General features: G+C 73.4%; 48 protein-coding genes, 2 tRNA genes and 1 pseudogene (2 of these 51 only partly in view). 27 read left to right on the forward strand and 24 right to left on the reverse strand.

The window, feature by feature from the left end:
• The 8 genes from ACYVG5_RS09520 to rpsF all read right to left on the reverse strand — a co-directional run.
• Window positions 1-621 carry the 5' portion of a GmrSD restriction endonuclease domain-containing protein gene (locus ACYVG5_RS09520; RefSeq protein WP_222048350.1) on the reverse strand. It extends 210 nt beyond the left edge of the window, so only the first 621 of its 831 coding nucleotides appear in the window; its start codon is at window positions 619-621; its stop codon lies beyond the left edge, outside the window.
• Window positions 622-705: 84 nt separating this feature from the next.
• Window positions 706-1,104, reverse strand: a complete 399-nt coding sequence (locus ACYVG5_RS09525) for a DUF7715 family protein (protein ID WP_222048352.1) — start codon at window positions 1,102-1,104, stop codon at window positions 706-708.
• A gap of 70 nt (window positions 1,105-1,174) precedes the next feature.
• The gene (locus tag ACYVG5_RS09530) at window positions 1,175-1,780 is read right to left on the reverse strand and encodes a hypothetical protein (protein WP_222048354.1); all 606 of its coding nucleotides are present in this window, start codon (window positions 1,778-1,780) and stop codon (window positions 1,175-1,177) included.
• 91 nt (window positions 1,781-1,871) lie between these two features.
• Entirely contained in the window at window positions 1,872-5,765 is a 3,894-nt protein-coding gene (locus ACYVG5_RS09535) for a replicative DNA helicase (RefSeq protein ID WP_222048356.1), read from the reverse strand.
• A gap of 422 nt (window positions 5,766-6,187) precedes the next feature.
• On the reverse strand, window positions 6,188-6,643 hold the full coding sequence (rplI, locus tag ACYVG5_RS09540; protein WP_222048357.1) for a 50S ribosomal protein L9: 456 nt from the start codon (window positions 6,641-6,643) through the stop codon (window positions 6,188-6,190).
• 2 nt (window positions 6,644-6,645) lie between these two features.
• Window positions 6,646-6,882 carry a 30S ribosomal protein S18 gene (rpsR, locus tag ACYVG5_RS09545; RefSeq protein ID WP_222048359.1) on the reverse strand — a complete coding sequence of 79 codons (237 nt, stop codon included), beginning with the start codon at window positions 6,880-6,882 and terminating at the stop codon, window positions 6,646-6,648.
• Between the two features lie 30 nt (window positions 6,883-6,912).
• Window positions 6,913-7,413: a single-stranded DNA-binding protein gene (locus tag ACYVG5_RS09550; protein WP_222048361.1), complete on the reverse strand. Its 501-nt coding sequence runs from the start codon at window positions 7,411-7,413 to the stop codon at window positions 6,913-6,915.
• Between the two features lie 2 nt (window positions 7,414-7,415).
• On the reverse strand, window positions 7,416-7,706 hold the full coding sequence (rpsF, locus tag ACYVG5_RS09555) for a 30S ribosomal protein S6 (RefSeq protein WP_222048363.1): 291 nt from the start codon (window positions 7,704-7,706) through the stop codon (window positions 7,416-7,418).
• A gap of 151 nt (window positions 7,707-7,857) precedes the next feature.
• Here rpsF and ACYVG5_RS09560 point away from each other — a divergent pair, with 151 nt between their 5' ends.
• Window positions 7,858-8,670 (forward strand): deoxyribonuclease IV, encoded by an 813-nt coding sequence (locus ACYVG5_RS09560; protein ID WP_460683127.1) that lies wholly within the window; start codon window positions 7,858-7,860, stop codon window positions 8,668-8,670.
• A gap of 82 nt (window positions 8,671-8,752) precedes the next feature.
• Here ACYVG5_RS09560 and ACYVG5_RS09565 read toward each other — a convergent pair whose 3' ends face one another.
• The 3 genes from ACYVG5_RS09565 to ACYVG5_RS09575 all read right to left on the reverse strand — a co-directional run bounded on the left by ACYVG5_RS09565 (window position 8,753) and on the right by ACYVG5_RS09575 (window position 13,357).
• Window positions 8,753-10,249 (reverse strand): glycosyltransferase family 87 protein, encoded by a 1,497-nt coding sequence (locus ACYVG5_RS09565; protein WP_460683128.1) that lies wholly within the window; start codon window positions 10,247-10,249, stop codon window positions 8,753-8,755.
• A gap of 26 nt (window positions 10,250-10,275) precedes the next feature.
• Window positions 10,276-12,477 (reverse strand): transglycosylase domain-containing protein, encoded by a 2,202-nt coding sequence (locus tag ACYVG5_RS09570; RefSeq protein WP_460683129.1) that lies wholly within the window; start codon window positions 12,475-12,477, stop codon window positions 10,276-10,278.
• Window positions 12,478-12,943: 466 nt separating this feature from the next.
• Entirely contained in the window at window positions 12,944-13,357 is a 414-nt protein-coding gene (locus tag ACYVG5_RS09575) for a DUF5318 family protein (RefSeq protein ID WP_460683130.1), read from the reverse strand.
• A 198-nt stretch (window positions 13,358-13,555) separates the two neighbouring features.
• Between ACYVG5_RS09575 and ACYVG5_RS09580 the strand changes: the two genes are divergently transcribed.
• The 3 genes from ACYVG5_RS09580 (at window position 13,556) to ACYVG5_RS09590 (ending at window position 16,174) form a co-directional block, all read left to right on the forward strand.
• Window positions 13,556-14,152 carry a PadR family transcriptional regulator gene (locus ACYVG5_RS09580; protein ID WP_222048367.1) on the forward strand — a complete coding sequence of 199 codons (597 nt, stop codon included), beginning with the start codon at window positions 13,556-13,558 and terminating at the stop codon, window positions 14,150-14,152.
• 47 nt (window positions 14,153-14,199) lie between these two features.
• Window positions 14,200-15,279: an inositol-3-phosphate synthase gene (locus ACYVG5_RS09585; protein ID WP_222048369.1), complete on the forward strand. Its 1,080-nt coding sequence runs from the start codon at window positions 14,200-14,202 to the stop codon at window positions 15,277-15,279.
• 118 nt (window positions 15,280-15,397) lie between these two features.
• Complete coding sequence (locus tag ACYVG5_RS09590; RefSeq protein ID WP_222048371.1) at window positions 15,398-16,174, forward strand: hypothetical protein; 777 nt, start codon at window positions 15,398-15,400, stop codon at window positions 16,172-16,174.
• Window positions 16,175-16,333: 159 nt separating this feature from the next.
• Here the strand turns inward: ACYVG5_RS09590 and ACYVG5_RS09595 are convergent, their stop codons facing one another.
• Complete coding sequence (locus tag ACYVG5_RS09595; RefSeq protein ID WP_222048373.1) at window positions 16,334-17,005, reverse strand: YqgE/AlgH family protein; 672 nt, start codon at window positions 17,003-17,005, stop codon at window positions 16,334-16,336.
• Window positions 17,006-17,124: 119 nt separating this feature from the next.
• Between ACYVG5_RS09595 and ACYVG5_RS09600 the strand changes: the two genes are divergently transcribed.
• Window positions 17,125-18,480 carry an MFS transporter gene (locus tag ACYVG5_RS09600; protein WP_246630186.1) on the forward strand — a complete coding sequence of 452 codons (1,356 nt, stop codon included), beginning with the start codon at window positions 17,125-17,127 and terminating at the stop codon, window positions 18,478-18,480.
• Here ACYVG5_RS09600 and ACYVG5_RS09605 read toward each other — a convergent pair.
• Entirely contained in the window at window positions 18,455-19,960 is a 1,506-nt protein-coding gene (locus tag ACYVG5_RS09605; RefSeq protein ID WP_460683131.1) for a CCA tRNA nucleotidyltransferase, read from the reverse strand. The two genes, ACYVG5_RS09600 and ACYVG5_RS09605, sit on opposite strands and share 26 nt — an antisense overlap.
• A 42-nt stretch (window positions 19,961-20,002) precedes the next feature.
• Between ACYVG5_RS09605 and ACYVG5_RS09610 the strand changes: the two genes are divergently transcribed.
• The 9 genes from ACYVG5_RS09610 (at window position 20,003) to ACYVG5_RS09650 (ending at window position 31,895) form a co-directional block, all read left to right on the forward strand.
• Window positions 20,003-20,479: an NUDIX hydrolase gene (locus ACYVG5_RS09610; protein ID WP_222048375.1), complete on the forward strand. Its 477-nt coding sequence runs from the start codon at window positions 20,003-20,005 to the stop codon at window positions 20,477-20,479.
• A gap of 35 nt (window positions 20,480-20,514) precedes the next feature.
• Entirely contained in the window at window positions 20,515-22,866 is a 2,352-nt protein-coding gene (locus ACYVG5_RS09615; RefSeq protein ID WP_460683132.1) for a DUF6049 family protein, read from the forward strand.
• A 344-nt stretch (window positions 22,867-23,210) separates the two neighbouring features.
• Window positions 23,211-24,956 carry a murein biosynthesis integral membrane protein MurJ gene (gene murJ / locus ACYVG5_RS09620; RefSeq protein ID WP_460683133.1) on the forward strand — a complete coding sequence of 582 codons (1,746 nt, stop codon included), beginning with the start codon at window positions 23,211-23,213 and terminating at the stop codon, window positions 24,954-24,956.
• A gap of 24 nt (window positions 24,957-24,980) precedes the next feature.
• Window positions 24,981-26,633, forward strand: coding sequence for a hypothetical protein (locus ACYVG5_RS09625; RefSeq protein ID WP_460683134.1), 1,653 nt, complete (start codon window positions 24,981-24,983; stop codon window positions 26,631-26,633).
• Window positions 26,634-26,671: 38 nt separating this feature from the next.
• On the forward strand, window positions 26,672-27,688 hold the full coding sequence (gene trxB, locus ACYVG5_RS09630) for a thioredoxin-disulfide reductase (protein WP_460683135.1): 1,017 nt from the start codon (window positions 26,672-26,674) through the stop codon (window positions 27,686-27,688).
• 103 nt (window positions 27,689-27,791) lie between these two features.
• A complete protein-coding gene (gene trxA, locus ACYVG5_RS09635; RefSeq protein WP_222048381.1) occupies window positions 27,792-28,118 on the forward strand; it encodes a thioredoxin in 327 nt (108 codons plus the stop codon).
• A gap of 228 nt (window positions 28,119-28,346) precedes the next feature.
• Window positions 28,347-29,477, forward strand: a complete 1,131-nt coding sequence (locus tag ACYVG5_RS09640) for an N-acetylmuramoyl-L-alanine amidase (RefSeq protein ID WP_222048383.1) — start codon at window positions 28,347-28,349, stop codon at window positions 29,475-29,477.
• 10 nt (window positions 29,478-29,487) lie between these two features.
• A complete protein-coding gene (locus ACYVG5_RS09645) occupies window positions 29,488-30,903 on the forward strand; it encodes an aminotransferase-like domain-containing protein (protein ID WP_222048385.1) in 1,416 nt (471 codons plus the stop codon).
• Window positions 30,900-31,895: a D-alanine--D-alanine ligase family protein gene (locus ACYVG5_RS09650; protein WP_222048387.1), complete on the forward strand. Its 996-nt coding sequence runs from the start codon at window positions 30,900-30,902 to the stop codon at window positions 31,893-31,895. Before ACYVG5_RS09645 ends, ACYVG5_RS09650 begins: the two co-directional genes overlap by 4 nt.
• 46 nt (window positions 31,896-31,941) lie before the next feature.
• Here ACYVG5_RS09650 and ACYVG5_RS09655 read toward each other — a convergent pair whose 3' ends face one another.
• The 8 genes from ACYVG5_RS09655 to rpmH form a co-directional block, all read right to left on the reverse strand.
• The gene (locus ACYVG5_RS09655) at window positions 31,942-33,033 is read right to left on the reverse strand and encodes a ParB/RepB/Spo0J family partition protein (protein ID WP_222048389.1); all 1,092 of its coding nucleotides are present in this window, start codon (window positions 33,031-33,033) and stop codon (window positions 31,942-31,944) included.
• A 25-nt stretch (window positions 33,034-33,058) separates the two neighbouring features.
• A complete protein-coding gene (locus ACYVG5_RS09660) occupies window positions 33,059-34,129 on the reverse strand; it encodes a ParA family protein (protein ID WP_222048596.1) in 1,071 nt (356 codons plus the stop codon).
• A 95-nt stretch (window positions 34,130-34,224) separates the two neighbouring features.
• Window positions 34,225-34,827 carry a 16S rRNA (guanine(527)-N(7))-methyltransferase RsmG gene (gene rsmG / locus ACYVG5_RS09665; RefSeq protein ID WP_460683136.1) on the reverse strand — a complete coding sequence of 201 codons (603 nt, stop codon included), beginning with the start codon at window positions 34,825-34,827 and terminating at the stop codon, window positions 34,225-34,227.
• An 89-nt stretch (window positions 34,828-34,916) separates the two neighbouring features.
• Entirely contained in the window at window positions 34,917-35,597 is a 681-nt protein-coding gene (locus tag ACYVG5_RS09670) for a Jag family protein (protein WP_460683137.1), read from the reverse strand.
• A 91-nt stretch (window positions 35,598-35,688) separates the two neighbouring features.
• On the reverse strand, window positions 35,689-36,843 hold the full coding sequence (gene yidC / locus ACYVG5_RS09675) for a membrane protein insertase YidC (protein ID WP_246630188.1): 1,155 nt from the start codon (window positions 36,841-36,843) through the stop codon (window positions 35,689-35,691).
• On the reverse strand, window positions 36,836-37,165 hold the full coding sequence (gene yidD, locus ACYVG5_RS09680) for a membrane protein insertion efficiency factor YidD (protein WP_460683138.1): 330 nt from the start codon (window positions 37,163-37,165) through the stop codon (window positions 36,836-36,838). Before yidD ends, yidC begins: the two co-directional genes overlap by 8 nt.
• On the reverse strand, window positions 37,162-37,578 hold the full coding sequence (gene rnpA / locus ACYVG5_RS09685; RefSeq protein ID WP_460683139.1) for a ribonuclease P protein component: 417 nt from the start codon (window positions 37,576-37,578) through the stop codon (window positions 37,162-37,164). The genes yidD and rnpA overlap by 4 nt, the downstream gene beginning before the upstream one ends.
• Window positions 37,547-37,684, reverse strand: coding sequence for a 50S ribosomal protein L34 (gene rpmH / locus ACYVG5_RS09690; protein ID WP_222048395.1), 138 nt, complete (start codon window positions 37,682-37,684; stop codon window positions 37,547-37,549). Before rpmH ends, rnpA begins: the two co-directional genes overlap by 32 nt.
• Before the next feature lie 679 nt (window positions 37,685-38,363).
• Between rpmH and dnaA the strand changes: the two genes are divergently transcribed.
• The 13 genes from dnaA (at window position 38,364) to ACYVG5_RS09755 (ending at window position 54,454) form a co-directional block, all read left to right on the forward strand.
• A complete protein-coding gene (dnaA, locus tag ACYVG5_RS09695; RefSeq protein ID WP_222048397.1) occupies window positions 38,364-40,376 on the forward strand; it encodes a chromosomal replication initiator protein DnaA in 2,013 nt (670 codons plus the stop codon).
• A 698-nt stretch (window positions 40,377-41,074) separates the two neighbouring features.
• On the forward strand, window positions 41,075-42,238 hold the full coding sequence (gene dnaN / locus ACYVG5_RS09700) for a DNA polymerase III subunit beta (RefSeq protein WP_222048399.1): 1,164 nt from the start codon (window positions 41,075-41,077) through the stop codon (window positions 42,236-42,238).
• A gap of 100 nt (window positions 42,239-42,338) precedes the next feature.
• The gene (gnd, locus tag ACYVG5_RS09705) at window positions 42,339-43,271 is read left to right on the forward strand and encodes a phosphogluconate dehydrogenase (NAD(+)-dependent, decarboxylating) (protein WP_222048401.1); all 933 of its coding nucleotides are present in this window, start codon (window positions 42,339-42,341) and stop codon (window positions 43,269-43,271) included.
• Window positions 43,272-43,449: 178 nt separating this feature from the next.
• The gene (gene recF, locus ACYVG5_RS09710) at window positions 43,450-44,670 is read left to right on the forward strand and encodes a DNA replication/repair protein RecF (protein WP_222048403.1); all 1,221 of its coding nucleotides are present in this window, start codon (window positions 43,450-43,452) and stop codon (window positions 44,668-44,670) included.
• On the forward strand, window positions 44,663-45,163 hold the full coding sequence (locus ACYVG5_RS09715) for a DciA family protein (RefSeq protein WP_222048405.1): 501 nt from the start codon (window positions 44,663-44,665) through the stop codon (window positions 45,161-45,163). Before recF ends, ACYVG5_RS09715 begins: the two co-directional genes overlap by 8 nt.
• Before the next feature lie 28 nt (window positions 45,164-45,191).
• Window positions 45,192-46,193 carry a hypothetical protein gene (locus ACYVG5_RS09720; RefSeq protein ID WP_222048407.1) on the forward strand — a complete coding sequence of 334 codons (1,002 nt, stop codon included), beginning with the start codon at window positions 45,192-45,194 and terminating at the stop codon, window positions 46,191-46,193.
• A gap of 124 nt (window positions 46,194-46,317) precedes the next feature.
• Window positions 46,318-47,982 carry an ABC transporter ATP-binding protein gene (locus ACYVG5_RS09725; RefSeq protein ID WP_460683147.1) on the forward strand — a complete coding sequence of 555 codons (1,665 nt, stop codon included), beginning with the start codon at window positions 46,318-46,320 and terminating at the stop codon, window positions 47,980-47,982.
• Between the two features lie 302 nt (window positions 47,983-48,284).
• Entirely contained in the window at window positions 48,285-50,330 is a 2,046-nt protein-coding gene (gyrB, locus tag ACYVG5_RS09730; protein ID WP_222048409.1) for a DNA topoisomerase (ATP-hydrolyzing) subunit B, read from the forward strand.
• A 100-nt stretch (window positions 50,331-50,430) separates the two neighbouring features.
• The gene (gyrA, locus tag ACYVG5_RS09735) at window positions 50,431-52,899 is read left to right on the forward strand and encodes a DNA gyrase subunit A (RefSeq protein WP_222048410.1); all 2,469 of its coding nucleotides are present in this window, start codon (window positions 50,431-50,433) and stop codon (window positions 52,897-52,899) included.
• A gap of 143 nt (window positions 52,900-53,042) precedes the next feature.
• Entirely contained in the window at window positions 53,043-53,771 is a 729-nt protein-coding gene (locus tag ACYVG5_RS09740; RefSeq protein ID WP_222048412.1) for a DUF3566 domain-containing protein, read from the forward strand.
• A 269-nt stretch (window positions 53,772-54,040) separates the two neighbouring features.
• Window positions 54,041-54,114, forward strand: a tRNA-Ile gene (locus tag ACYVG5_RS09745).
• Window positions 54,115-54,206: 92 nt separating this feature from the next.
• Entirely contained in the window at window positions 54,207-54,347 is a 141-nt protein-coding gene (locus ACYVG5_RS09750; RefSeq protein WP_222048606.1) for a DLW-39 family protein, read from the forward strand.
• A gap of 34 nt (window positions 54,348-54,381) precedes the next feature.
• Window positions 54,382-54,454: transfer RNA gene (locus ACYVG5_RS09755), tRNA-Ala, on the forward strand.
• A 205-nt stretch (window positions 54,455-54,659) separates the two neighbouring features.
• Here the strand turns inward: ACYVG5_RS09755 and ACYVG5_RS09760 are convergent.
• The 3 genes and pseudogenes from ACYVG5_RS09760 to mobF all read right to left on the reverse strand — a co-directional run.
• Window positions 54,660-55,607: pseudogene (locus ACYVG5_RS09760) on the reverse strand (tyrosine-type recombinase/integrase); the annotation flags it as partial.
• Between the two features lie 162 nt (window positions 55,608-55,769).
• Window positions 55,770-55,994, reverse strand: a complete 225-nt coding sequence (locus ACYVG5_RS09765) for a helix-turn-helix transcriptional regulator (RefSeq protein ID WP_222048416.1) — start codon at window positions 55,992-55,994, stop codon at window positions 55,770-55,772.
• A 161-nt stretch (window positions 55,995-56,155) separates the two neighbouring features.
• Window positions 56,156-57,671 carry the 3' portion of a MobF family relaxase gene (gene mobF / locus ACYVG5_RS09770; protein WP_222048418.1) on the reverse strand. The gene runs 2,120 nt beyond the window's last position, so only the last 1,516 of its 3,636 coding nucleotides appear in the window; the start codon falls outside the window, past its right edge; its stop codon occupies window positions 56,156-56,158.

Raw genomic sequence — 57,671 nt, forward strand, 5'->3', positions numbered from 1 at the left:
GGTCACCCACAGCCCGTAGGCGGCCTTCACGGCCACCTGGCGGGCGACGTAGCCGCAGCGGGCGTCCCGGGCGGGGGGCAGCCAGGTGGCGGCGTCGCCGTCGCCCTTCTGCCGGTTGGCCGAGTCGTCGACCGCCAGCAGGTTGAGCGGGTCGTTGGCGAAGGCACCGCGGCGGGCCTCGTCCCAGCCGAACGCGCCGGTCTGCCAGCCGTTGCTGAGCGCCACCACGTGGTCGATGTCGACGCTGCTGCCCTCGGCCTTGACGAAGTCGATCGTCGTCCCGGTGTAGGGGTCGGCCAGGATGCCGCTGACCACCACGCAGTCGGAGCCCGGTCGGAACACCTCGCCGGTCAGGTCCCGGGCCAGCACGTCGTTGCGGGTGTCGCAGCCGTTCCGGTCGACGTCGGCCCACTGCGGACCGAACCGATCCCTGTCGTAGCCGGTCTGCGGGGCGCGGCCCTTGACCGGCAGCTCGGCCAGCACGTCGAGAGCCGGCCGGCCGACAGCGCCCGGCAGCTGCTCAGCCGGCTCCGAGGTCGCCGCGGGCGCGCAGCCGACGGCGCCCAGCAGGGTCAGCGCGGCGAGCGCAGCGGTGCCGAACGCTCGAGCGCGGTGTTTCACGTGGAGCTCCCCGGGTCGGTCGGCTCCCGACGCTAGGTGCCCGACCACCACGCTCCGGGCAGCGACACGGCACGGGGAGCGAGCTCACGTCCGGCGGTGCACGTGGTCCAGCCGGCGGCCCACGACGGTGCCCACGGCCCACGGCTGGGCGAAGAACAGCGTGTCCTCGAGAGTCTCCTCGCGGTACTCGACGAACTCCGCGTCGCCCAGCACGTCCGGCCCCGTGCCGGCCGCGATCAGATGGGCCTCCACCGCCAACCGGACGTCGTCCACGGTGAGGTCCAGGTCGAGGACCTTGGCCGTCGTGGTCGGCTGCAGCGAGCTCATGCCGGAGAAGGCGCGGCCGCAGCCACAACCGCCGTCGGGGTTCTTCTCGTCCGTGGCGCAGACGAAACCCAGCAGCACGAGTTCGCCATCGACAGTGCGGCAGAAGTCCCCGGGTCGCTCGCCCTGGGTCTCGCGCGTCGCCGTCAAGAGCTTCACGGGCACACGGTGACAGCAGGGTCCGACAGAACAGCTCACCCGCCGGCCCCGCTCCAGCTCGGTGCGGAAGTCAGCCCTTGCCGCCACCGTGGCCGCGGCCGGCGTTGCCCCGGTGATCGTCGCCGGACGTGTCCGCCTCGATCTGCTCGGGCTCGACCACCGGGGTGGCCGGCGCCGCCGGGGCCTCGGGAGCGGATGCCCCCCGGCCCTTCTCCTTGCCGGCGCGGTCCCGCGCGGCGGAGGAGACGGCCTGGCCGTGCTCCCGGCCGGTCGCGAAGGTCTGGCGCGCGACCTCGGAGACGGCGGCACCGTGGTTCTCGGGGTGCGGAGCCGCAGCCGGCTCGTCCGGGGCCTCGACGACCTCCGGGACCTCGACGACCTCCGGAGCATCGGGAGCATCGACGTCCTCCGGGGCCTCGACGACCTCCGGTGCGGTGGCCTCTGGACCAGTGGTCACGGTGTGGTCCGGCTCCGGCGCCCCGGTCGCCGGCGACTCGGTCACCTCCTCGAGCTCGGACGCGATCTCGGTGCCCGTCGGAGGGCTGACCTCCAGAGCCTGGGCCGTGGCGGCCGCGCCACCGCCGGCGACGACGAGCGCGGTGGCGCCGGCGGCGACCTTGGCGGTGAGGCCGGCGGACGCGACCTTGGTCAGCAGACCGGTGAGCAGGACGGACACGAATGAGCTCCAGGGTTCGGTGGACGGGTGGTGTCCTGCTGGATATCGGCACCGCCCGGTCTCACCTGGAGCAGGTTCACCCGATCGTGCGTCAGTTCGCCATGTCGACGAAGCGGCTGTAGTGGCCCTGGAAAGCGACGGTGACGTTCGCGGTGGGGCCGTTGCGGTGCTTGACCAGCATGATGTCGGCCTCACCGGCCCGCGGGGACTCCTTCTCGTACATGTCCTCGCGGTGGATCATCATCACCATGTCGGCGTCCTGCTCGATCGAGTTGTGGACCGCGATGCCCTCGGCGATGAAGTTGTGGCCCCCCAGGACCGTTGCGTCGTAGACCTCCTCCGTCCCGTCGGGCTCGATGGAGACGATCTCGTCCCAGAGCAGGTCGTTGACGGCCTGCATCTCCAGTTCTGCGTCTTCGAGCACCGCCGCGACGCGGCCGAGACGTTCCCGGCTGGGTGCGTGCTTCCACAGCGTGCTGCCGCAGAAGGCAGTGCCCATGGCGGCCGCGAAGGCGCGATGAGTCATCCCCTTCTCCTCAAGGACGGTGCGCACCCGCTCCCACACCTCGACCGGGACGGTGTCGACGTCGGTGTTGGCACCGGTCTCACGGACGATGGCCAGTAGCCGCTCCGCTGCCTCCCCACGCGACCCGTGCACCCCGATCTCACCGAGGAAACGCCGCTGGTCGTCACAGCCGCTGATGTCGAGCGTCCACCCGTCTCGGTAGCCGGTCTTCTGCACCCGCCGGATCCGGCAGGAGATTCCGAAGCGGAGCAGCAGCCGGGAGACGTCATCCACCAGGTGTCGGCTGGTCGAGGCGTAGTAGATGCGGCCTCCCCGTCCGGCCTTGGTCACGGTCACCGAGCCGTCAGTGGCCCACAGGTGGCGCAGAAAATGCGAGATCTGACGCTTCGGCAGGTGAAAGACGGGCTCCGGGACGAACTTCTCGTGGCTGCGGAGACCGAACAGGCCGAGCTCGTCGAGCCAGGCGGCGATCGGGTTGCGGCGGCCGTGCGTCAGGGGAAAAGGCGCGCGCAGCCGCAAGGTGGTGCAGCGAGCGGCCGGGTAGTCGTCGCGCACGGCGACGATGCCGAAGTGGAGGGCTGCCGTGGTCACGGCGCGGAGGTTCGCCTCGTCGATGGATGCATATCGCAGCGGTTGACGCTTGACGAAGCTGCCGTCGCCGATGAGGTGCGCCAGGAGCGTCACCTTCTCGTCATCCCACACCGTCATCTCGTCGGGAGCCGGGACGTGCCTGGGGACGCCCAGCCGGTCGCCCGGGCGCAGCTCGCCCAGCGGCCGGAACCCGTCGAAGGTGAGGAACGGGTGGTTGGCCGTCGCTCGGACCGTCTTGCCCGATGAGGTTGTCAGCCGGAAGACGTCCTTGCGGCCGGTGGAGAACACGTGGGTCAGGTGCCGGCGGACGTAACGGAGGTTGTCGTCCAACGACCAGACCGGGACGTCGGTCGCCCCGGATTCGAACAACTCGCCCATCGACGTCTCGGCGCCGGTGTCAGCACGCAAGATTCTTGTCTCTGCCGGGAGGCAACCCGACTCACGCAGGTCGGACAGCATCGGTTTCTTGTCCTGACGCTGCTCGGACCCACGGTTCAGCTGGCTCATCGCGATGACCGGGAGCTCGAGCTCCTTGGCCAGCAGCTTCAGCGCACGGGAGAACTCCGAGACCTCCTGCTGGCGGCTCTCCACCTTCTTGCCCGACGTCATCAGCTGGAGGTAGTCGATGACGATGAGCTTCAGGTCGTTGCGCTGCTTGAGCCGCCGCGCCTTGGCCCGGATCTCCATCATCGTCATGTTCGGGGAGTCGTCGATGTAGAGCGGGGCGTCGGCGATCTCGCCCATCCGGCGGGCCAACTTCGACCAGTCCTCGTCGGACAGCGTGCCGGCGCGCATGTGGTGCAGCGGCACCTTCGCCTCCGCCGACAGCAGACGCATGGTGATCTCGTGCTTGCTCATCTCCAGGGAGAAGATCGCCGCGGGCATGTGGTGCTTCACCGTGGCCGACCGCGCGATGTCCAGGCCCAGCGTGGAGTTGTGCGTCGGGATGAAACTGCGCCCGGCGAGAAAGAGGTGGTCGTCGGCGTCGACCTGGATGCACCGCACCGGCACGCTGTCGACCGGCCGGACGTCGGTGACGAACCGGGCCCCGCGCGCGGTGAACGACCGGGCGCCCCGCTCCTTGTGCAGCAGCTTCTTGCGCTCGAGCCGGAACACCTCGTCGTCGGTGCTGAACGTGAGCGTGAAGCAGGTCGAACTGCGCTCACTGCGGCCGGGGACCCGCTTGCGGGTCATCCGCACCCGGTGGCCGAGGCTGGCGATCAGCTCGCGCACGCCCTCGGCGAGCCGCTGGTTGGTGACAGCGAACTGGACGACGCCGTTGGGTGCCACGGTGCCATCGGTGTCGAGCAGGCCGGCCAGCAGCGCCCGGCGCTGGGCCACCGACGCGCGTAGGTAGACGGTGGGAATGTGCCTGTCGCCCAGCACCCCGAGGGAGCGCAGGAGTCCGGTGACGGTGCCGTGGTCGGCCCGGCAGGTGGCGCACTGCGCCAGGCCCGCTGAGGGGCCACCGCAGTCCGGGCAGGTCGCGGAACGCCCGATACCGCCGGCGGCCCGCAGCTTGCCCCCGCACCTCTTGCCGCAGGTCTGCACCTGGGAGGTGCTGGGCACGAACAGCTCGCCGCACATCGGGCACGGACAGGCCGCCACGCCGTCCCGGACCGGCAGCCGCAACGCATACCGGAGCTCGGCGGACGTGCGCTCGACGACCAGCCCCTCGGCCTCGATGTAGGCGGCGATCTCCGGGTCGGCGCTGGTGTAGTGCGCCGAGGCGGAGGTGCCGTCGCCGAGCCAGACACCCAGGGCGTACGGCGGGAGCGGCAGCGCCGCGTGCGGAAGCTCGAGCGGGGCGGCGTTGGACACCGAGTGGTTCAGCCGGGCGTCCTTCGTCGCGCAGCGGACCGTGCGGGCCAGCTCCTCCGTCGTGCGGACCGCCGCGAAGGTGCGCTGGTTGCGCGTGCGGTTGTAGCCGACGCGGGCCGCCTGGGCAGATTTCCGGCTGGCCCGATCGTCGGTGAGCCACTGGTGCTGCGCGTCGGCGACGATCACCGAGCCGTCGGAGAAGTGGACCTCGTAGCAGGGCCGCCCGGTCATGACCTCGGTCGCGGCCACGACCGTGGTGGGCCGGCCGTCGGCACCGATGACCTGGTCGCCCACGGCGACCTCGCCCATCGTCGTCCAGCCGGCAGTCGTCGCGACGGGAGTGTCCAGCGCGAGCGCCTTGCCCACGCCAGGCCTGGCCGCGATGACGACCATCTGACCGGCCTGCAGGCCGTTGGTGAGCTCGTCGAGGTCACGGATGCCGGTGGGGACGCCGCGGGCCGTGCCGCCGCGCGAGGCGATGGCGTCCAGCTCGTCCATGGTCGGCTGCAGGACGTCCTCGAGGCGCGAGTAGTCCTCGCTCATCCGCTTCTCGGTGACGTCGTAGATCTCCTGCTGCGCGCGGTCGACGATGTCATCGACGTCGCCCTTCCCGCCCGCCGCGCCGTAGCCCAGCTGCACCACCCGGGTGCCGGCCTCGACCAGCCGCCGCAGCACGGCCTGCTCGGCCACGATCGCGGCGTAGTACCCGGCGTTGGCCGCGGTGGGCGTGGAGGCGATCAGCGTGTGCAGGTAGACCGCGCCGCCCATCTTGGACAGCTGGTCGGTGCGGTTCAGCTCGCCGGCGACGGTGATCGCGTCGGCGGGCTCGCCGCGGCCGTAGAGGTCGAGGATGACGTCGAAGACGACCTGGTGCGCCGGGCGGTAGAAGTCGGGCCCCGACAGCACCTCCACGACATCGGCGATGGCGTCCTTGCTCATCAGCATGCCGCCGAGCACCGACTGCTCCGCAGCGACGTCCTGAGGGGGCTGCCGGTCGTACTCCGGCGCCGTCACCCTCGGTCGGCTGATGTCGTCGACCACTGCCACGCTTGGATCCCCCGCTCCTCCACCCGCCGGTACCGCCGGGTCATTGCTACCGCCGGGCACTGACGATTTCGCGCCCGGCGGTAGCTGGGGTGACGTTAGGAACCGTGGGGGCACCGCGTCCAACACCGGTGTGCACGCCGCTCTGCACAAGCTGTGGACAAGTCGGTGGACGACGGCGGACGGGGTGTGGGTACCGGCGGGACGGGCGCCCGTCGTCTCCCGGCAACCGGCCCGTCACCTGCACGCCCTTCCTGCACCGGCTGTGGACGGCAGAAAGTGGCGGATAAATCTCGCCCGCCACGTCACCCCGGGCGTGGCGTCCTCCCACCCGTCCCGGCAGCCCCGCGGCACGGCCGGCCGGAACGCCGCAGAGGGCGCCGGACCGGAGTCCGACGCCCTCTGTGACAGTGCTGTGGAGCGAGCTACGCAGCGACGACCTCGATGGTCACCGCGGTGCTGACCTCCGGGTGCACCCGCACCGTGACGGTGTGGGTACCCGTGCTCTTGATGCTGCTGGGCAGCTCGACACGGCGACGGTCGAGGGACGGGCCCCCGGCCGCGGTGACCGCGGCGACGACGTCGGCGGTGGTGATCCGCCCGAACAGGCGGCCACCGTCGCCGGCCTTCGCCGGCAGCGTGACGGTCAGCTTCGACAGCTGGGCCGCCACGGTCTGCGCCTCGTCCAGGGAACGGACGTCGCGGGCGGCACGCGCCCGGCGCAGGCTGGCGATCTGCTTCTCGGCGCCGCGCGTGGCCTGGATGGCCAGCCCGCGGGGCAGGAGGTAGTTGCGGGCGTACCCGCCCTTCACCTCGACGGTGTCACCGGAGGAACCGAGGCCGGTGACCTCCTGGGTCAGGATCAGCTTGGTGAGGCTCATGATCAGCGCGCCGTCGAGGTGTAGGGCAGGAGGGCCATCTCGCGGCTGTTCTTCACGGCCACGGCGACGTCCCGCTGGTGCTGGCTGCAGTTGCCGCTGACGCGGCGGGCACGGATCTTGCCGCGGTCGGAGATGAACTTCCGCAGCAGCGTCGTGTCCTTGTAGTCGACGTAGGTCGCCTTGTCCTTGCAGAACTGGCAGACCTTCTTCTTGACCTTGCGAATGGGGGGCTTGACCACTGGTTTCTCCAGGTACGACGGGTCTGAGGATTAAAAGGGCGGTTCGTCGGACGACGCCGGCGGGGTGGACCACGGGTCGCTGGACCCGCCGCCGCCACCGGAGCCACCGGAGCCGCCGAAGCCACCACCGCCGCCGCCGCCGAACCCGCCGCCGCCACCCTCACCGCGGTTGGCCTTGGTGACCTTCGCGGTGGCGTAGCGCAGGGACGGGCCGATCTCGTCGACCTCGAGCTCGACGACGGTGCGCTTCTCGCCTTCCTTCGTCTCGAACGACCGCTGCTTCAGCCGGCCGGAGACGACGACCCGCGAACCGCGGGTGAGCGACTCGGCGACGTTCTCGGCCGCCTGCCGCCACACGTTGCAGCGCAGGAAGAGCGCCTCGCCGTCCTTCCACTCCGAGGACTGCCGGTCGAACGTCCGCGGGGTGGAGGCGACGGTGAAGTTCGCGACGGCCGCACCGGAGGGCGTGAACCGGAGCTCGGGGTCCGACGTGAGGTTGCCGATGACGGTGATGACCGTCTCGCCAGCCATGGTCAGTGGGCCTCGGGGCGCATCAACTTCGTGCGCAGCACCGACTCGTTGAGGTTCAGCTGCCGGTCGAGTTCGGCGACGGCCGAGGGCTCGGCGTTGATGTCGATGACGGCGTAGATGCCCTCGGGACGCTTGTTGATCTCGTAGGCGAGCCGGCGACGGCCCCAGATGTCGACCTTGCCGATCGTGCCGCCACGGGTGGTGACGACGGACAGGAACCGGTCGAGGCTGGGAGCGATGGTCCGCTCTTCGAGCTCAGGGTCGAGGATGACCATCAGTTCGTAGTTGCGCATGGAGAAACCCCACCTCCTCTGGTCTCAGCGGCTGCAGCACATCTGCAGCAGGAGGGTCGTACATGCGTGTATGGCACGCGTCCGCCTCGGCAGGTACCGGCTCGGGACGCGCACCGACCAGGCTACCAGCGCGGCAACTAGTGTCGCCGGGGTGGCAGACCAGCTGATCGGGGTCCACGTCGGACCTGGCCTGACCGACGACAACGAGCTCCTGGACGGCGGGCCCCTCGCCCGGGCCGCGGAGATGGACGCCGACGCCGTCCAGGTGTTCCTGGCCGACCCGCAGGGCTGGCAGGCGCCCACGCCGCGGCCGGACACCGAGGCCCTGCTCGCCGGGGACGTCGCCGTCTTCGTGCACGCCCCCTACGTGCTCAACGTCGCCTCCACCAACAACCGGATCCGCATCCCCAGCCGCAAGCTGCTCGGCCAGCACGCCGCCGCCTCGGTGGCCGTCGGCGCCCGCGGGATGATCGTGCACGGCGGGCACGTGCTGGCCAAGGACGATCCCGCGGCCGGGGTCGACAACTGGCGCAAGACCTTCGCCCGGCAGGCCGAGGTGGGCGGCTTCGGGCTGCCGGTGCTGATCGAGAACACCGCCGGCGGGGACAACGCGATGGCCCGCGAGCTGGGCGCGCTGGACCGGCTCTGGGAGGCCGTCGGTGAGTTCGGCGCCGGCTTCGTGCTGGACACCTGCCACGCCTGGGCGGCCGGCTGGGACCTGACCCGGGTGGTGGACGACGTCCGGGCCGTCACCGGGCGGATCGACCTGGTGCACCTCAACAACAGCCGCGACCCGGCCGGCTCCGGCCGCGACCGGCACGCCCCGCTCGCCGAGGGCGAGATCCCGCTGGAGCTCCTCCTCGAGGTCGCCCGCGCCGCCGGCGCCCCGATCGTGCTGGAGACCCCCGGCGACGCGGCGGGCCATGCCGCAGAGATCGAACTCCTGCGGCGAGAGCTCGGGTAGGCGACGGGTCGAGCTGACCAGGGACGGCAGGAGCCGGGGTGACGCCGGTACGGGGGCCGGAGGCTCCCTGCCGGCGGCACGGTCAGCGGCTCAGCTTCGCCGGGGACGGTAACTGGCCGCGGTGCGATCCGGAGGATCGCGATGTGATCAGCCGGAGGCCTCGCAAGACGACTCGGTCAGGCGACCTGTCCAGGGGGCCTCCGGCCGGGTCGTCCGTGCCGGGCCAGCTGCGCCGCACGCGGTCGAGGTCGGGGTGCCAGACGTCGCGCACGACCAGGGCCATCAGGACGACGACGGCGACGTCCCGCAGCGTGACGGCGAGGAGGAACCACTGCACGTCCACGCCGCGGTTGTCGGTGCCCAGGTACCAGAGCATCCGGGGCACCCAGAGCAGCGCCTCGGCGGCCTGCCAGAGCAGCAGCGACCGCCAGCCGGGCCGGGCCAGCACCGCCAGGGGGAGCAGCCACAGCGAGTACTGCGGGCTCCACACCTTGTTCACCAGCAGGAAGCCGGCGACCAGCAGGAACGCCAGCTGCGCGACCCGCGGCCGCAGCGGGGCGGCCAGCGCCAGCCAGCCGACCCCGGCGGCGAGCCCGGCCAGCAGCACGGCCACCACCGCGTTCAGCACGCTCGGCGACTCACCGGCCGTCAGCGCCCCGTCGAGGATGCGGTTGCCGGTCACGTGCAGGGCGATGTTCCACAGCGTGTCCGGATCGGCCGGCCGGCTGCCGTTGAGCGCGAAGAAGCGTCCCCAGTTGTCCGGTGCGAGCACCGCGACCGGCAGGTTCACCGCCAGCCAGGCGCCGGCCGCGGCGAGCGCGGCGCGCAGCCATGACCCGAGCCGGCCGGCCCGCAGGCACAGCACGAACAGCACCCCCAGGAGCAGCACCGGGTAGAGCTTCGCCGCCGTCCCGAGCCCGATCAGCAGGCCGGCCAGGACGGGGTGCCGGCGCGCCCAGGCCCACATGCCCAGGGTGGCGAGGGCGACGGCGAACAGGTCCCAGTTGGTGAACGCGTGCACGAACAGCAACGGGGAGAGCCCCACCATCGCCGCGTCCCACGGCCGCCGGCCGGCCAGGCCGACGACGGCCCGGATGACCAGCAGCGCGCACAGCGAGAGCAGCAGGGCGGTGGCGACGTAGTAGCTCTGCACCGGCACCACCGCCGGCAGCGGCCCGGCTTCGGCGGCGAACCGGTCGTAGCCCCGGGCCAGGACGGCGGCCACCTGCATGAAGCCGCCGGTCAGCACCGGGTACTCCACCTGGGAGTCCAGGTAGGGCACCTGCCCGGTGCCCAGACCGTGCAGACCGAACAGCGGCACCGAGTCGGAGTAGCAGAAGTGGGTGTACTGCTTCGAGCCGGTCCAGTTGCCGTCGGCGCAGGGCGCCTGCTTGGCCCAGGCCAGCCCCAGGACGGCGACGGTGAACAGCAGGCACACCCGCAGCGGGGTCCAGAACAGCGCCCGGCCGATGACCGCGTGCCGGCCCCACGGCCCGCCGACGAGCTCGGCGGCCTGGGCGACGACCGGGTCGGTCCAGGTGGGCACCACCCGGTCCGGCCGGGCCGGCGTCGTCTCCACGCGCCGAGTCCCCCTGCCCTTCCGGATCAGCCAGTGGGCCCGGGCCGCTGCTGCTGGCCCTGCTGCCCGCCCTGCTGCTCCCCCTGCTGCTGGCCCTGCTCCTGCTCCAGCCGACGCCGCTCGAGCTCCGCCTCGAGCTCCTCCTGCAGCTGCTCCTGCTGCTCCTGCTCCTCCTCCTGCTGCTCCTCCTCCAGCTGCTCCTGCCGTTCCGCCGCCCGGCGCTCGGCCTGCTCCTGCGCCCGCTGCCGCTCGCGCTCGGACTGCTGGGGCTGGCTGGGAGCCGCCTCCGACGGGGGAGCGACCGGCTCCGGGGCCGGCTCGGGCACGCCCTCACCGGTGTCGCCCTTGATGATCGCCTTACTGGGGAGCGGCTCCTCCGGCGTGCCGGCCAGCGCCGCGTCCATGTACTCCTGCCAGATCGCCCCGGGCAGGCCCGAGCCGTAGATGATCGAGCCGGTGGAGGTCTCGATCGGCAGCCGCGCGTCCGTGCCCATCCAGACCGCGGTGGACAGCGACGGGGTGTACCCGACCATCCAGGCGTCGGAGTTGTCGCTGCGGTTGAGGCCCTGCGTACCGGTCTTGGCGGCCACCGGGCGGTTGCCGTCCAGCGCCCGCTTGGAGTAGCCGGCGACCTCCCGCATCGCGACGGTGACGTCGTTGGCGACGTCGGCCGGGATCGCCTGCTCCCCGGGGTCGCCGGTCTTCTCCACCAGCACCGTGCCGGCGCTGTCGACGACCCGGGCGACGAAGTACGGATCGCGCTCGATGCCCCCGGCGGCGAACGTGGCGAAGCCGTGCGCCTGGTCGATCGGCCGGAGCTCGTACTCGCCGATGCCGATGGCGCCACCGGTGAACCCGTCCCGGCTGAGCACCGGCTTGCCGTCGATCTCGGCGCCGGGCGCGTCCCACTGGCCGGGGAGGTCCATGGCGGCGATGGCGGTCTCCCGCACGTTCTCCGCCCTCACCTCGTACGCCAGCCCGTAGTACGTGGTGTTGAGCGAACGGGTCATGGCCTCGGTGAGCGTGCACGCAGCGCACTGCGCGTTGCTGGCGTTGGTGACCGGCTGGCCGGGACGGTCGGGGAACTCCTGGGGCGACGTGCCGTCCCGCCGGGCGGTCACGCTGATGCCCTGCTCCAGCGCGGCGGCCAGGGCGTAGGGCTTCATCGACGAGCCGGGCTGGCGGTAGGCGTCGGAGGCGTAGTCGAAGCCCGAGCCCGAGGCGCCGCCGTAGTAGGCGACGACCGCGCCGGTGCGCGGGTCGATGGAGACCAGTGCCTGCCGCAGGACGTCGACCGGCTCGCCCTCCATCACCGTGTTCACCGCGTCGACCGCGGCGTCCTGGTGGGCCTTGCTCACCGTCGTGGTGATCCGCAGACCGCCGGCGTCGATGTCCTCGGGGTCGTAGCCGTGGTCGGCCACCAGCTCCTGCCGGACCTGGTCCACGATCAGGCCCGCGGGGCCGTCCGGCGTACCCAGGTCGCTGGTGCCCTTGGGCAGCACCGCGGGGTACACCGCCGCGGCGCGCGCGTCGGCGGCCATCCACCCCTGCTCGACCATCGCGTCGAGCACCAGGCCCCAGCGCTCCTGCGCGCCCTCGGGGTCGGTCTCCGGGTCGTTGCCGCTGGGGCTGCGCACCAGCACGGCCAGGACGGCGCCCTGCTCGGCGGTCAGCTGCGCGGCCGGGATGCCGAAGTAGGTGTTCGCGGCGGCCTCGATGCCGTAGGCGCCGCGACCGAAGTAGATGGTGTTCAGGTAGTTCTCCAGGATCTCGTCCTTGGAGTACTGGTTGTCCAGCTTGACGGCGAGGAAGAGCTCCTTGAACTTGCGGCTGAACGTCTGGTCGGAGTTCAGGAACGCGTTCTTGACGTACTGCTGGGTGATCGTCGACCCACCCTGCGTGGAGCCGCCGGTCACGTTGTTCCAGGCCGCCCGGGCGATGCCGGTGAAGGAGATGCCCGGGTCGGAGTAGAAGTTCCGGTTCTCCGCGGCCAGGATCGCGTTGCGCGCCGGCTCGGAGACCTGGTCGAGCGGCACGTTGGTGCGGTTGCCGTCGTCGGCGGCCAGCCGGGCCATCTCGGTGACGCCGTCGGCGTAGTAGACGACGGTCGTCTGGTCGTTCTGGATGGAGTCCGGCGTCGGTACCTCGGTGGAGGCGTAGACGACGCCGACGAAGACGCCGAGCAGCACCAGCCCGCCCAGTACGAGGCCGGTCAGCCAGCCGAGCACCTTCCGCCTCTTCTGCTGCGCGGTGCGCTTGCGCTTCTTGCCGCCACCGCCGGACGCTCCGCGGGCCGGCGGGCGACCGCCGGGCGGGCGACCGCCCCCACCGCCGCCGGAGCGGCCACCGGCGCCGGAGCGGGCGGGCCCACCGGGGCGGGCGGGCCCGCCGGAGCGGGACGCACCGCCGGAGCGGGACGCACCGCCGGACCGTCCGGCGGCGGCGCCCCGGGCGGGGGTGCCACTGCGTGGCGCGGTGGTCCGGGCCGGTGGACGACGGGCGGAACCGCCGCGGGGACCGACCGGGGAGGTCTCGTCGTGGGGAGGCACGCGGGGGCCCCTTCCTCGAGTCGTGGGTGAGCGCGGCGGCGCAGGTGCACCCAGGGTGACGTCTTCAGCTGTGAGCGGGCTGCACGTGCCGCTCCGGACCGGGCATCGGCAGGGTCCGGGGCCCCAGGCCCCGGACGGGCAGCGACTACTCGGTCGCCGCCCGGCGGCGGTTCCTGCGTGGAGCACGGCCCGGGACGGGTTCGTTGCCCAGAACGCAGGAGGTGACGAGGTGATTCCAGCCGCAGCCGCGGCACACCTCGACGGTGTAGACGGAGAACTCGTCCTGGACGGCGTCCATCCGGGCCAGCTCCGGACCGGTCTTGGCCTGGCCCGACACCGGCCCGAGACCGTCGCCGTACACGTAGCTGACCTGGGTCAGCCGCTCGCGGCGGCAGACCGGGCAGGATCGGTCGGTCGGCTCACCGTGGTACTTCGCCGCCCGGGTCAGGTACGGGCTGGCGTCGCACACCTCGAACAGACCGGTTCGCCCGGAGTGCACGTCGGCCAGGACGGCGCGCCGCTGCAGCGCGTAGTCCACCACCGAGCGTCGTCCGGGCACGGCGCCAATGTACGCAAGAAGCGGCCCCCTGACCCCCCTCCTGGGGCTCGACGCGGGCGTTGTGGCTGGTGGGACGAGAGCGCGGTTCCGATGCCCGGCCCCGTCCAGCGGCTCCCGTCGAGCCGGCGAGGCGAGTGGGGACGGGGTCCTTCATGTATCGTCTCGATACATCGAATCGGCGGAGAAGCGGGGTGGCGCGTGCTCGAGTTCGCCATCCTCGGCCTGCTGCACCAGTCGCCGATGCACGGCTACGAGCTGCGCAAGCAGCTGTTCGCCGTCCTCGGTGGGTTGCGCAGCATCTCCTACGGCTCCCTGTACCCGGCGCTGAAGCGGATGCACGCCGCCGGGCTCATCGCCACCGACGAGCCCGACCCGCGCGCACCGCTGCCGGCCGACGCCCCGGCGCTGACCGGCCGGCGCGGCAAGGTGGTCTACACGATCACCGCGGAGGGCAAGGAGCGCTTCCACGAACTGGTCAGCCAGACCGGCCCGGAGGCCTACGACGACGAGGGCCGCTTCGGCGTCCACCTGGCCTTCTTCCGCCACACGGCGTCGGACGTGCGACTGCGCATCCTCGAGGGGCGCCGGCGCACGGTCGAGCAGCAGCGGGACGGCCTGCGGGTCTCCCTCAGCCGCACCCGCGAGCGGCTGGACCGCTACACCCTCGAGCTGCAGCGGCACGGGCTGGACTCGGTGGACCGCGAGGTCCGCTGGCTGTCCGAGCTCATCGACCGGGAGCGGGCGGACGGCGAGCAGGCCGACCGGGACGGCACCGTCCCGGAGGAGAACACATGAGCACACAACGGCAGGGCCCGGACGGGCCCGTTGCAGGAGGAGGATCCATGGGATCGGTCAAGGTCGCCGTCGTCGGCGTCGGGAACTGCGCAGCCTCGCTGGTCCAGGGGGTGCACTACTACCGGGACGCCGACGAGACGCAGTCGGTGCCCGGGCTCATGCACGTGCGGTTCGGCGAGTACCACGTGTCCGACATCCAGTTCGTCGCCGCGTTCGACGTCGACGCCAAGAAGGTCGGCCGTGACCTCTCCGAGGCCATCGTCGCCAGCGAGAACAACACCATCTCGATCACCGACGTCCCGCCGCTCGGCGTGACCGTCCAGCGCGGCACCACCCTCGACGGCCTGGGCAGGTACTACCGGGAGACGATCGAGGAATCCGACGACGAGCCGGTCGACGTCGTCGCCGCGCTGCGCGAGTCCGGCGCCGACGTCCTGGTCTGCTACCTGCCCGTCGGCTCGCAGCAGGCGGCGGAGTTCTACGCCCAGTGCGCGATCGACGCGCAGGTGGCCTTCGTCAACGCGCTGCCGGTGTTCATCGCCGGCACGCCCGCCTGGGCGCAGAAGTTCACCGACGCCGGCGTCCCGATCGTCGGTGACGACATCAAGAGCCAGGTCGGCGCCACCATCACCCACCGGGTGCTGGCCAAGCTGTTCGAGGACCGCGGCGTGCAGCTCGACCGCACGATGCAGCTCAACGTCGGCGGCAACATGGACTTCAAGAACATGCTCGAGCGGGAGCGCCTGGAGTCCAAGAAGATCTCCAAGACCCAGTCGGTCACCAGCCAGGTCGACCGGGACATGGGCGCCGGCAACGTGCACATCGGCCCGTCGGACCACGTGCCGTGGCTGTCGGACCGCAAGTGGGCCTACGTCCGGCTCGAGGGCCGCGCGTTCGGCGACGTGCCGTTGAGCCTGGAGTACAAGCTCGAGGTCTGGGACTCCCCGAACTCGGCCGGCATCATCATCGACGCCGTCCGCGCCGCGAAGATCGCCAAGGACCGCGGCATCGGCGGCCCGATCCTGTCGGCGTCGTCCTACTTCATGAAGAGCCCGCCGGTGCAGTACGACGACAACCAGGCGCGCGACTCCGTCGAGGCCTTCATCCGCGGCGACATCGAGCGCTAGGCCTCCCTGCAGGGTCCCGCCGCGAGCTTGCGAGGGGTGGGGGGAAGGGAGGTCCTTCCCCCCGCCCCGAGCTTGCGAGGGGCGGGGGGCAGGGAGGTCCTTCTCCTAGTGTGGGGGCATGCCGCAGCGCCGCCCCCCACTGCTCGTGCTGGCCCTGCTGGTGGTGCTGGCCCTGGTGGCCGGCTGCAGCGGCGGGACCGACGACGAGCGCGTTCCCGGCGACCCGGTCAGCGAGGCCGAGGCCGAGGTGCTGTCCGAAGTGCTCCACCGGAACTTCGAGGTCGGTGGCGCGGACTTCGTGGTCACCGCGCCCTACGCCGAGGGAGCGGTGCTCACCCTCACCGGAGAGGTCGACTTCCGTCGCGGGACGGGCCGGGCCCAGGCCGTGACCGAGTACGCCGACGGGCGCCCGGCCGAGACCCGCACCCTGTTCTTCACCGGCTCGGACATCTGGTTCGGCGACGTGCCGGGGCTGGCCGAGGAGCTGGCGGCCGCCGGCCTGCCCGAGGCGGCCTACGTCCGCCGGCCGATCGCCGCGACCGGTGCCTCGGGCACCGCATCGCTCATCGACGTGCTCGTCCAGATGGTGCCGCGGCTGTCCGCCCGCAGCGCGGACGACCCGCGCTCGTTCCCCGCGAACGGCTACACCTGGCAGGGGACGCGGTCGGTCAACGGGGAGCTGGGCTCGGTGTTCCGCAGCGGCGACGGGGCGACGATCACCGTCGGGGCCGAGGACCGGCTGCTGCTGCAGTACGTCACGCGGCTGGCCGACCAGGAGTTCGACGTGACCATCACGCTCACCGACCACGGGGAGCGGGAGATCGGGCCGCCGGCCGACGAGGAGACCCTCGACGCCACCGCGCACCCGGAGGTCGCCGCGGCGGTCGGGGTGTGAGGGGCTGAACAGCAGAGCACCCGCTGAACAGCAGAGCACGAGGGGGGCGGCCTCTTCCCCAGGTCGCCCCCCTCGTGCAGCTCCGTTCCTACCAGATGTCCGGCCGACACGCCCAGTGCCGCCGCCCCACGGACCCCAGGCGCACCAGGAGCGGGAATGTCAGTTGGCGGTCGGGTCGGCCGGTGCGGTGGAGAGCACGGCGAGCCGGCCGCGCTGACGGCGCAGCACCGACCGCCACAGCTCGGGGCCGGACGACCCGGCGAGCACGTCGGCCGGAGCGCCGGCCACGCACGCCCAGGCGCCCTCGGCGATCTCCGCGGCCAGCTGGCCGTCGGACCAGCCGGCGTACCCGGCGAACACCCGCAGCCCGGTGATGTCACCCGCCAGGTCGTCGGGGTCGACGTCCAGGTCGACCAGGTGCACCTCACCGGCGACCTGGCGCAGCCCGGTGTCCGGGGAGGCCGGACCGCGGGCGGCCGTGGTGGCCAGGCAGAGGGCGGTGTCGGTCTCGCAGGGGCCACCGACGTGGAAGACGCCCGGCTCGACGGCCAGTTCGGCCCAGCCCGGCAGGACGTCCCGGATGCGGACCTCGCTGGGCCGGCCGAGCACCACGCCCAGGGTGCCGGTGTCGGAGTGGTCGAGCACGTAGACCACCCCGCCGACGAACGTGGGGTCGGTCAGCGCGGGCATGGCCACCAGCAGCGACCCGGGGCGGACGTCGTCCAGGCAGCCGACCGACAGCACCGGCGCCGCGTCACGACGTCGCTTGCCGGCCGCCGGTCCGGCTGCGGGACGGCGTTCGGGATCGGGTGACGACGGCACCGGGTTCATCTCCTCCAGTGTGCATCAGCACGGTCCGGTGGGGGGCTGCGCCGTCGTGCCTCCGCAACCGGACGGCGTGTCCTCCCGGCCGACTGCCGGGGTACCTACAGCGCCGTACTGTGGCTGGGATGGAGCAGGCGGTGATGGACCGGGGACCGACCACCGTCCGGCACCTCCTCCACCGCGGTGACTTCGTCCGGCTGCTGCTCACCCGGCTGAGCTCCCAGTTCGGCGACGGGGTCTTCCAGGCCGCCCTGGCCGGCACGGTCCTGTTCAACCCGCAGCAGGCCACCGACCCGATCGACGTGGCCCTGGGGTTCGCCGTCCTGCTGCTGCCCTACTCGCTGGTGGGCCCGTTCGCGGGCGTGTGGCTGGACCGCTGGAGCCGCCGCCAGATCCTGCTGGTCGCCAACCTGGTGCGCGCCGGGCTGGTCACCGTGGTGGCCGGGCTGATCCTGTCGGGGGTGCAGGGCGCCGGCTTCTACGTCGCCGGCCTGGCGGTGTTCTCGGTCAACCGGTTCGTGCTGTCGGCGCTGTCGGCCGGGCTGCCGCACACCACCGACGAGCCGTCGCTGGTGTCGGCGAACGCGCTGTCGACCACGTCCGGGGCGGTCGCCTCGGTGGTCGGCGGCGGGTCGGCGATCGTGGCGACGACGCTGCTCGGCGCCGGCAACACCGGGTACGCGGCGCTGGCGATGGCCTCCGCGCTGCCCTACCTGGTCGCCTCCGCCGTCGTCGCGGGCTTCCCGCGCGCCCACCTCGGGCCCGATCACGAGACGCTGGCGGCGACGGTGAGCGCCCGTGACGTGCTGCACGGGATGCTGGCCGGCGCCCGGCACGTGCTCGCGCACCCGCCGGCGGCCGTCGTCCTCACCGTGATGAGCGTGCACCGGCTGTTCTACGGGTTGCTCACGCTGATGACCCTGCTGCTGTACCGCAACACCTTCACCGACACCTCCGGGCCGTTCCCCGGCGGTCTGGCCGGGCTGGGGGAGGTGCTCGCGGCCGGTGCCGTCGGCACCCTGCTGGCGGCCGCGGTGACGCCGTGGGCGGTGCGGCGGATGGGCAAGGGCCGCTGGATCACGCTGATGCTCGTCGCCGGCGGGCTGGGGCAGCTGGGGCTGGGCGGGCTGTTCCGGCCGGCGGCCATCGTGGCGGCGGTCCTCGCCCTCGGCTTCGTCGCCCAGGCGGTCAAGATTTGTGTCGACACCACGCTGCAGGAAGCGGTCGAGGACGACTTCCGCGGCCGGGTCTTCTCCGTCTACGACACGCTGTTCAACGTGACCTTCGTCGTCGCCCTGCTGGTCGGCGCGGTCACGCTGCCGGCATCGGGGGTGTCCTGGACGATGCTGGTCGTCGTGGGCGCCGGCTACCTGCTCACCGCCCTGGCCTTCTGGCACCTGGGTGGAGTGGGTTCGCTGCCCGCACCCCGACGCCGGCTCGACGGATCCGCTCCGCTCAGGAGCGGGCGGCCCACCAGGTGAGGAGCTCCGCCTCCGCCTCCGCCGGCTCCAGCGGCCCGCGTTCCAGCCGCAGGTCCTTGAGGAACCGCCACGCCTCGCCGACCTCGCGGCCGGGGCCGATCCCGAGCAGCTCCATGATCCGGTTGCCGTCGAGGTCGGGGCGGATCCGGGACAGGTTCTCGGCCTCCGACAACTCCTCGATCCGCCGCTCCAGCGAGTCGTAGGTGGCCGCCAGCGCCGCCGCCCGCCGCTTGTTGCGGGTCGTGCAGTCCGAGCGCACCAGCTTGTGCAGCCGGGGGAGCAGGTCGCCGGCGTCGGTCACGTACCGGCGGACGGCGGAGTCGGTCCACTCGCCGCGGCCGTAGCCGTGGAACCGCAGGTGCAGGAAGGTCAGCCGGGAGACGTCCTCGATGACCTCCTTGGGGTAGCGCAGGGCGGCCAGCCGCTTGCGCACCAGCTTGGCGCCGACCACCTCGTGGTGGTGGAAGGAGACCCCGCCGCGTGCCTCGTGCCGCCGCGTGGCCGGCTTCCCGATGTCGTGCAGCAGGGCGGCCAGCCGCAGCACCAGGTCGGGGGACGACGAGTCCGGATCCGCCGTCTCCAGCGCGATCGCCCGGTCCAGCACGGTGAGGGAGTGGACGTAGACGTCCTTGTGCTGGTGGTGCTCGTCGATCTCCATCCGGAGGGCCGGCAGCTCGGGCAGGACGACGTCGGCCAGCCCGGTGCCGACGAACAGCTCCAACGCGGCCCGCGGTGCGGGGTTGAGCAGGGTCCGGGAGAACTCGTGCTGCACCCGCTCGGCGGTGATCCGGCCCAGCTCGGGGGCCAGCGAGGTCATCGCCTCGATGACCTCCTCGTCCGGGGTGAGCCCCAGCTGGGCCACGAAGCGCACCCCGCGCAGCATCCGCAGCGGGTCGTCGGCGAAGGAGTCGACGGCCGCCCCCGGCGTCCGCAGCCGGCCGGCCAGCAGGTCACCCAGACCGCCGAACGGGTCGGTCACCGTGCGGTCGGGCCCCAGCGACACCGCCATCGCGTTGACGGTGAAATCGCGCCGGGCCAGGTCGTCGAGCAGCGAGGTGCCCCAGGCCACCGCCGGATTGCGCGACTCCCGGTCGTAGCGGTCGGCCCGGAAGGTGGTGATCTCCAGCCGTTCACCGCGTACCTCGGCGCCGACGGTGCCGAAGGCGATACCGGTGTTCCACGTGGAACTGGCCCAGCCCCGCAGCACCTCGAGGGTCTGCTCCGGGCGGGCGTCGGTGGTGACGTCCAGGTCGCCGGGCACCTGCGGGCGGCCGGCCGCCCCGGCGGCGAGCAGTGCGTCACGCACCGATCCGCCGACCAGGTGGGCCTGGAAGCCGGCGGCGGCGAACCGGGCGCCGAGCTCGGAGAGCACCGGGGACAGGTCGACGAGCTCGCGCACCGTCGCCTGCACCGCCGGAGGGACGGCCGGGGTGGGCTGGGTCCGGGGAGGGGACGGGCGACGCGGCGGCACTGTGGACACGACGATCGAGGGTACGGCCGCCGGGCGCGCTACCCTCTGGGCATGGCTGGGACGGGCGGGCGGCGGCGCCCCGGCCGCCGGTTGCGCCGGGTCGACGAGACCTCGGCCGGAGGCCTGGTGGTCGCCGACGACGAGGTCACCGGTCCCCGCGCGGCCCTCATCGGGCGCACCGACCGTCGTGGCCGGCTGCTCTGGTCGCTGCCCAAGGGCCACATCGAGATCGGCGAGACCCCCGAGGACACCGCGGTCCGGGAGGTCGCCGAGGAGACCGGCATCATCGGCGAGGTCGTCGCGCCGCTCGGGATCATCGACTTCTGGTTCGTCGCCGACGGGCGCCGGGTGCACAAGACCGTCCACCACTTCCTGCTCCGCGCCATCGGGGGCGCCCTGTCCGACGCCGACATCGAGGTCACCGAGGTCGCCTGGGTGCCGCTGACCGAACTGGGTGGCCGGCTGGCGTACGCCGACGAGCGCGCGCTGGTCGAGCGCGCGCCGGCACTGCTGGCCGACACGGCGTGAGGGCGCGGGCCACCGGCCGCGCCGTCGGTCGCCCCGTGGCAGCTGCGGTGCTGACCGGCCTGGTGACGGTGCTGCCCGGCGCCCTCGGGACGGCGCCGGCCGCAGCCGCCCCGGCCCCGGCGGACGACGCCGACCGCCCCGTGGAGATCACCCTGGACCGGCTCGAGCCGCGCACCGTGACCCCCGGTGCGCCGATCCTGGTCGCCGGCACCCTGGTCAACGACAGCGACGACACCTTCACCGACCTGGCCGTCCGGCTGCAGCGCGGCGAGGAGATCGACAGCCGGCGGGCACTGGCCGCCGACATGGCCGACCCCGACCAGGCCACCGCCGCGACCGCGCCCTTCCTGCCGGTGCCCGGCGAGCTCGACCCCGGCGACTCGCTCTCCTTCGCCTACACGACCACCGCCGAGGAGCTCCGGCTGCCGGAGGACGGCGTCTTCCCGGCGCTGATCAACGTCAACGGCACCCGCGACGGCGGCGCGGCCGAGCGGGTCGGCGAGCTGTCCACGTACCTGGTCGCCCAGCCGCCGGCCCCGGTCAGCCGCACGACGGTCGCCTGGCTGTGGCCGGTCACCGAACGCCCGCACCGCGACGCGACGGGAGCGTTCACCGACGACGGGCTGGCCGAGGCGATCGCCCCCGACGGGCGGCTGGACCGGGTGCTCGCCGTGCTCGAGGAGCTTCCGCCGGCACCGCTGCCCGGTGGCCCGGGCACGGTTCCGGTGACCCTCGCGATCAACCCGGCAACGGTGGAGGCGCTGTCGCTGATGGCCGCCGGCCCGTACCGGTTCGGGGACGACGGCCGGGCGGGCACCGGCACCGCGGACGCCGCCGAGTTCCTCGACCGGCTGCGCGCACTCGCCGCCGTCCACCCGGTCGTGGCACTGCCCTACGCCGACGTCGACGCCGACGGCCTGGTCTCGGTGGGGCTGGCGGACGTGCTCACCCGCACGCTGCCCGGCACCGAGCAGGGCACCGCCCGCCAGCCGGCCCGGTCCGGCGGCCCGGTGGCCACCGCGCCCGCCACGCCCGCCGCACCGGCCGGCACGCCCACCGGGGCAGCAGAGCCGACCGGCGACGCGGCCGCCGGGACGCCGGTACCCGGCGACGCGGCGGGCGCACCGGCCGGCGGGGACGACGGGACCGGCGCCGGCGCGGCACTGCTCCGCGAGGTCCTCGGCGTCGAGCCGGTCACCGACCTGGCCTGGCCGGCCGGCGGTGCGGCCCGCCTGGACACCCTCGAGGTCCTGCAGGCCGGTGGGGTCACCGAGGTCGTGCTCGCCGAGTCGGCCCTCACCGACGGCGAGCGGGCCGTCGGGGACACCGCCGGGACGGTGGCCGCCGCCCGCACGACCGTTCCGGCCCCGGGCGGGGAGCTGTCGGTGCTCGTCGCCGACGGTGCGCTCGCCGAAGTCGTCGCCGCGGCCGGTGCCGACCCGGACGGCGCCCGGCTGGCCGAGCAGCGGTACCTGGCCGAGCTGGGGGTCCTGACCGACCAGCTGGCCGACGAGGAGCCCGCGGCGGTGCAGACGGTCCTCGTCGTCCCACCCCGGCTCGTCGACGCCGACCCGGAGTGGGCCAGCGCCATGATCGGCGACACGGTCACCGAGCCCTGGCTCGCCGCGACCTCGGTGGGCGGCCTGGCCACCGGCCCCTCCACCGACGCCGGTGAGCTGGTGGCGGCCGACCGCGACGCGGTGGTGGGCAGCCCGCTGCCGGCGGCCGGGCTGGCCGAGATAGCGGAGACCGCCGCCGTGCGCGACGACTTCGCCGCTGCCGTGGCCGGGGACCCGGCCACCGTGCTGGCCGGCTACGACGCCGCACTGGCCCGGGCCGGCTCCGCAGCCTGGCGCATCGACCCGGCCGGCTTCGCCGACGCGGTCGCCGACCTGAGTGACACCATCGCCGACCTGCGCGACCGGGTGACGTTGCTGGCCCCGGCGGACGGCACGTACAGCCTGGCCTCCAACGACGCGCCGCTGGTGCTCACCGTGCAGAACGACCTGCCCTTCGCCGTCGACGTGCGGCTGGACCTCAGCGCCCGGGCGAACGTCGGGCTGTCCACCGAGGACGTCGGCATCACCCGCCTGGAGCCCCGGTCGCGCACCACCATCCAGGTACCGACGGAGGTGCGGCAGTCCGGCGGGTTCACCGTCACCGCGGCGCTCACCACCCCGGCCGGCGGCCCGCTGGGCGAGCCGGTCCAGCTGCAGGTGAAGAGCACCGCCTACGGAACCGTGACGCTGGCGATCACCCTCGGCGCCGGCGTCCTGCTCGGCCTGCTGTTCCTCCGCCGGCTGGTGCGTTTCCTGCTGCGCCGCCGCCGTCCCGCGGTGGAGCGGGCCGAGCCCGCCGCGGTGCCCCCGGTGCGGAGCCCGGTGTGACCTCCGGCCCCTGGGCCGGCTCCGCGGAGCACCGAGGGGCCGGGGACGGGGACGGCGACGGCAGCCCTCCGGACGACGCCGCACCGCCGCCCCCCGAGCGTCCGCGCCGCGCACCGCTGCCGCCGCCGCCCTACCGTTCCGCCAACCGGCCCGCCGCACCCCCGCCCGGGCAGCCGGCGGCTCGTCCGGCCGAGCCGGGCGCGCGGACGTGGCCTCCGGCGCCGCCACCCCCGGTGCGGCGGGGTCCTGCGCCTGCCCCGCCGACGCCGCCGCTGACCCCCGCGCCGTCGGTCCCGCCGGCTCCACCGCTGCTGTCGCCCCGCCCGCGGCCGGGCCTGCCCCCGGTGCCGCCGCCGAACCCGGCCCGCCGGCGGTTCGTGCCGGGGCCGGACGACACCCAGCTGATCCCGACGCTGCCCCCGGTCCCCGACCACGGTCCCGAGACCGAGGAGGAGGTCGAACAGCGGGAGGGTGCCCCCGGCGGCAGCCGCGGCATCCTGCGGGCCGCCGGCACGATGGCGGTCGCCACCCTGGTCAGCCGGCTCACCGGTTTCCTGCGCACGGTCGTGCTCACCGCGGTGCTGGGGCTCGGGCTGGTCGGCGACGCCTACACCGTGGCCAACACCCTGCCCAACCTCGTCTACGAGCTGCTGCTGGGCGGCGTGCTCACCTCGGTCGTCGTCCCGCTGCTGGTGAGCGCCCAGGAGAAGGATGCCGACGGCGGGGTCCGCTACGCCCAGCGGCTGCTCACCCTGGCCGTCGTCGGGCTCACCGGTCTCACCGCGCTGGCGGTGCTGGCCGCGCCGACGCTGACCGCGCTGATGGGCATCGACGGCGACCCCGGCCAGGTCGCGCTGGCCAACTGGCTGGCCCGGATCCTGCTCGTCGAGATCGTCTTCTACGGCGTGGGCGCGCTGGCCGCCGCCGTGCTCAACTCCCGCGGGGTCTTCGGTGCACCGGCCTGGGCACCGGTGCTCAACAACGTGGTCGTGATCGTCACCGGCGGGTTGTTCGTGCTGGCCGGCGGCCCCGGTGAGCTGACCCCGATGACGATCACCGCGACCCAGGTCTGGCTGCTGGGCATCGGCACGACCCTCGGCATCGCCGTCCAGGCGCTGGTGCTGCTGCCGCTGCTGCCCCGGCACGGCGTGCCGCTGCGGCCCAGCTGGGGCCTCCGCGGCACCGGGCTGCGCGAGGCCGGCACGCTCGGGCTCTGGGTGGTGGGCTACGTGCTCGTCAGCCAGGTGGGCGTCGTCGTCACCAGCCGGGTGGCCAACCGGGCGGCCGACGAGGGCGGCCTCGGCCCGTTCGCATTGGCCAACGCCAGCCTGCTGTTCCAGATGCCCTACGGGATCATCGGTGTGGCCCTGCTGACCGCGCTGCTGCCCCGGATGAGCCGGGCCGCGGCCCGGCGCGACGTCGACGGCGTGATCGCCGACCTGTCCCTGGGCACCCGGCTGTCGGCCCTGGGGCTGCTGCCGGTCACCGCAGTGCTCGTCGTGCTCGGCCCCGCGCTGGCCACGGTGGCCTTCGCCCGCGGCAACACCGGCGTCGAGGAGGCCCGCAGCGTCGGCGTCGCGCTCGCCATCGGCGCGGTCGGACTGCTGCCGATGGCGGTCACCCTGCTGCAGCTGCGGGTCTTCTACGCGATGAAGGACGCCCGCACGCCGACGCTGATCCAGCTGGTCATGGTGGCCGTCCGGGTGCCCCTGGTCCTGCTGGTGCCGGTCGTCGTGGCACCGCGGCACGTCGTTCCCGGGCTGATGCTGGTGACCAGCATCACCTTCATCGTGGGGTGGGTCGTCGGTGACGTAGCGCTGCGCCGCCGGCTGGGAACGCTGCGCGGCCGTCGGGTGCTGGGCAGCCTGCTGCGGCTCTCCGCGGTGACGCTGGCCGCCGGGCTGGCCGGCTGGGCCGCCGTCGCGGCGCTCGACGGGGTGCTGGGACGCTCGGTACCGGGCTCGCTCGTAACCCTTCTCGTCGGTACCGTGGTCATCGGCGTCGCGGTGGTCGCGGGAGCCGTGGTGGCGAGGGTCCCGGAGGTCACCGGGGCGCTCACCGGGGTCCGAGCCCGGCTCGGACGCAACTGAATGGGCAGGGGGTCGGCAGCGTCCGTGACGTCGACGACCACCGGCCTGCCCGACCGGTACCGCCCTCTCGACCAGGCCGCGCCGGACGAGCAGACCGCCACCGGCGTGATCCGCTCGTGGCGGGCCCGCGACCGCGTGCTCAACCGGGACGTCGCGCTGCGCGTGCACACCCCCGGTGGTCCCGCCGCCCGTGAGTGGATCACCCGGGCCCTGACCGCCGGCGGGCTGGCCACCCCCGCCCTGGCGATGGTCTACGACGCCGCCGAGGGCACCGGTGGCGACGGCGCCGGCGGCGCGGCCTACGTCGTCAACGAGTGGCTCGAGGGCAGCACGCTGCGCGAGTGGCTGGCCGCCGAGGGGCCGCTGCCCGAGCGCGAGGCCCGGGCGCTGGTCCGCCGGCTGGCCGAGGGCGTCGCCGAGGCACACCGGGTGGGCCTGGCCGTCGGCGGGCTCACCCCCGACCACGTCGTGCTGCGTCCCGGTGGCCTGGCCGGGCTGCTGTCCGTCCCCGCCGCCACCGGCACCGTCACCGGCGACATCGCCGCGCTCGGCGCGCTGCTGGAGCTCGCCCTCACCGGGCACACCGGCACCGACGGCACCGCGCCGGCGATCACGTCACCCGACCTGGCCGCGCTCGTGCGCCGGGCCCGCTCCACCGACCCGGCGAACCGGCTGTCCAGTGCCGCCACGATGGTCACCCTGCTGGCCGTCGAGCGCCCGCGCACCGGGCCGCAGGAGCTGGCCCGTCCCGACGCCCTCGACGACAGCGGCTGGCTGCGCCGGCTGCGCGACCGGCGCGACCTCGCCGACGCCGCGGATGCCGGCGCCCACCGGTCCGACGACGGGGACGGCCGGCCGCTGCGCGCCGGCCGCGGGCTCCCGCCGGTCCCGGCCGGCGCCGGCCGGGACGGCGCGAGCCGCTGGGCGGCCGAGGAGGAGGACGAGGAGCTGGACTGGGAGTCCACCTTCGACGCCGAGGCCGAGCCCGACGACGACCCGTACCGCACGCCGGCCGACGAGCCGGGCACCGAGCGGTCGGCCCGCCGCCGGCTGGCCCTGATCGGGCTGCCGCTGCTGGCCCTGGCGCTGGTCGTGGCCTTCGCGATGTGGTTCGGCAAGAACGTTCTCGACGTGGCCGCCTCGGTCGACGAGCCGATCGGCTCCACCCCCTCCGCCGGGGCACCGGCCGGCGCCCCGGCGGAACCGCCGGCCGAGCAGCCGCCGGCGACCACACCGGCGCAGATCACCGGGGCCACCGTGTTCGATCCGTTCGGCGACGGCGAGCCGGAGAACGACGACGAGGTGCCCCTGTCCTACGACGGCGACCCGGCCACCACCTGGTCGACGCTGAACTACCGGGGGTCCCCCGACTTCGGCAACCTCAAGCCCGGCGTCGGCGTCCGCTACGACCTCGGCTCGCCGCAGGAACTGGCCGGGGTCGCCCTGACCACGACCACCCCCGGCGCCACGGTCGAGGTGCGCACCGGCGCGGCCGCCGGCGGCGAGCTCGACGACTTCCCGGTCGCCGCCGCCGGCACGCTGGCGGGCACCGACGAGCTGGCTTTCGAGGAGCCGGTGACCGCCCGGTACGTGCTGGTCTGGGTGACCGGGCTGGTCCCCGCCGACGAGGGCTTCAGCGCCACCATCGCCGAGGTCGCCCCGCTCACCGCCGGCTAGGGGAACCGCCGGGGAATGACCGCCCTACCCTGTCCGTTGTGCCGCCTGTGACGACGAACCAGCCCGTTCCCGGTCCCGCGACGTGGCCGGAGGACCCACCGGCCATCCCGCCGGCCGAGCACGACGGGGTCCGTGACCTGGTCATCATCGGCTCGGGGCCGGCCGGGTACACCGCCGCCACCTACGCCGCCCGCGCGAACCTGCACCCCCTGGTGTTCGAGGGTTCCCAGTTCGGCGGCGCACTGATGACGACCACCGAGGTGGAGAACTTCCCCGGCTTCCCCGAGGGCATCCAGGGCCCCCAGCTGATGATGGACATGCGTCAGCAGGCCGAGCGCTTCGGCGCCGAGCTGGTGGCCAAGGACGTCACCGAGGTCGACCTCGCCGCCACCCCCAAGATCGTGAAGATCGGCGACGAGGTCGTCCGCGCCCACGCGGTGATCGTCGCCACCGGGTCGAAGTACCGGTACCTCGGCCTGGACAACGAGGCCCGGCTGCTCGGCCACGGCGTGTCGGCCTGCGCCACCTGCGACGGCTTCTTCTTCCGCGACCAGGACATCGTCGTGGTCGGTGGCGGCGACTCCGCCATGGAGGAGGCGACCTTCCTGACCCGCTTCGCCCGGACGGTGACCGTGGTGCACCGTCGCGAGGAGCTGCGGGCCTCGAAGATCATGGTCAAGCGCGCGCAGGACAACGAGAAGATCCGCTGGGAGCTGGGCAAGCAGGTCACCGACGTGTACGGCGACAACGCCGTCTCGGCCGTCCAGCTGACCGACGTCGCCACCGGGGCGACCGAGGAACTGCCGGTCACCGGCGTGTTCGTGGCCATCGGCCACGACCCGCGGACCGAGTTGTTCGTCGGGCAGCTGAAGGTGGACGACGAGGGGTACCTGGTGGTCGACCACCCGACCACCCGGACCAACGTGGACGGCGTCTTCGCCTGTGGCGACGTCGTGGACCACATCTACCGCCAGGCGATCACCTCGGCCGGCACCGGTGCCGCCGCTGCGATCGACGCCGAGCGGTGGCTCGCCGACACCTTCGGCGAGCGCTGAGAAAGGACCCCGCTGCCCCCCGCCGCTCGCAGGCTCGCGGCGGGACCCTGCAGCGGGGCCGGACAAGCCCGACACTGTTCCATCCCACCGAAGGAGCTCCACCATGGCAGGCAACACCGTGAAGGTCACCGACGACAGCTTCGCCGCGGACGTCCTGGGCAGTGACAAGCCCGTGCTGGTCGACTTCTGGGCCGAGTGGTGCGGACCGTGCAAGATGGTCGCCCCGGTGCTCGAGGAGATCGCCGCCGAGCACGGCGACAAGCTCACCATCGCCAAGCTCAACATCGACGAGAACCCGCAGATCGCCCGTGACTACCAGGTCATGTCGATCCCGACGATGACCGTCTTCTCCGGCGGCAAGCCGGTCAAGAGCATCATCGGCGCCAAGCCCAAGGGCGCGATCCTCTCCGACCTCTCCGACTACATCTGAGGAAGGACCTGCCTGCCCCCCACCGCTCGCAAGCTCGCGGCGGGACCCTGCAGGCAGGCCGACATCAGGCCGGCCGCAGGCCCGCCCGTCCTCTGGGACGGGCGGGCCTCGTCGTCTCGGTGCCGCCCCAGTGGGCAGACGTCACCATGGGCGGGACACAATCGACCCTGACACGTCTCGACCACGTCACCTGCACGTCGCCCAGACCCCAGGAGGAGCGAGCCCCGCATGGAGATCCTGCGTCCCGGCGCCTCCGGTCCGGCAGTGGCCGAGGTGCGGGCGGTGCTGCGCGCCCTGGGCCTGCTCACCGTCGCGGACAGCGCGGACGCCGACCGGGCGCCGGACGTCTTCGACGCGGCCACCGAGCTCGCCGTCCGGCACTTCCAGCAGGTCCGCGGGCTCTCCGTCGACGGCCGGGTGGGCGAGGAGACCTACCGCGCGCTGAACGAGGCGCGCTGGTCGCTGGGTGACCGGCTGCTCCGCTACGACCCCGAGCGCCCCGCTCGGGGCGACGACGTCCGCCGGTTGCAGGAACTGCTGCTGGAGCTGGGCTACGACGCCGGCCGGGCCGACGGCATCCTGGGCGCCGACACCGAGGCGGGCCTGCGCGCCTTCCAGCGCGACTACGGGCTGAACGCCGACGGCACGTGCGGGCCGGCCACGTTGCGCGCGCTCAAGCAGCTGGGCCGCCGGGTCACCGGCGGCCGCCCACAGCTGCTCCGGCAGAGCGCCCACCTGGTCGACTCCGGGCCCCACCTGATCGGCCGGGTGGTGGTGATCGACCCCGGCCACGGCGGCGACGACACCGGGTACACGGCCGGCGAGACCACCGAGGCGGACCTGGTCTTCGACCTGGCGTCCCGGATCGAGGGCCGGCTGGCCGCGGCCGGCGCCCGGGTGTACCTGACCCGCGGCCGCACCGGCGGCCCCACCGCCACCGAACGCACCGCCTTCGCCAACGACGCGCGCGCTGACCTCTTCCTGTCCCTGCACATGGAGGCGCACGGCTCGGCGCACGCCCGCGGGGTGGCCAGCTACTACTACGGCACCGGCTCGGGGGCGAGCTCGACGGTGGGGGAGCAGTTCGCCAACCTCGCCCGCCGGGAGGTCATCGCCCGCACCGGCATGCTCGACTGCGGCTCACACGCCAAGACCTGGGACATCCTGCGCATGACGCGGGCCCCTTCCGTCCGGGTCGACTGCGGGTACCTCTCCCACCCCGTCGACCGGCTGCTGCTGCTGGACGCCCGGCTGCGCAGCACCATCGCGCAGGCCATGGTGGCCTCGGTGCAGCGGCTCTTCCTGCCCGCCGAGGCGGATCCGCCCACCGGCACGTTCCTGCTGCCCGCCGGCAACTAGACTTCGACGGGTGACCCCTCCTGCGCCCGACCCGACGGTCGGTTCCGGTCAGGCCGGGGCGCACTCCGTCGGTGCGTCCCCGCACGTCCATCCCCGCCACCCGCGGCTGGACCCGCTGGCAGACCGCTATGCAGCACGCACCCACGGGATGAAGAGCTCGGAGATCCGGGCGCTGTTCTCCGTGGTGAGCCGGCCGGAGGTCGTCTCACTGGCCGGCGGCATGCCTGCGGTCACGGCCCTGCCGCTGGACGCGGTCGGCTCGATGATCGGCGACCTGGTCTCCGGGATGGGCGCCCAGACCCTGCAGTACGGCTCCGGGCAGGGTGATCCACGCCTGCGCGAACGGATCTGCGACGTGATGGCCCTGGAGGGCATCACCGACGCCTCACCCAGCGAGGTCGTCGTCACCGTCGGCTCCCAGCAGGGGCTGGACCTGGTCACCCGGGTCTTCATCGACCCCGGCGACGTCATCCTCGCCGAGGCGCCTTCCTACGTCGGCGCCCTGGGCGTCTTCCAGGCGGCGCAGGCGCGGGTGCGCCACGTTGCGATGGACGACGACGGGCTCATCCCGGAGGCGCTGGAGGAGGCGCTCCAGGCCTGCCGGGCCGCCGGGGACCGGGTGAAGTTCCTCTACACGGTGCCCAACTTCCACAACCCGGCCGGCGTCACGCTCACCGAGCCGCGCCGCGAGGCGATCATCGCGCTGGCCGAGCAGTACGACCTGCTGATCATCGAGGACAACCCCTACGGCCTCCTCGGCTTCGAGCACGAGCCGATCCGCGCGCTGCGCGCCCGCAACGACGACCGGGTGATCTACCTGGGCTCGTTCTCCAAGACGTTCTCCCCGGGGCTGCGGGTGGGCTGGGTGCTCGCTCCGCTCGCCGTCCGGGAGAAGCTGGTCCTGGCCACCGAGGCGCAGGTGCTGTGCCCGCCGTCCCTGACCCAGTACGCGGTCGCCCGCTACCTGGACACCCAGCCGTGGCGCGAGCAGATCAAGATCTTCACCGAGCTCTACCGCGAGCGGCGGGATGCCACGCTCGATTCCCTGCAGGCGCTGATGCCGGCCGGGACGACGTGGACCCGCCCGGACGGCGGCTTCTACGTGTGGCTGAAGCTGCCGCACGGTCTCGACGCCAAGCTGATGCAGCCCCGCGCGGTGGCCGCGCACGTGGCCTACGTGCCCGGGATCGGTTTCTACGCCGACGGCCAGGGGCGGGAGTACATGCGGCTGTCCTACTGCTACCCCGAGCCGGACCGGATCCGTGAGGGCGTGCGCCGGCTGGCCCGGGTCGTCGAGGCCGAGCTCGAGCTGCACGAGACGTTCGACGCGGTCGACACCGGGACCTTCACCGCGGTCCGGCCGTCCGGTGCCGGCCCGTCGATCATCGGGCCCGCCAACAGCGACCGAAGCGGAGACCAGGCATGAGCGAGCCGGCCCCCACCGCCGTCGACACCGCCGCCCGGCCAGCGCACCCGCTCCGGGCCCTGGTGCTCGCCGGCGGGCTGACCTTCGAGCGGGAGGTGAGCCTGTCCTCCGGCGGCCAGGTGATGGAGGCGCTGCATCGCGCCCGAGTCGACGCCGAGCTGCACGACGCGGACGCCGAGCTGCTGCCCGGCCTGTCGGCCCACCCGGCCGACGCGGTGTTCATCGCCCTGCACGGCGCCACCGGCGAGGACGGCGCGCTCCGCGCGGTCCTCGACCTGGCCGGCGTTCCCTACGTCGGCTCCCCCGCCGCCGCCTGCCGGCTGGCCTGGGACAAGCCGGCCGCCAAGTCGGTCGTACGCGGCGCCGGGCTGGCCACGCCCGACTGGGTGGCGCTGCCGCACAGCACCTTCCGTGAGCTCGGCGCCGGCGCCGTGCTCGACCTGATCGTGGCCCGGCTGGGGCTGCCGCTGATGGTGAAGCCGGCCTCCGGCGGCTCCGCACTGGGCGCACAGAAGGTCAGCCGGGTCGAGGACCTGCCGGCCGCGATGGTGAGCTCGTTCGCCTACGGCGACACCGTGCTGGTCGAACGGTTCATCGAGGGCGTGGAGCTCGCGCTCTCGGTGGTCGACCTGGGGGAGGGGCCGGAGGCGCTGCCCGCGGTCGAGATCGCCCCGGAGTCCGGCGTCTTCGACTACACGTCCCGCTACACCCCGGGCCTCACCGAGTACCACGCGCCGGCCCGGGTGCCCGACGACGTCGCCGCCCGGGCGGCGGAGATGGCGCTGGCGGCGCACCGCGCGCTCGGTCTGGCGGACCTGTCCCGGACGGACGCGATCGTGACCCCGGACGGCGAGGTGCACTTCCTGGAGGTGAATGTGTCGCCCGGGCTCACCGAGACCTCGATGTTCCCGATGGCCCTGGAGGCCGCCGGTTACGAGCTCGGTGACGTGCTCACCCGGCTGCTGACCCACCGGGCCGGCAGCACGCGGTAGCACCGCTAGTTCCGTCAGTGACGGAACCAGCGGTGCGGCGGGAGGATCAACCCTCGGCGGGCCCGGTGCTCCGTCCGGTGACGTCCGGGGCCATCAGGCCGATGATCCGCTGCAGGTCGTCGACCGAGCCGAACTCGACCACGATGCGACCCTTGGCCCGGCCGATCTGCACCTTCACCTTGGTCTCGAACACGTCGGACAGCCGGCCGGCGAGATCCTCCACGCCGGGGGCGCTGAGCTTGCGGTTGGTGCGGCGTGCCGCAGTGGGCGAGGCGGCGACGGCGAGGGACACCGCCTCCTCCGTGGCGCGCACCGACATGCCCTCGGCGACGATCCGGGTGGCCAGCGCCTCCTGTGCGTCCGCCTCCGGGAGGCCGAGCAGGGCTCGGGCGTGACCGGCGGACAGCACGCCCGCCGCGACCCGGGTCTGCACCTTCACCGGCAGCTTCAGCAGCCGGATCGTGTTCGTGACCTGCGACCGGCTCCGGCCGATCTTGCCGGCCAGCTCCTCGTGGGTGGCGCCGAACTCCTCCAGCAGCTGCTGATACGCCGCGGCCTCCTCCAGGGGGTTGAGCTGGACGCGGTGGATGTTCTCCAGCAGCGCGTCGCGGAGCATCGCGTCATCGGCGGTGAACCGGACGATCGCCGGCACCGTCTCCAGCTCGGCGGCCCGGGCGGCGCGCAGCCGGCGCTCGCCCATGATCAGCTCGTAGCCGCCGTCGGGGCTCTCGCGCACCACGATGGGTTGCAGCAGACCGAACTCGCGCACCGAGTGGGTGAGCTCGTCCAGGGCGTCGTCGTCGAAGACCTGCCGGGGCTGCTTGGGATTGGGGACGACGTCCCCCACCGGCACCTCGCGCAGCTGTGCGCCGGGAACGCCGAGGACCGCCTCGAGCTCCGTCGCCGCACCCGCCGCGGGCGCGGCCGCCGGCTCGTCCGGAGCCGCGACGGGGCCGGACGGCGTGGCCCGCCCGGTCCACCCCGGATCCGCCGTCGGATCCGGTCGCTCCGCCGTCCCGACGCCGCCTCCGTGCTCGGCCGCCTCGGCCGCGCGGGCCGCCGGTGTCGCCGTGGGGGCGGGGGCGCTGGTGGGGATGAGGGCTGCCAGGCCCCGGCCGAGGCCGCCGCGCTTGCTCACGAGTCCTCCTCGCTGTGGGGTTCGATCATGAGCCGTGTCTGCCGGTCAGCCGCTGGATGGCCGCCGGTTCCCCCAGGACCAGGGCGGCCACCGGGGGTGTGGCCGGTGGGGGCGCAGGGGGCGGCGGGGCAGCCGGTGGTGCCGGTGGGTCTGCTACCGGGGTCAGCTGCACCCCGCGCTCGGCCAGTTCCTTCGCCGCCTCCACGTAGCTGGTGGCGCCGCGGGACCCCGGGTCGTAGGTGAGCACCGACTGCCCGTAACCAGGGGCCTCGCTCACCCGGACGTTGCGGGGGATGACCGCGGTGAGCACCAGACCGCCGAAGTGGTTGCGCACCTCGTCGGCCACCTGGTCGGCGAGCTTGGTCCGGCCGTCGTACATGGTGAGCAGGATGGTGCTCACCGAGATGCCCGGGTTGAGGTGCGCCCGCACCAGGTCGATGTTGGAGAGCAGCTGACCGAGCCCCTCCAGCGCGTAGTACTCGCACTGGATCGGGATGAGCACCTCGTCCCCGGCCACCAGCGCGTTCAGCGTCAGCAGCCCCAGGGACGGCGGGCAGTCGATGAGCACGTAGTGCGGGCGCTCGCCGGCCGGCACGTCGGACAGGTAGGCCTCGATCGCCCGGCGGAGCCGGTGCTCGCGGGCCACCATCGACACCAGCTCGATCTCCGCGCCGGCCAGGTCGATGGTCGCCGGCACGCACCGCAGCAGCGGGCTCGCCGTGGTCGCCGCGGCGACGTCCAGCAGCGGGCTGTCCCCGACCAGGGTGTCGTAGATCGACGGAGTTCCGACGGTGTGCTCGACGCCGAGCGCCGTGCTGGTGTTCCCCTGCGGGTCGAGGTCGATGACCAGTGTCCGCAGCCCGTACATCGACAGCGCCACCCCGAGATTCACCGTCGACGTCGTCTTGCCGACGCCACCCTTCTGGTTGGCCACCGTGATCACCCGGATCCGTCCCGGGGTGGGGAAGGGATCCTGGTGGGCGGCGTGCAGCACGCGGGTGGCCCGCATCGCCTCCATGGCGATCGGGCTGTCGAACTCGGCGGGAGCCTGGTCCGCGGTCAAGCTGTTGCGCAACCGCTCACCCGGGTCGGTCATCGGTGCACCCTCCTCACCGCCGTGTTCCACGTGGAACGCACGCGCGTCCTGCTGCTGTTCCACGTGGAACGGTCCCGTTCCAGAGCGGGTGAGCGTCACCGGCCACCGCGCGTCATGACCACCACGGTAGTGGCTGCGGGCCCGAGCCCGACACCGACTGCCCGGGTGTGCACGTCTCGCATTCCAGCGGCTTCCAGTTCGGGAACCAGGTCCGGCACCTCGGCAGCCGCTCGGGCGCCGACCAGGGCGACCAACTGGACTCCCGGGCGCAGCAGTCCCCGGCACCAGCCGACGAGCCGGGGGAGCGGCGCGACCGCCCGGGCGGTGACGACGTCCACCGCCCCCACGGCGCGGACCACCGACCGCTCCTCCGCCCGGCCCCGCACCACCCGCCAGTGGCCACCGAGCGTCGTGGTCACGTCGGTGAGGAACTCCACCCGGCGGGCCATCGGCTCCACGAGGGTGAGGGTCAGGTCGGGTCGCGCCAGCGCCAGCGGGATGCCGGGGAGGCCGGCACCGCTGCCCACGTCGACCACCCGGGCGCCGGCGGGGACGGCCTCGGCCATCCCCGCGCTGTTGAGCAGGTGCCGCTCCCAGAGGCGCGGCACCTCCCGCGGCCCGATCAGGCCACGGACCACACCGTCCCCGGCCAGCATCGCTGCATACCGGCGGGCGTCGGCCAGTGCGTCCCCGAACACCCGGGCCGCGGTCGCCGGAGGTTCCGGAACTGTCTGGTCCGTATCATCGCTGACCGGGGCGTCCCCGGGCCGAGGCCCCTGCCCGGTGGTCACTGGTCGGGCAGGACCACGACGCGGCGGTTCGGCTCCTCGCCCTCCGACTCGCTGCGCACCCCGGCGGCGGCGGCGATGACATCGTGGACCACCTTCCGCTCGAAGGGGTTCATGGCGGCCAACCGCTCGGGCTGCCGGCTCTCCGCGACCCGGGTCGCGGCCTCGGTGGCCAGGGTGGTCAGGTCGGCCCGGCGCTTGGCCCGGAAGCCGCCGATGTCGAGCATCAACCGGCTGCGCACCCCGGTGGACTGGGCGACGGCGAGCCGGGTGAGTTCCTGCAGCGCCTCCAGGGTGGCGCCCTCGGGCCCGATCAGCGTCTTCAGCTGACCGCCGACCACGGCGACCGAGGCGCGGTCGCCCTCCACGTCGAGGTCGATGTCGCCGTCCACGTCCAGGATGTCGAGCAGCCGCTCGAGGTAGTCGCCGGCGACGTCGCCCTCGCGGACGAGGAGCCTGTCGGCCGACTCGTCGTCCTCGTCGTCCTCGTCCCCGTCATCGCCCTCCCCGTCGTCGCCGTCGTCCTCGTCGTCGACCGGCTCCACGACGGCGTCGGTCGACGCCTCGTCGGCATCGGGCAGCGCCGGGTCGGTGCCGTCCCCGGCGTCGGGGGCCCGGGTCAGCACGGCGTCCGAGGTGGCCTCGGCGGTGGTCACGGTATCGTTGTCGGGTGCACTCACGGTGGTTCCTCCCAGGGTCGTGCAGGCGGCCGGGCGAACCCGGTGGTCGAGGGGCCGGTGACGACCGGCCGGTGTGGCGGCGACCCGGAGGTCAGCGGCGCTTGCGCTTGCCCCGGTTGGCCGGAGCCGGCCCGGAACCGCCTCCGGAGCTCCCGCGCGGCCGGTTGGAGGCACCGGACGGGCGCCCGTTGGCGCCACCGGACGCGGTCGACCCGCTCGAGCCGGTGCCGACGGTGCCGTCCGCGGGGCCGTCCGCGGGGCCGTCCGTGGGACCGGCAGCGTCCGTGGGCGGAACCGCGCCGTCCGGGCCGACCGTGGACCCGGGGGCCACCGTGGGGGAGGTACCGGCCGGACGACCGGGCTTCGGGCGGACCGGCTTGACGCCGGGCTTGGGGGCAAGCGACTTGGGGTCGATGGCCGGCCGGTCGGCGGCGGCCTTGGCCAGCGCGCCCGGCGAGCCGGGCGGCGGCAGCTTCTTGAGGATGTAGAACTGCTGGCCGAGGGTCCACAGGTTGTTGGTGAACCAGTAGAGCAGCACGCCGATGGGGAAGAAGAACCCGGTGACGAAGAGGCTCAGCGGCATGCCGTAGAGCAGCAGCTTCTGCACCATCGCGGCCTGGCCCTCGACCGGCCCGGATCGCTTCATGATCTGCCGCTGGGTGTAGTACGTCGTGGCGCACATGACCACGATCAGCACGAAGGCGACGATCCGGATGTTGGTGTAGGAAACGCCCGCCAGGGCGAGGATCGCGTCTTCCTTGGGCCCGTCCATGTTGAAGGACGAGGAGATCGGTGCGCCGAACAGCTGCGCGGACGCCGCCTGGTCGGTGAGCGTGTCGTCCCAGCTGTAGAGGCCGTCCTTGCCCGGGGCGAGCCGGCGCAGCACGTGGAACAGCGAGAGGAACACCGGGATCTGCGGCAGGATCGGCAGGCAGCCGGCCAGCGGGTTGACCCCGCGCTCCTTCTGCAGCGCCATCATCGCCTGGCTGAAGCCCTGCTTGTCCGAGCCGTACTGCTTGCGCAGCTTCTGGATCTCCGGCTGGATCTCCTGCATCGCCCGCTGCGACTTCACCTGCTTGACGAACAGCCGGAACAGCAGCACGCGGATCGTGACCACCAGGAACACGATCGACAGCGCCCAGGTGATGCCGCTGGCCGGGTCCAGGAAGCTGGAGAACAGCGTGTGCCACTGCTTCATCACCCAGGCGATGCCGGTGTAGAGCCAGTTCAGGTTGAAGTCAAACAACGCCAGCCTCCTGCGGCGGGGTCCGGCCGGGAGCCGGCCGGGGAGCACGATGGGGACGACGGTCCGTCCCGCTCGACGATGGGGTGCGCGGCGGCACCAGGTCGACGCCGCCGGGGTGCCAGGGCGCGCACTTGACCAGCCGGCGGGCCGCCAGCCAGCTGCCCCGGCCGGCGCCGTGGAGCTCCACGGCCTCGATGGCGTAGGCGCTGCAGGTGGGCTGGAACCGGCACCGCGGCGGCAGCACCGGGCTCACCGCGCGCTGGTAGAAGCCCGCGGCGGCCAGCAGGGCACGCGCGACCCGGCCCCGGCTCCCGCTCGTCACGGGCGGGATGCCCGGTCGCCGAGCAGCCGGTCCAGACCCGCGTCCAGGTCACGGCGCAGGGCCGCGGCACCGGCCGCGGCGGCCTCCGGCCGGGCCCGCACGACGAGGTCGGCGGTCGTGGGGAGGCGGTCGAGCCGGTCGCGCAGCAGGTGGCGCAGCTGACGGGTCACCCGGTGCCGGCAGACCGAGTTGCCGACGGCCTTGCCGACCACGAAACCGGCCCGTGGCCCGGGCCGAGGGTCACCAGGACCCCCGGCCGGGGCGACGGGCCGTACAGGGAGGTAGTGCAGCACCATGGTCGGACGGCCGGCACGGCGTCCGGTCCGGACGACCACGGTGAAGTCCGGCCGCCGGCGCAGGCGTGCCTGCGCTGGCAGCACGTCAGGCGGAGAGCTTGTCGCGACCCTTGCCACGGCGGGCGGCGAGGATGGCGCGCCCGGCCCGGGTGCGCATCCGCAGCCGGAAGCCGTGGGTCTTGGACCGGCGGCGGTTGTTCGGCTGGAACGTGCGCTTGCTCACGAGGGACTCCCACTACTGATGACGTCGGCGCGGTGCGACCCGGGTCGGGCCGCACACGCGTGCGGGTGCAGGCTGGTCGCGGGACCCGCGACCGCTCCCTGCACCCGAGGCTGGTCTGCCGTGGGCCGGCCGCCCGGTGTCGTGCACGCAGTTCACGCGGGCACCGGTCGGCTGTCCACAGACTCCGACCAGCATAGCCGAGTTACGACGGCGACCGCGTCGCGCCCGGCGTACCGGTCGACCCGTCATGCTCCACCCGCGCACACTGCGGACGGGGAGGACACGCCGCGGGCGGGCGCCGTACCCGGGCCGGACTCGCCGGTGCTCGTTGCCGGGCTGTGGATGGGGCTGTTAGCGTCGCCGTCGCTCCGCGGTGGACGACCGGGCCCCGCCACGGGCGCCGACCTGGTCGCGCACCCGGTTGCAACCGCATCCCACCGAACACCCCTACACCGCCCTGACCAGCGACGACGTGGTCCAGCCAGGCCCGGTCCCCGCCGAGACTGCGGCGGACGTCACCAGCCGTGCACACTCTGTGGACACCGGTGTGGAAGCAGCTCGGCTGGAGTCCACACCTGGGGACCGGCCGGGGGACCCAGCCGGGTCCCGGGAACGGGCGCACCGCGGCGGAACCGTCGATGCGGCGCGGAACAGAAGCACCGAAAGGGGACAACAGTCGATGGCCGACTCCACGGTCGACCTGGCGACGGTCTGGGACCAGATCCGCGACCGGCTCGCCACCAGCCTGTCCCCTCAGCAGAACGCGATGCTGAACCTGACCCGCCCGCTGGGCCTGGTCGAGGACACCGCCGTCCTGGCGGCGCCCAACGAGTTCACCCAGACGGTCCTCGAGTCCCGCATGCGCCTGGTGCTGGCCGAGGCGCTGTCGGAGCAGTTCGGCCGGGCCATCAGGGTCGCCGTCCAGCTCGAGGACGCCCCACCGGCGGCCGACCCGGCCGCCGAGGCCCAGCAGCCGCTCGACCCCCGGTGGGGAGCCGAGCGCCCGGGGAACGGTCCGCCCGAGCGCGCCGCCGAACGCCCCGCCGCACCCCGTCCCGCCGACCGCTTCGAGTCCTACGTGCAGCAGCGGCTGCCCGACGACCGCTACGCGACGGAGCGGTTCGGGGACGAGCGGTTCGGGGACGAGCGCTTCGCCACCGACCGGTTCTCCGCCGGGCGCTCGGCCGCCGAGCAGCAGTTCGCCGACGACCGCTTCGCCGAGGGCTTCGCCGCCGGCCGGTCCGAGGAGGACCGGGCCGCCCGCGACCGGGCCGCCCAGGACCGGGCGGAGGAGGATCGCGCCGCCCGCGACCGAGCCGACGACGGCCGCAGCGCGTTCGGCGTCCGCAGCGACGTGGTCCGCTCGGACGTGTGGCTGCCGGAGTCCGGGGACGGCCGGGACTGGTCACGCGGCGCGGCGGACCCGGAGCGGGCCGACCTCGATGCCGGCCCGGCCGCCGACCTCCGCGGTGGTCCGGTGGACGGCGGGGGCAGCGGCCTCCGGCAGTCCCCGGACGACGCCCGGCGCGGGGTGGCCCCCTGGGACACCGAACCGGCCGACCGGAGCGGTGCCGAGCGCCGTCCCGGCGACCGGCAGTCACCCCGCGGTTCCGGCGCCGTCCCACTGTTCGCCGACCGGCACCGGCCGGCCGGGCTGGACCCGGGGCTCAATCCCAAGTACCTGTTCGACAGCTTCGTCATCGGCAACAGCAACCGGTTCGCCCATGCCGCGGCGGTCGCGGTCGCCGAGGCGCCGGCCCGGGCCTACAACCCGCTGTTCATCTACGGCGACTCCGGGCTGGGCAAGACCCACCTGCTGCACGCGATCGGGCACTACGCCGCCCGGATGTTCCCCAACGTGCGGGTGCGGTACGTCAGCACCGAGGAGTTCACCAACGAGTTCATCAACCTGGTGCACTCCGGGCGGGCCGAGGACTTCCGGCGTCGCTACCGGGACATCGACTTCCTGCTGATCGACGACATCCAGTTCCTGGAACGCGCCGAGCGCACCCAGGAGGAGTTCTTCCACACCTTCAACACGCTGCACAACGCCAGCAAGCAGATCGTGATCACCTCCGACCGGGCGCCCAAGAAGCTGACGACGCTGGAGGACCGGCTGCGGACCCGCTTCGAGTGGGGCCTGATCACCGACGTCCAGGCGCCGGACCTGGAGACCCGGATCGCGATCCTGCGGAAGAAGGCGTGGGGCGAGCGCCTGCAGGCGCCCGACGCGGTGCTCGAGTTCATCGCCAGCAAGGTGCAGACCAACATCCGCGAGCTCGAGGGCGCGCTGATCCGGGTCACCGCCTTCGCCAGCCTGAACAAGCAGCCGGTCGACCTGGCGCTCGCCGAGCTGGTGCTCAAGGACCTGATCAGCGACGAGCAGGGACCGCAGATCACCGCGGCGATCATCATGGCCGCGACCGCGGAGTACTTCTCGGTGACGATGGAGGAGCTGCAGGGCGCCAACCGCAGCCGCACCCTGGTCAACGCCCGGCAGATCGCCATGTACCTGTGCCGGGAGCTGACCGAGCTGTCGCTGCCGCGGATCGGGGCGTCCTTCGGCGGCAAGGACCACACCACGGTGATGCACGCGGTCAAGAAGATCACCGGCCTGATGAGCGAGCGCCGGGCCACCTACACCCAGGTCACCGAGCTCACTGCCCGGATCAAGAGCCGCGCCCGTTCGTAAGGCCCCGTCGCAGGGGCCCACTGCGAGCCTGCGAGTAGTGGGGGGCGACGGGGTCCTCTTATCCCCTTGTCCCCAGGACTGTGCACAGCCTGGGGAGATCTTCCGGTCCACGGCCCGCGCCCAGGATCTCCACCACCGCCGTGCCGCCCCACACCCCCCGACGCGCCGCTGACCTGCGATGTCCCACCCGGAGAGGCGGGCTGTCCACACGTGTGGGACGACGGCCGGGCCCGCCGTCCCCTGTCCACGGGGCCCGGGGAACCGGCTGGGGACGGACCTGGGCGTCGACCGGGGACTGGGGGTGGAGACGGGTCGACGGCGGTGCACAGCGGTCGAGTTGTCCACGTGTCGACACAGGACGACGCCTGCGGGCCCACAGCGGGCCAACAGGGCGGTTCCGGGGGCGACCTGCACGAACAGGCCCGGTCCCCAGCTTCCACACCTGTGATGACGAAGATGAAGTACTTCTCCCAATGTGTTCTCGAACCACACTCTCCGATGGGAGAGCGTCCGGTCGGGCCCGCCGGGCTCCCGACCGGACCGGCACAGCAACGAGCCAGCGCACCGATCGGCCGCGGGGCTGTCCGCGGGGGCACCTGGCACGGCACGATGGGCGGCGCAGGGGAGGATGAGCGCCGCACGCGGTGCCCTCCGGCCCCGCGCGACAGCAGCACAGACGAGCATGGGGTGGGTTCGAGATGAAGTTCCGGGTGGCACGTGAGGTGCTCGCCGAGGCCGTTGCCTGGACGGCGCGCAGCCTGCCGCCGCGGCCCTCGGTGCCCGTCCTGGCCGGGATCATGCTGGAGGTCGAGGGCTCCCAGCTGTCGGTGTCCGGCTTCGACTACGAGGTCTCGGCCCGCTCCGAGATCGACGTCCAGTCCACCGAGGGTGGCAAGGCGCTGGTGCCCGGCCGGCTGCTGGCCGAGATCACCCGGGCGCTGCCGCCGCACCAGGTCGAGATCGTCGCCGAGGGCGCCCGCCTGTCGATCAGCTGCGGAAACGCGAAGTTCTCGCTGCCGACACTGCCGGTGGAGGACTACCCGTCCCTGCCGTCGATGCCCTCCACGGCCGGCGTCGTCGACAGCGACGCCTTCGCCGAGGCGGTCGGTCAGGTCGCCGTCGCCGCCGGCCGCGACGACACGCTGCCGATGCTCACCGGCGTCCGGCTGGAGATCGAGGACGACCTGGTCACCCTCGCCGCCACCGACCGCTACCGGCTCGCCGTGCGGGAGTTCGCCTGGCGTCCGGAGACCCCGGGCCTGACAGCGGCCGTGCTGGTGCCCGCGCGCACCCTCGCCGACGCGGCGAAGACGCTGACCAGCGGCCCGGAGGTGGTGCTGTCGCTGTCCTCCGGCGGCTCCGGGGAGGGCATCCTGGGCCTGTCCGGCAAGGACCGGCAGACCACCACCCGGCTGCTGGACGCCGAGTTCGTCAAGTACCGGGCGATCATGCCCAGCGAGTCGACGTCCAGCGCGCTGCTGCCGGTCGGGTTGTTCACCGACGCCGCCAAGCGCGTCGCCCTGGTCGCCGAGCGCGGCACTCCGCTGCGCTGCGAGTTCACCCCCGGGCAGGTCACACTGCGCGCCGGCGGCAGCGACGAGGAGGGGCAGGCGGAGGAGCGCTGCGACGTCGAGTTCGACGGCGACGCGCTGACCATCGGGTTCAACCCGACGTTCCTGCTCGACGGCCTGGCCGCGGTCCACACCGAGCGGGCCCGGATGGACTTCACCACCGCCCTCAAGCCCGCCGTGCTCTCCGGGTTCGAGGAGCCCCCGGCCGACGCGGACAGCGGGCAGCAGCGGCCGGCCGAGCGCCCGGGCAGCTACCGCTACCTGATCATGCCGGTGCGCCTGCCCGGGTAGTAGAAGGACCCTCCTGCCCCCCACCGCTCGCAGGCTCGCGGCGGGTCCCTGCAGGAGGGCCTAAGAGCACCACACACATCGACGTTGAGGAGGACCAGCCGTGCAGCTGGGGATGGTCGGGCTGGGCAAGATGGGCGGCAACATGACCGAGCGGCTGCGCCGCGCCGGTCACGAGGTGGTCGGCTACGACCAGTCCGCTCCCACACGGGACGTCGACAGCCTCGAGGCCCTGGTCGAGGCGCTGCCGGCACCACGCGTGGTGTGGGTGATGGTGCCCAGCGGGGCGCCGACCCAGCAGACGGTCCGGGCGCTGGGCGACCTGCTCGCCGAGGGCGACGTCGTCGTCGAGGGCGGGAACTCGAAGTACACCGAGGACCAGGTGCACGCCGACGAGCTGAAGGCCAAGGGCATCGGCTACGTCGACGCCGGCGTCTCCGGTGGGGTGTGGGGCCTGGAGAACGGCTACGCCCTCATGGTGGGCGGGTCGAAGGAGGACGTCGCCAAGGTCCAGCCGGTCTTCGACGCGCTCCGGCCGCCGAGCCCGACCGACGAGTCCGGTGCGGCAATCCCCGGTGCGGGCTTCGTGCACGCCGGCCCGGTGGGTGCCGGCCACTTCGCCAAGATGGTCCACAACGGCATCGAGTACGCGCTGATGCAGGCCTACGGCGAGGGCTACGAGCTGCTCGCCGCCGTCGACCTGATCGAGGACGTCCCGGGCGTCGTCGCCTCCTGGACCCAGGGCACGGTGATCCGGTCCTGGCTGCTGGACCTGCTGGTCCGCGCGCTGCAGGAAGACCCGGCACTGGACAAGATCACCGGTTACGCCGAGGATTCCGGCGAGGGTCGCTGGACGGTCGAGCAGGCGATCGAGCACGCCGTCCCGATGCCGGCGATCGCCGCCTCGCTGTTCGCCCGGTTCTCCTCCCGCCAGGAGGACTCCCCGACGATGAAGGCCGTCGCCGCGCTGCGGAACCAGTTCGGCGGGCACGCCGTGCGCGCGATCCGGACGCAGGAGGCCGAGGAGCCCGCGTGAGGAAGGACCCCCGTGCCCCCCACGCCTCGCAGGCTCGGCGCGGGCCCCTGCACGGGGGCCGTTCCAGCACGTCACCCGCTCGGCGCGGGCCCCTGCACGGGGGCCGTTCCAGCACGTCACCCGCTCGGCGCGGGCCCCTGCACGGGGGCCGTTCCAGCACGTCACCGGGGACCTGAGCGTGTACGTCCGGCACCTGCAGGTCGGGCAGTTCCGCAACTGGGAGTCCGCGGACCTCGCGCTGACCCCCGGGCCCACCGTGCTGGTCGGCCGGAACGGGCAGGGCAAGACGAACCTGGTCGAGGCGGTCGGCTACCTGGCGACGCTGGGCAGCCACCGGGTCTCCGCGGACGCGCCGCTGGTACGGCACGGCGCGGCGCAGGCGGTGGTCCGCGCGGCCCTGCGGCGGGACGAGCGCGAGCTCCTCGTCGAGGTGGAGATCAACCCCGGTCGGGCCAACCGGGTGCGGGTGAACCGGTCACCGCTGCCCCGGCCGCGGGAACTGCTCGGCCTGGTCAAGACGGTGCTGTTCGCCCCGGAGGACCTCGCCCTGGTGCGCGGCGACCCGGCCGAGCGGCGCCGGTTCGTCGACGACCTGCTGGTCAGCCGCACCCCGCGGCTGGCCGGGGTGCGCGGCGACTACGACCGGGTGCTCAAGCAGCGGAACGCGCTGCTGAAGACGGCCCGGCTGGCCCGCGGCAACGCGCTGGCCACGCTGGACGTCTGGGACGGGCACCTCACCGAGCTGGGCGGGCAGCTGCTGGCCGCCCGGCTGCAGCTGCTCACCGACCTGGCGCCCTACGTCGCCGAGGCCTACGCCGGGGTCGCCGGGCCCGGCGCGGATGCCGCGGCGCTGGGCTACGCCAGCACCGTGCCGCTGGCCGGTGACGGCGCACCGATCGGGGACGGCGCCGGGAGCGGGACACGGCAACTGCCCGGCGCGGCGGAGCTCGCCGCGGCGCTGCAGGCGCGGGTGGCCGAGCGGCGGGCCGAGGAGATCGATCGCGGGGTGACCCTGGTCGGTCCGCACCGCGACGACCTGGTGCTGCACCTCGGGCCGGCCCCGGCGAAGGGCTACGCCAGCCACGGTGAGTCCTGGTCGTTCGCGCTGGCCCTCAAGCTGGCCTGCTTCGCCCTGCTCCGGGCCGAGGGGGAGGACCCGATCCTGGTGCTGGACGACGTGTTCGCCGAGCTGGACACCGGCCGCCGCACCGCGCTGGCGGCGGTGGCCGGCAGCGCGGAGCAGACGCTGATCACCGCCGCGGTCGCGGAGGACGTGCCCGCCGCCCTGCGCGGCACCCGGGTGCTGGTGGCCGACGGCCACGCCCGGGTGCTGGCGCCCGAGGTGGGAGTGGAGCTCGAGCCGGGCCTCGAGCCGGTCGGGGAGCCCGCCGGTGACTGACGAGCGCCCGGCCCGGCCCTCCGACATCGCCCGGGCCGCCCTCGACGCGGCCCGCGCCGCGTCGGCCTCCCGTCCGCAGCCGACCCGCCGGCGGGTGGCCGGCCCCCGTCGGCGGTGGACCGGTCCGCACCCCGGCGCGGACGACCCGCAGCTGCTGGGCTCGCTGGTCGAGTCGCTGGTCAGCCAGCAGGACTGGACGGCGCACACCCGGGTCGGCTCGGTCTTCGGCCGCTGGGACACGCTGGTCGGCCCGGACATCGCCGAGCACTGCCGGCCCCAGTCGCTGTCGGAGGGGGAGCTGACGGTGGTGGCCGAGTCGACTGCCTGGGCGACTCAGCTGCGGCTGCTCGCGCCGAGGATCCTGGCGAAGCTGCACGACCAGGTCGGCGGGGACGTCGTGAAGCGGCTGCGCGTTGTCGGTCCGACGGCGCCGAACTGGAAGAAGGGGCCGCGCACCGTCCGCGGCCGCGGACCACGCGACACGTACGGATGAGCGCATCGACGGAGGGGACAGCGACACGATGAGCAGCCCACGGGACCGCGACCCGGACGACGCCGGCGATCCGGCGGGAGACGCCGGCCGGGACGGGCCGGACTGGCAGGAGCCGGCACACCTGGGCCGCCCGGACGGCCCGGACGGCCCGGACGGCCCGGGCACCGACCCGGCCGACCGATCCGATGGCTCGACCGCCTGGCAGCCGCCGGGCTGGGACCTGCCCGCCGTCGAGCCCGACCGCCCGCGGACGGCTCCGCCCGAGCCGGCCCAGCCGGCTCCCGAGCCGCCTCCCGGGCCGGCGCCGGAGCCGCCGTCGTGGCACGCACCGGCGGCCGAACAGCGGCAGGACGACGTCCCGCCCCCGGTGCCCGAGCAGCCGCCGGCCCGGCGGGGCCTGTTCGGCGGGATGCGCCGGCCCCGGCGGCCGAGCGAGTTCCAGGAGGTCTTCCGCCGCGAGGACGACCCGGTGGGCGTGCAGGCGTGGGGACTGAGCCACGGCTGGGTGCCCTCCGACGGCAGCGCCCCGGAGGACGCACCGCTGGCGGACCTGGTCCGCTCCGCGCCGGTGCGCCCCAGCAAGGACCACCGGCCGGGCAACGTCATCCGCGGCCGGGGCATGGGCCTGGACCTGGTCGCCTTCGACGTCGTCTACGCCTCCGGCCGCATGGTCGTTCCGCAGTGGGCGGTCACCGCCGCTCCGGTGCTGGGCGACGTGCCCGCCTTCCGGCTGTCCCCCGCCCGGCTGTGGAAGCACGGGACCGGCGGGCTCGTGCAGATCCCCAGCGGCGACCCCGAGTTCGACACCCGCTGGGTGCTGCTCACCGCGGCCGACGGCCCGCAGGTGCGGCGCCTGGTCGAGGACCCGGTGGTCCGGCAGTTGCTGCTGGGCACCGACGACGGCGACGAGCTGTGGTCGGCCGCCGGCTTCGTGGCCGCGGTCCGGCCCGACGGGCACCGCCCGCAACTGGTCGAGCACCACGCCCGCCTGCTGGCGGTGGTGGTCGGCGCGCTGGCCACCGCGGGCTGAGCGGCCGGCCCTGAGCACCGCGCCGGAGCCCACACCCACACCCACGGCCACCGCCGGCCTGCGGGAGCTGCTGCCGCTGCTGCGCCCGCACCGCCGTGCGCTGGCCGGGGCGGCCGGGCTGTCCCTGGTCTCCGCCGCGGCCGCGCTGGCCCAGCCGGCGTTGATCGGGCAGGTGATCAGCGCGGTCGGTGCGGGGCGCCCCGTGGTCTCCGGCGTGGTGCTGCTCGTCGTCGTGCTCGTGGCCGCCAGCGTCCTGGGCGCCGGCCAGCAGTACCTGCTGCAGCGCACCGCCGAGGGCGTCGTCCTCGGCACCCGCCGCCGGTTGGTCGACCGGCTGCTGCGGCTGCCGGTCGCCGAGTACGACCGGCGCCGGACCGGGGACCTGATGTCCCGGGTCGGCTCGGACACCACCCTGCTGCGGGCCGCGGTCACCAGCGGGGTGGTGGAGATCGTCGGCTCGGCCGTGGTCGGCGTCGGCGCCCTGGTGGCGATGGCGCTGGTCGACGTCTGGTTGCTGCTGGTCACCGTGGCGGCGGTGAGCGTCGGGGTGACCACGGCGGTGCTCGCCTCGCGGCGGGTGCGCACGCTGTCCCGGGAGGCGCAGGAGCAGGTCGGCGCCATGAGCGCGGCGGTGGAGCGGGCGCTCTCGGCGGTGCGCACCATCCGGGCCAGCGGCGCCACGGCCCGGGAGGTCGCGACCGTCGGGGTCAGCGCCGAGCGGGCGTTCACCGCCGGGATCCGGGTGGCCCGGTTGGAGGCGCTGGTGGCGCCGGCCGGCTCGATCGCCGTCCAGGGGGCGTTCCTCGCCGTCCTCGGGCTGGGCGGTTACCGGGTCGCCACCGGGTCGATCGCCGTCGCCGACCTGATCGCCTTCATCCTGTACCTGTTCCTGCTGGTCATGCCGCTGGGCCAGCTCATCGGGTCCTACACCCAGCTGCAGACCGGCCTGGGAGCGCTCGCCCGGGTGCAGGAGGTGCTGGCCCTGGACCCCGAGCGCGACGACGTGCCCGAGCGGCCGGCGGGCGGTGCGGTGCTGCGGGTGCCGGCCGCGGGCGGTCCGGTGCCGTTGCTCGAGCTGGACGGCGTGGACTTCGCCTACCCCGACGGCACGCCGGTGCTGCGCGGGGTGTCCTTCTCGGTGCCCGCCGGCAGCCGGACCGCGCTGGTCGGGCCCTCCGGTGCGGGGAAGTCGACCGTCCTGGCGCTGGTCGAGGGCTTCTACCCGCTGTCCGGCGGCGTCGTCCGCTGGGCCGGGACCGACGTGCGCGAATTGCCCCGGGCCGCGCTGCGCGCCCGGATCGGGTACGTCGAGCAGGAGTCCCCGGTGCTGGCCGGCACCCTCCGCGACAACCTCCTGCTCGCCGCTCCGGACTCCACCGAGGACCGGCTCTGGGCGGTGCTGGCCGAGGTCGGGCTGACCGCGGTGGTGCAGCGGTCGGCCCGTGGCCTGGACGTCGCGGTCGGTGACGACGGCGTGCTGCTCTCCGGCGGGGAGCGCCAGCGGCTGGCGATCGCCCGGTCGCTGCTGGCCCGACCGGCGCTGCTGCTGCTCGACGAGCCGACCGCCAGCCTCGACGCCCGCAACGAGGGGCTGCTGCGCCGGACGCTGGCCGCGGCGGCCGCCGACCGGGCGCTGCTCGTGGTCGCCCACCGGCTGTCGACCGTGCTGGACAGCGACCAGATCGTGGTCCTGGACGGCGGCGCGGTGACCGCCGTGGGAACGCACGCCGAGCTGCTGGACAGCAATCCGCTCTACCGCGAGCTCGCCGAGGCACAGCTGCTGACCTGAGGTCCCGGTTCCACGTGGAACCGGGCGGGGTCCGCCCGTGGCGGCCGGCCCGACGATCTCACGGCAGGCCCCCAGCGGTCCGAGGACGGCGTGTCGACCGCGAGGGCAACCCGGGTGGTGGCTCGTGTGCCGGGAGAGGCTCTGGCGCGACGTGAGGGCGTGGACGGCGAGGTTCTGTCGTCCCGACCCGGTACGCTGGAGGTGACACACCGCCAGCAGCCCGCTGAGAGCCGCTCTGCGCCCCGCCGACATCGCCGTCGGTACCGCGCGCCGGCTGCGGCTGCGCGACAGAAGGGCCCCACGTGGTCGCACGACCCAGCACCCCCGCAGCGCAGAACGCCTACTCCGGCAGCTCCATCACCGTCCTCGAGGGGCTCGAGGCGGTCCGCAAGCGCCCCGGTATGTACATCGGGTCCACCGGCGAGCGCGGCCTGCACCACATGGTCTGGGAGGTCGTGGACAACGCCGTCGACGAGGCGCTGGCCGGTTACTGCGACACCGTCAGGGTCACCCTGCTGGCCGACGGCGGGGTGCGGGTCGAGGACAACGGCCGTGGCTTCCCGGTCGACATGCACCCGGTGGAGAAGCGGCCCACCCTCGAGGTGATCATGACCGTGCTGCACGCCGGCGGGAAGTTCGACGGCAAGAGCTACGGCGTCTCCGGCGGGCTGCACGGCGTCGGCGTCACCGTGGTCAACGCGCTCTCCAAGCGGCTCGAGGTGAACGTCTGGCGCGACGGCGCCGAGTGGTTCCAGCGCTACGACGTGGCCAAGCCCGGCCCGCTGGAGGAGATCGGCCGCACCGACAAGCGCGGCTCGGCGGTCACCTTCTGGGCCGACGAGGACATCTTCGAGACGACGCACTACTCCTTCGACACGATCAACCGCCGGCTGCAGGAGATGGCCTTCCTCAACAAGGGCCTGACCATCATCCTGCGCGACGAGCGCCCCGGTCAGGGCAAGGCCGACACCGGCCTGGCCGAGGAGACCTCGCTCGCCGAGGAGGCCCCGGCCCCCGGTCACGAGAACGAGGCCTTCGAGCCGACCGAGGTCGCCTACCGCTACGAGCAGGGCCTGGTCGACTACGTCACCTACATCAACCGGCGCAAGAGCCCGATCCACCGCTCGGTGATCAGCTTCTCCGCGGACGGCACCGGCAAGAACGACACGGCGATGTCCCTCGAGGTCGCCATGCAGTGGTCGGACGCCTACTCCGAGTCGGTGCACACCTTCGCCAACATCATCAACACCCACGAGGGCGGCACCCACGAGGAGGGCTTCCGCGCGGCGCTGACCTCGATCGTCAACCGCTACGCGGTGGACAAGAAGATCCTCAAGGAGAAGGACGACAAGCTCACCGGCGACGACATCCGCGAGGGTCTCGCCGCGATCGTCTCGGTGAAGCTGGGCGACCCGCAGTTCGAGGGCCAGACCAAGACCAAGCTCGGCAACACCGAGGTCAAGGGCTTCGTCCAGAAGGTCTGCAACGACCAGATCAGCCACTGGTTCGAGGCCAACCCGGCCGAGGCCAAGGTGATCATCACCAAGGCCGCGTCGGCCGCCCGCGCCCGGCGCGCGGCGCAGGACGCCCGCAAGCTGGCCCGCAAGAATCTGCTGAGCAACAACTCGCTGCCGGGCAAGCTGGCCGACTGCCGCTCCAGCGACCCGCGCAACTCCGAGGTCTACATCGTCGAGGGCGACTCGGCCGGCGGCTCGGCGAAGTCCGGCCGCGACTCGATGTTCCAGGCGATCCTGCCGATCCGCGGGAAGATCATCAACGTCGAGAAGGCGCGCATCGACCGGGTGCTGAAGAACACCGAGGTCCAGTCGATGATCACCGCCTTCGGCACCGGCATCCACGACGAGTTCGACGTCAGCAAGCTGCGCTATCACAAGATCGTGCTGATGGCCGACGCCGACGTCGACGGCCAGCACATCCGCACCCTGCTGCTGACCCTGCTGTTCCGCTTCATGCGCCCGCTGGTCGAGGAGGGCTACGTCTACCTGGCGCAGCCACCGCTGTACAAGATCAAGTGGGGTGGCAAGGTCGGTGACGAGTACGTCTACACCGACAAGGAGCGCGACGCCGTCCTCAAGGCCGGCGCCGAGGCCGGGCGCAAGCTGCCCAAGGACGACGCCATCCAGCGGTTCAAGGGCCTGGGCGAGATGGACGCCAAGGAGCTGTGGGAGACCACGATGAACCCCGACAGCCGGATCCTGCTCCAGGTCACCCTCGAGGACGCCGCCGCCGCCGACGAGCTGTTCAGCATCCTCATGGGCGAGGACGTCGTCGCCCGCCGCAGCTTCATCACCCGCAACGCCAAGGACGTCCGGTTCCTGGACGTGTAAAGGACCCCCTCGCCCCCCACACCTCGCTCCGCTCGGCGCGGGCCCCTGCGAGGGGGCCTGCGGCGCGAACTCACCGAGCACCACCCGGGAGACCTGAACCATGACCGAGACCCCCAGCCGCGACCGCGTCGAGCCGGTCGACCTCCAGCAGGAGATGCAGCGCAGCTACATCGACTACGCGATGTCGGTCATCGTGGGCCGCGCGCTGCCCGACGTGCGCGACGGGCTCAAGCCGGTGCACCGCCGGGTGCTGTACGCGATGTTCGACCAGGGCTTCCGCCCCGACCGGGCGACCGTCAAGTGCGCCCGCGTCGTCGGCGAGGTGATGGGTAACTACCACCCGCACGGTGACTCGTCGATCTACGACGCCCTCGTGCGGCTGGCCCAGCCGTGGTCGATGCGCTACCCGCTGATCGACGGGCAGGGTAACTTCGGGTCACCGGGCAATGACCCTGCGGCAGCCATGAGATATACCGAGGCTCGCCTGACTCCGCTGGCCATGGAGATGCTCCGGGACATCGACGAGGACACCGTCGACTTCCAGCCCAACTACGACGGCAAGAACCTCGAGCCGCTGGTCCTGCCGTCGCGGATCCCGAACCTGCTGGTCAACGGCTCGGCCGGGATCGCGGTCGGCATGGCGACGAACATGCCGCCGCACAACCTGCGCGAGATCGCCGCGGCCGTCTTCTGGATGCTCGAGCACCCGGAGGCCGAGGCCGAGGAGGCGCTCAACGCCTGCATGCAGCGCGTCAAGGGCCCCGACTTCCCGACCCACGGGCTGATCGTCGGTCGCGACGGCATCGAGGAGGCCTACCGCACCGGGCGCGGCTCGGTGCGGATGCGGGCCGTGGTCACGGTCGAGGAGGACTCCCGGGGCCGGGTGCAGCTGGTGGTCACCGAGCTGCCGTACCAGGTCAACCCGGACAACCTGGCCGAGGCGATCGCCGACGCCGTCCGGGACGGCCGGCTGCAGGGCATCAGCGAGATCGCCGACGAGTCCAGCGACCGGGTCGGCCGCCGGCTGGTCATCACGCTACGCCGGGACGCCGTCGCGAAGGTGGTGCTGAACAACCTCTACAAGCACACCCAGCTGCAGACCACGTTCGGCTGCAACATGCTCTCGATCGTCGACGGGGTGCCCCGCACGCTGCGCCTGGACGAGCTGATCCGGCTGTGGGTCGTCCACCAGGTCGAGGTCATCGTCCGCCGTACCCGTTACCGGCTGCGCAAGGCCGAGGAGCGCGCGCACCTGCTGCGCGGCTACGCCAAGGCCCTGGACCAGCTCGACGCCGTCATCGCCCTGATCCGGAGCAGCGAGTCGGCCGAGGCGGCGCGCACCGGCCTGATGGAGCTGCTGGACGTCGACGAGGTCCAGGCCGTCGCCATCCTGGACCTGCAGCTGCGCCGGCTGGCGGCGCTGGAGCGCCAGCGGATCCTCGACGAGCTGGCCGAGATCGAGGCCCGGATCGCCGAGTTGCAGGCCATCCTCGACTCGCCGGAGCGGCAGCGGCAGATCATCCACGACGAGCTCGCCGAGATCGTGGAGAAGTACGGCGACGACCGGCGCACCCAGTTCGTGGCCAACGACGGCGACGTGTCCATGGAGGACCTCATCGCCGAGGAGCAGGTGGTCGTCACGATCACCCGCACCGGCTACGCCAAGCGGACCAAGGCCGACCTCTACCGCTCGCAGCGCCGCGGCGGCAAGGGGGTCATGGGGGCCGCGCTCAAGCAGGACGACCTGGTCCAGCAGTTCTTCGTGGGCTCCACCCACGACTGGATCCTGTTCTTCACCAACAAGGGCCGGGTGTACCGCGCCAAGGCCTACGAGCTGCCCGAGGCCGCGCGCACCGCTCGCGGCGCGCACGTGGCGAACATCCTGGCCTTCCAGCCGGACGAGAAGATCGCCCAGGTCATCCAGATCAAGGACTACTCGGTGGTGCCGTACCTGGTGCTGGCGACGGCCCGCGGTCAGGTGAAGAAGACCCGGCTGACCGACTTCGACTCCCCGCGCACCGGCGGCGTGATCGCCATCAACCTGCGGGAGAACGACGAGCTGGTCGGCGCCGCGCTGATCAGCCCCGACCAGAACCTGCTGCTGGTCACCCGCAAGGCGATGTCGATCTGCTTCAAGGCCAACGACGAGCAGCTGCGGCCGATGGGCCGGGCCACCGAGGGAGTGCGCGGCATCTCGCTGGCCGACGACGACACCCTGCTGTCGATGATCGTCGTGCAGGAGGGCGTCGACGTCCTGGTGGCCACGGAGGGCGGCTACGCCAAGCGCACCGGTATCGAGCACTACCCGGACCAGAACCGCGGTGGCAAGGGCGTGCTCACCGCCGACCCCAAGGCGCGCAAGGGCGTGCTCGTCGGTGCGCTGGCCGTCGTGCTCGGGGACGAGCTCTACGCGATCACCTCCGGCGGTGGGGTCATCCGGACGCCGGTGAACGGCGTGCGGCACACCCGCGACCGGGCCACGATGGGCGTCAAGCTCATGAACTTGCCTGAAGACGTGTCGATCGTGGCGATCGCGCGAACGACGGACAACGACGAGCCCGACGCCTAGTCTGAAGCCGATGCCACTGCCGTGGCCTGGGGCAGGACATCCCAGGTCACGGATGTGCAACGACCACGGCAATGACCGGAGCGATCCCGCCCGGCGATGGCCGCAGCGAAGCGGCGCACGCCGCTGGGGGACGGGAGAAACGGATGAGCGACCGGACGCGAGGTGCGGTGCGCACCGGATCCCGTGAGGCTGCCGGCGAGGCGGCAACCGACGCCCCAGCCGGTGGCGAGCGTCCCTCCTCGACCGGGACGTCCGCCCCGGGCGCGCCGGCCGGCAACCGGACCACCGTCGCCGACGGGGCGGTCGCGGCCGGGAGCGCCCGTCCCGATGCCCCGGCCGACGACGCCACCGCCCGGGTGCCCGGTGTCCCGTCCCGTTCCTCGAACGCGGCGGGCGCCGCGGACGCCGCCGTCCCGGCCGGCGACAGCGGCGGGGCCCAACGGTCGGCGAAGAGCGCCGGCGAGAAGGCCCGCAGCGCGGCCGCCCGCGGACGTGGCCCGCGCCGGGCCCGGCTGCAGCTGCGGCACATCGACACCTGGTCGGCGCTGAAGATCTCGCTGGTCGTCTCGATCGCGCTGTTCTTCGTCTGGATGGTCGCGGTCGGGATCCTCTTCGGCGTGCTGAACGGCCTGGGAGTGTTCGACACCCTCAACGACCTGTTCGGCCAGCTGGGCAGCGTCTCCGGCGGTGACACCGGCGGAGAGGGCGGCAGCGAGGTCATCACGGCGGGCGTCGTCTTCGGCGGCGCGGCGGTGATCGGCCTGATCAACATCGTGCTGATGACGGCGCTGTGCACGGTGGGCTCGGTCGTCTACAACCTCTGCTCCGACCTGGTGGGCGGGATCGAGGTCACCCTCTCCGAGCGGGACTGAGCTGTGCACATGGCGACCCTTCGGGCCGCACCGCGGCCAGGTGCCGTCCCCCAGCAGCGCTGAGCCGTTGCCCGCGTTCCCGTCGGGAACCCTCCGGGCCCCGCGACGGGTCCACGGAGGCCGCTTCGCGACCGGGCCCGTTCCCGGCTCTCCCGGTCCGGCACCCCCGACGGAGGCCGCTTCGCGACCGGGCCCGTTCCCGGCTCTCCCGGTCCAGTACCCCCCGACGGAAGCCGGGGATCAGCCAGGTACAGTTCTCCCCGGTCCACGGGCCTGTAGCTCAGACGGTTAGAGCGCATCCCTGATAAGGATGAGGCCGGAGGTTCAAGTCCTCCCAGGCCCACCCGTGCACCGGTGGCCGGTCGACGGCGCCGCGACGACGGACACCGGTCGTCGCGGCCGCGGCGACCGACACCGTTCGAGGAGGTCCCCCGCGTGCTGAAGAAGCTGGCCCTGGCAGCGCTCGCCGCCGGTGCGGTGGTCGCCGTCCGCAAGCGGGGCGCCGGCAAGGGCGAGGCCGACCTGTGGGCCGAGGCCACCCGCGGACCGGGAGCGGTCAGCACCCCCCGGTCGTGATCCCCGGTGGTGCGGCCGCCCGCGCCACCGACCCGGGGACGTAGCTCAATTGGCAGAGCACCGCCTTTGCAAGGCGGGGGTTAGGGGTTCGATTCCCCTCGTCTCCACTCCTCTGACCTGCGGATTTACCTCCGTCGGGGGCTCCGGCGAGCCCTCCGACCGGGTCTCAGTCCGCAAAAAGTCCGCAACTCGTCCGCGGGATGCGGCCCGCAGCGCGTCCAGCCGGTCGGCCACGTCGTCCAGGTCGTCGTCGAACAGGTCGGCGTAGCGGTCCAGGGTCATGGCCGCCGAGGCGTGCCCGAGCATCCGCTGCACCGCCTTGACGTTGGCGCCGGCCTTGATCGCCAGCGAGGCCGCGGTGTGCCGGAGTTCGTGCGGCGTGAGCCCGGGCTCCCCGATGGCCCGGGCCGCGGCGTCGAACCAGGCGGACCGGGCGTTCCGGTTGCGCAGCACCGCGCCCTGCGGCGAGGGGAAGGCCAGCTCGTCCGCCGGGCGGGTCACCACCGTGCGGGCGAGTTCGTCGACGAGGAACCGCGGCAGCGGCACCGAGCGGCGGCCGTGGGTCTTGGGGGTGCCCCACACCAGACGGGAGCCGTCGACCTCGGTGACCGCCTCCTCGACCAGCACCCGCCGGCGCAGCAGGTCGAAGTGCCGCACCCGCAGCGCCGCCAGCTCCGACCAGCGCAGCCCGCAGTAGCCCAGCACGAGGACCGCGATTCGGCCGGGCCCGGCGGCCTCGGCGAGCGTGTCGAGCTGTTCGGCGGTCAGGTAACGTCGGCGCTTCTCGCCCATCGGCGGCAGTGCGACGCCGAGCGCGGGGTTGACGGCCAGGCGCCGGTCCCGCACCGCGAGGCCGAGGATGCCGGACAGGACGCCCTGCGCCTTGCGGACCGAGGCCCCGGCCAGGCCGCGGTCGGAGAGCTCGGACAGCCAGGCCTGCACGTCGCCGTGGGTCACCCGGATCAGCGCGACGTTCCCCCAGCGCGGTAGGACGTGGGTCTTGAGGACGTCGGCGTAGCGGGCCCGACTGGTGGGCTTGAGGTTGATCTTCCCGGCGAGCCAGACGGGCGCCAGCTCTCCCACGGTCGTCCTGGCCCGTTTGGGGTCGACGTAGGTGCCCGTCTGCACGGCCGTGGTGACCTCGTCGAGCCATCGCTGGGCGTCGACCTTGCGCTTGAAGTGGCGAGCGTGCTCCTTACCGTGCTCATCCCGGTAGCGCGGCCGGTACGTGCCGTCAGGTCTTTTCGCGATCGACACCATCGCCGACCACCTGCCTCTCCTCGAGCCCCGGCCGTGGCGTGCACACGAGGGGCTTTACCGCTGACGCGAGCATCTGCAGAGCCAGTCTGCAGTCGGTTGCCTGCTTCTCTGGTGGGTTGACCGCATTCTGTGGATTGCTGCCCGCGCTGGCGGTCGGGCAGCTCACCGCCGGCTCCCCGGGCCAGGAGCGATCTGGTCGTGCTGGGCGTCGATCCAGCTCCGGAGGTCGTCGCAGCGATAGAGGACGCGGCGGCCGAGGCGGAAGCTGCGGGGGCCGGTGCCCAGGTGGCGCCAGTACCGCAGGGTGGCGACCGGGGCACGGAGGAGCTCGGCGGCTTCGGTGATGGTGAGCAGTTCGGGCTCGCGACTGGCGGCATGGTCGCGCATGACTGGCTCCGGTCTGGTCGGGTGGACTGGCTCCGTCACCTGAGAAGGCGCCGATCCGGAGCTCGTACTGACAGCCGACCGCAAGATGCTGCCGAAAACCTCCAGTTGTTCTCCTGCCTCCGCTGTCCGAGTCCGCGGCGGCGTCGGCGGAGGCCGCCCACTCATCGACCGATGCCTGGGGCACTGCCACGCGGGGCGAGGGACGAGCCGAGGCGCTCCTCGGGCCTGCGGACCCCCGGGACGGGGGCGGTCGGCTGCAGGCGCGCCGATCCGCGCTGCTCGGGGTCCGCCGAACGCCGTGTGCGCCAGGCCTCGCGCTCGCGATCGAGCCGCTCGGGCGGCTGGGCGCGGAGAGCCGGGTCGGCGGTGAGGGTCGCGATGCGCGTCCGCGCGTCGGTGAGCTCCTGACGGGTGGTGGCGATGTCGCGCTGGAGGTCGATGAGCTGGCCGGCCGGGTCGGCGGTCCAGGCGACGGGCCCGAAGGGGTCGAGCCGCTCCTCGCGCTGCCGGCTGGCTTCGGCCAGTGCGCGCCGGGCCTGCTCTGCCGCGTGCCGGGCGTCGTCGGCGGCCGCGCAGAGCTGGGCGTGCTCGGGGTGAGCGTGTTCGGCCGCCCGGTGGGCGGAGTCGTCGAACGCCCTCCACAGGGCGGGCCGGTCGTCGAACCAGCCGGCCACCTGCGCGAGGTCGGTCGGGTCGGTGGGCAGGGACGGCACGTGTGGACGCCACCTGTCGGCCCAGTCGAGGAGCTGCTCGCCGGCTCGCGCGACTGCGCCTCGCCGGAGTCCGAGCCGGCCCGGGCTGTCGAGCACGGTTCTTGCCGCCGTGCGTGTGGCGGGGCGTTCGCCCTCCCAGCGCGCGAGGAGGGTGTCCCGGGCGCGGTCGGCGTGGGCGGCGAAGGCCGCGCCGCTGTCCCCAGCCCGCCGTCTGGCCTGTTCCGCAGCGATCGCCGTCTGCTCACGGGCGGCTTCGCGGTTCACGAGTTCGCCGACGTGCGGCGCTTCGAGCGCGATCACCTCGCGCAGCGTCTCGCGCTGCGGCTCCCAGTAGGCGAGTCGCTGAAGGCAGCGTTGCTCGGCCGTCCACGCCACGAGCAGCTCGGCCAGCACCTCATCGAGCGGGCGAGCCAGGGCGTAGCCGGCGGCCTCACGGGCGGCCTGCCCGGTGGCGTGCGCGGGCCCGAGGTCGGCGCGGTCGCGGGCGAAGACCGCGATCCACTGCTCCCGAGCCTCCTCGGTGTCGGTGGCGACGAGGTGAGCGGTGTTCGCGGTTCGGCCGCGGGTCATCCCGACGTAGCAGGAGGAGGCGCCGGTGTGCTCGCCGACTACTACGTGCGCGGCGGTGACGGTGTCACCCTGCACGCCGTGGGCGGTGGTGGCGTAGGCGAGTTCGACGTGCGCGGTGACGTAGTCGGCGGGAAGTACCCGTGTCCCTGGGCCGGCAGGGGTGACACCGCCGGGCCCGGTCCCGGGGACGGTGCTGGTGGGGGTGACAGCGGGGGTGACGAGCAGCCCGCCGCGGCAGCCGACGGCGGCGACGGTCCAGGTGTCGCGGTTGGCGATGTCGAGGTGGCGGTCGTTGCGGCGGGTGGCGATCCGGTCCCCGGTGCCGATCCGCTCCCCGGCGCCGGTGATGACCACCGTCCGGTCGTCGACCCGGCCGGCGGTGACCAGCCGTTCC

It is taken from the genome of Modestobacter lapidis, assembly GCF_054780755.1.

Coding starts and splice junctions, on each gene's coding strand:
- rplI (WP_222048357.1), bottom strand. CDS start 6,643: ATGAGCCTCACCAAGCTGATCCTGACCCAGGAGGTCACCGGCCTCGGT.
- ACYVG5_RS09550 (WP_222048361.1), bottom strand. CDS start 7,413: ATGGCTGGCGAGACGGTCATCACCGTCATCGGCAACCTCACGTCGGAC.
- rpsF (WP_222048363.1), bottom strand. CDS start 7,706: ATGCGCAACTACGAACTGATGGTCATCCTCGACCCTGAGCTCGAAGAG.
- ACYVG5_RS09585 (WP_222048369.1), top strand. CDS start 14,200: ATGGGATCGGTCAAGGTCGCCGTCGTCGGCGTCGGGAACTGCGCAGCC.
- ACYVG5_RS09590 (WP_222048371.1), top strand. CDS start 15,398: ATGCCGCAGCGCCGCCCCCCACTGCTCGTGCTGGCCCTGCTGGTGGTG.
- ACYVG5_RS09595 (WP_222048373.1), bottom strand. CDS start 17,005: ATGAACCCGGTGCCGTCGTCACCCGATCCCGAACGCCGTCCCGCAGCC.
- ACYVG5_RS09600 (WP_246630186.1), top strand. CDS start 17,125: ATGGAGCAGGCGGTGATGGACCGGGGACCGACCACCGTCCGGCACCTC.
- ACYVG5_RS09610 (WP_222048375.1), top strand. CDS start 20,003: ATGGCTGGGACGGGCGGGCGGCGGCGCCCCGGCCGCCGGTTGCGCCGG.
- trxA (WP_222048381.1), top strand. CDS start 27,792: ATGGCAGGCAACACCGTGAAGGTCACCGACGACAGCTTCGCCGCGGAC.
- ACYVG5_RS09640 (WP_222048383.1), top strand. CDS start 28,347: ATGGAGATCCTGCGTCCCGGCGCCTCCGGTCCGGCAGTGGCCGAGGTG.
- ACYVG5_RS09650 (WP_222048387.1), top strand. CDS start 30,900: ATGAGCGAGCCGGCCCCCACCGCCGTCGACACCGCCGCCCGGCCAGCG.
- ACYVG5_RS09660 (WP_222048596.1), bottom strand. CDS start 34,129: ATGACCGACCCGGGTGAGCGGTTGCGCAACAGCTTGACCGCGGACCAG.
- dnaA (WP_222048397.1), top strand. CDS start 38,364: ATGGCCGACTCCACGGTCGACCTGGCGACGGTCTGGGACCAGATCCGC.
- dnaN (WP_222048399.1), top strand. CDS start 41,075: ATGAAGTTCCGGGTGGCACGTGAGGTGCTCGCCGAGGCCGTTGCCTGG.
- ACYVG5_RS09720 (WP_222048407.1), top strand. CDS start 45,192: ATGAGCAGCCCACGGGACCGCGACCCGGACGACGCCGGCGATCCGGCG.
- gyrA (WP_222048410.1), top strand. CDS start 50,431: ATGACCGAGACCCCCAGCCGCGACCGCGTCGAGCCGGTCGACCTCCAG.
- ACYVG5_RS09740 (WP_222048412.1), top strand. CDS start 53,043: ATGAGCGACCGGACGCGAGGTGCGGTGCGCACCGGATCCCGTGAGGCT.
- ACYVG5_RS09765 (WP_222048416.1), bottom strand. CDS start 55,994: ATGCGCGACCATGCCGCCAGTCGCGAGCCCGAACTGCTCACCATCACC.